The 41319-nt window shown below is 71.6% G+C and carries 36 protein-coding genes (1 of these 36 cut by a window edge); 22 read left to right on the top strand and 14 right to left on the bottom strand.

The features are described 5' to 3' along the window. The 3 genes from IF28_RS0117495 to IF28_RS0117485 form a co-directional block, all read left to right on the top strand. Positions 1 to 817 (top strand): NADase-type glycan-binding domain-containing protein (locus tag IF28_RS0117495; protein WP_324616053.1); only part of this gene is annotated, 817 nt, incomplete at its 5' end. Between the two features lie 402 nt (positions 818 to 1219). Then, on the top strand, positions 1220 to 1894 hold the full coding sequence (locus IF28_RS0117490) for an RNA polymerase sigma factor (RefSeq protein ID WP_030220784.1): 675 nt from the start codon (positions 1220 to 1222) through the stop codon (positions 1892 to 1894). Continuing rightward, complete coding sequence (locus tag IF28_RS0117485; protein WP_030220781.1) at positions 1894 to 3024, top strand: hypothetical protein; 1131 nt, start codon at positions 1894 to 1896, stop codon at positions 3022 to 3024. The genes IF28_RS0117490 and IF28_RS0117485 overlap by 1 nt, the downstream gene beginning before the upstream one ends. A 201-nt stretch (positions 3025 to 3225) precedes the next feature. On the opposite strand, the gene IF28_RS0117480 is transcribed toward IF28_RS0117485, so the two are convergent. Continuing rightward, complete coding sequence (locus tag IF28_RS0117480; RefSeq protein ID WP_199809005.1) at positions 3226 to 4080, bottom strand: L,D-transpeptidase family protein; 855 nt, start codon at positions 4078 to 4080, stop codon at positions 3226 to 3228. Positions 4081 to 4390: 310 nt separating this feature from the next. Here IF28_RS0117480 and IF28_RS0117475 point away from each other — a divergent pair, with 310 nt between their 5' ends. Together IF28_RS0117475 and IF28_RS0117470 are read left to right on the top strand one after the other, a co-directional pair. Beyond that, positions 4391 to 5989, top strand: coding sequence for an acyl-CoA mutase large subunit family protein (locus tag IF28_RS0117475; RefSeq protein ID WP_030220775.1), 1599 nt, complete (start codon positions 4391 to 4393; stop codon positions 5987 to 5989). 92 nt (positions 5990 to 6081) lie between these two features. Continuing rightward, positions 6082 to 6657 carry a Uma2 family endonuclease gene (locus IF28_RS0117470; protein ID WP_030220772.1) on the top strand — a complete coding sequence of 192 codons (576 nt, stop codon included), beginning with the start codon at positions 6082 to 6084 and terminating at the stop codon, positions 6655 to 6657. A gap of 32 nt (positions 6658 to 6689) precedes the next feature. On the opposite strand, the gene IF28_RS0117465 is transcribed toward IF28_RS0117470, so the two are convergent. Next, positions 6690 to 8093 carry an FAD-dependent oxidoreductase gene (locus tag IF28_RS0117465; RefSeq protein WP_030220770.1) on the bottom strand — a complete coding sequence of 468 codons (1404 nt, stop codon included), beginning with the start codon at positions 8091 to 8093 and terminating at the stop codon, positions 6690 to 6692. A 72-nt stretch (positions 8094 to 8165) separates the two neighbouring features. Here IF28_RS0117465 and IF28_RS0117460 point away from each other — a divergent pair, with 72 nt between their 5' ends. Beyond that, positions 8166 to 8816 (top strand): TetR/AcrR family transcriptional regulator, encoded by a 651-nt coding sequence (locus tag IF28_RS0117460; protein ID WP_030220762.1) that lies wholly within the window; start codon positions 8166 to 8168, stop codon positions 8814 to 8816. 3 nt (positions 8817 to 8819) lie between these two features. Here IF28_RS0117460 and IF28_RS0117455 read toward each other — a convergent pair whose 3' ends face one another. The 8 genes from IF28_RS0117455 to IF28_RS0117420 form a co-directional block, all read right to left on the bottom strand. Further along, entirely contained in the window at positions 8820 to 9746 is a 927-nt protein-coding gene (locus IF28_RS0117455; protein WP_030220759.1) for a class I SAM-dependent methyltransferase, read from the bottom strand. Between the two features lie 164 nt (positions 9747 to 9910). Then, complete coding sequence (locus IF28_RS0117450; protein ID WP_078621230.1) at positions 9911 to 11002, bottom strand: acyltransferase; 1092 nt, start codon at positions 11000 to 11002, stop codon at positions 9911 to 9913. 263 nt (positions 11003 to 11265) lie between these two features. Further along, a complete protein-coding gene (locus IF28_RS0117445; RefSeq protein ID WP_030220751.1) occupies positions 11266 to 12621 on the bottom strand; it encodes a polysialyltransferase family glycosyltransferase in 1356 nt (451 codons plus the stop codon). 3 nt (positions 12622 to 12624) lie between these two features. Beyond that, positions 12625 to 13590 carry a glycosyltransferase family 2 protein gene (locus IF28_RS0117440; RefSeq protein ID WP_030220747.1) on the bottom strand — a complete coding sequence of 322 codons (966 nt, stop codon included), beginning with the start codon at positions 13588 to 13590 and terminating at the stop codon, positions 12625 to 12627. Between the two features lie 45 nt (positions 13591 to 13635). Further along, positions 13636 to 15816, bottom strand: a complete 2181-nt coding sequence (locus IF28_RS0117435; protein ID WP_030220744.1) for a tetratricopeptide repeat protein — start codon at positions 15814 to 15816, stop codon at positions 13636 to 13638. Further along, positions 15813 to 17009: a bacterial transcriptional activator domain-containing protein gene (locus IF28_RS0117430; RefSeq protein WP_030220743.1), complete on the bottom strand. Its 1197-nt coding sequence runs from the start codon at positions 17007 to 17009 to the stop codon at positions 15813 to 15815. The genes IF28_RS0117435 and IF28_RS0117430 overlap by 4 nt, the downstream gene beginning before the upstream one ends. A 229-nt stretch (positions 17010 to 17238) precedes the next feature. Beyond that, positions 17239 to 18552 (bottom strand): polysialyltransferase family glycosyltransferase, encoded by a 1314-nt coding sequence (locus tag IF28_RS0117425; protein ID WP_030220742.1) that lies wholly within the window; start codon positions 18550 to 18552, stop codon positions 17239 to 17241. Further along, positions 18552 to 19538 carry a glycosyltransferase family 2 protein gene (locus IF28_RS0117420; protein ID WP_030220741.1) on the bottom strand — a complete coding sequence of 329 codons (987 nt, stop codon included), beginning with the start codon at positions 19536 to 19538 and terminating at the stop codon, positions 18552 to 18554. Before IF28_RS0117420 ends, IF28_RS0117425 begins: the two co-directional genes overlap by 1 nt. A gap of 198 nt (positions 19539 to 19736) precedes the next feature. On the opposite strand from IF28_RS0117420, the gene IF28_RS0117415 reads away from it, so the two are divergent. From IF28_RS0117415 to IF28_RS0117355, 13 genes are all read left to right on the top strand, one after another. Continuing rightward, complete coding sequence (locus IF28_RS0117415) at positions 19737 to 21068, top strand: DUF6716 putative glycosyltransferase (protein ID WP_030220740.1); 1332 nt, start codon at positions 19737 to 19739, stop codon at positions 21066 to 21068. Positions 21069 to 21100: 32 nt separating this feature from the next. Further along, complete coding sequence (locus tag IF28_RS0117410) at positions 21101 to 22531, top strand: N-acylneuraminate cytidylyltransferase (protein WP_030220739.1); 1431 nt, start codon at positions 21101 to 21103, stop codon at positions 22529 to 22531. Positions 22532 to 22545: 14 nt separating this feature from the next. Next, positions 22546 to 23484 carry an N-acetylneuraminate synthase family protein gene (locus IF28_RS0117405; RefSeq protein ID WP_030220736.1) on the top strand — a complete coding sequence of 313 codons (939 nt, stop codon included), beginning with the start codon at positions 22546 to 22548 and terminating at the stop codon, positions 23482 to 23484. Positions 23485 to 23536: 52 nt separating this feature from the next. Further along, entirely contained in the window at positions 23537 to 24601 is a 1065-nt protein-coding gene (locus tag IF28_RS0117400; RefSeq protein ID WP_030220733.1) for a hypothetical protein, read from the top strand. A gap of 317 nt (positions 24602 to 24918) precedes the next feature. Further along, positions 24919 to 26148 carry a M20 family metallopeptidase gene (locus IF28_RS0117395; protein WP_030220731.1) on the top strand — a complete coding sequence of 410 codons (1230 nt, stop codon included), beginning with the start codon at positions 24919 to 24921 and terminating at the stop codon, positions 26146 to 26148. A gap of 410 nt (positions 26149 to 26558) precedes the next feature. Continuing rightward, complete coding sequence (locus tag IF28_RS0117390; RefSeq protein WP_030220727.1) at positions 26559 to 27611, top strand: BMP family lipoprotein; 1053 nt, start codon at positions 26559 to 26561, stop codon at positions 27609 to 27611. A gap of 273 nt (positions 27612 to 27884) precedes the next feature. After that, positions 27885 to 28934 (top strand): BMP family lipoprotein, encoded by a 1050-nt coding sequence (locus IF28_RS0117385; protein WP_030220724.1) that lies wholly within the window; start codon positions 27885 to 27887, stop codon positions 28932 to 28934. Positions 28935 to 29137: 203 nt separating this feature from the next. Continuing rightward, positions 29138 to 30685 carry an ABC transporter ATP-binding protein gene (locus IF28_RS0117380; protein ID WP_030220721.1) on the top strand — a complete coding sequence of 516 codons (1548 nt, stop codon included), beginning with the start codon at positions 29138 to 29140 and terminating at the stop codon, positions 30683 to 30685. Then, complete coding sequence (locus IF28_RS0117375) at positions 30685 to 31806, top strand: ABC transporter permease (protein WP_030220718.1); 1122 nt, start codon at positions 30685 to 30687, stop codon at positions 31804 to 31806. The genes IF28_RS0117380 and IF28_RS0117375 overlap by 1 nt, the downstream gene beginning before the upstream one ends. After that, on the top strand, positions 31803 to 33077 hold the full coding sequence (locus tag IF28_RS0117370) for an ABC transporter permease (protein WP_030220716.1): 1275 nt from the start codon (positions 31803 to 31805) through the stop codon (positions 33075 to 33077). Before IF28_RS0117375 ends, IF28_RS0117370 begins: the two co-directional genes overlap by 4 nt. Then, on the top strand, positions 33074 to 33472 hold the full coding sequence (locus tag IF28_RS0117365; protein ID WP_030220713.1) for a cytidine deaminase: 399 nt from the start codon (positions 33074 to 33076) through the stop codon (positions 33470 to 33472). The genes IF28_RS0117370 and IF28_RS0117365 overlap by 4 nt, the downstream gene beginning before the upstream one ends. Positions 33473 to 33556: 84 nt before the next feature. Continuing rightward, the gene (locus tag IF28_RS0117360) at positions 33557 to 34840 is read left to right on the top strand and encodes a thymidine phosphorylase (protein WP_030220711.1); all 1284 of its coding nucleotides are present in this window, start codon (positions 33557 to 33559) and stop codon (positions 34838 to 34840) included. A gap of 94 nt (positions 34841 to 34934) precedes the next feature. Beyond that, complete coding sequence (locus IF28_RS0117355) at positions 34935 to 35519, top strand: Uma2 family endonuclease (RefSeq protein ID WP_030220708.1); 585 nt, start codon at positions 34935 to 34937, stop codon at positions 35517 to 35519. Position 35520: 1 nt separating this feature from the next. Here the strand turns inward: IF28_RS0117355 and IF28_RS0117350 are convergent, their stop codons facing one another. Further along, the gene (locus IF28_RS0117350; protein WP_030220705.1) at positions 35521 to 36441 is read right to left on the bottom strand and encodes an AEC family transporter; all 921 of its coding nucleotides are present in this window, start codon (positions 36439 to 36441) and stop codon (positions 35521 to 35523) included. 128 nt (positions 36442 to 36569) lie between these two features. Here IF28_RS0117350 and IF28_RS37840 point away from each other — a divergent pair, with 128 nt between their 5' ends. Further along, positions 36570 to 36968 (top strand): STAS domain-containing protein, encoded by a 399-nt coding sequence (locus IF28_RS37840; protein WP_158713694.1) that lies wholly within the window; start codon positions 36570 to 36572, stop codon positions 36966 to 36968. Here the strand turns inward: IF28_RS37840 and IF28_RS0117345 are convergent. Next, on the bottom strand, positions 36852 to 37856 hold the full coding sequence (locus IF28_RS0117345; RefSeq protein ID WP_030220701.1) for a sigma-70 family RNA polymerase sigma factor: 1005 nt from the start codon (positions 37854 to 37856) through the stop codon (positions 36852 to 36854). The two genes, IF28_RS37840 and IF28_RS0117345, sit on opposite strands and share 117 nt — an antisense overlap. 187 nt (positions 37857 to 38043) lie before the next feature. Beyond that, positions 38044 to 39339, bottom strand: coding sequence for an MFS transporter (locus IF28_RS0117340; protein WP_030220698.1), 1296 nt, complete (start codon positions 39337 to 39339; stop codon positions 38044 to 38046). A gap of 63 nt (positions 39340 to 39402) precedes the next feature. On the opposite strand from IF28_RS0117340, the gene IF28_RS0117335 reads away from it, so the two are divergent. Next, entirely contained in the window at positions 39403 to 40365 is a 963-nt protein-coding gene (locus tag IF28_RS0117335) for a LysR family transcriptional regulator (RefSeq protein ID WP_030220696.1), read from the top strand. A 62-nt stretch (positions 40366 to 40427) separates the two neighbouring features. Here the strand turns inward: IF28_RS0117335 and IF28_RS0117330 are convergent, their stop codons facing one another. Beyond that, a complete protein-coding gene (locus tag IF28_RS0117330) occupies positions 40428 to 41189 on the bottom strand; it encodes an alpha/beta hydrolase (protein ID WP_030220693.1) in 762 nt (253 codons plus the stop codon). Between the two features lie 113 nt (positions 41190 to 41302). Between IF28_RS0117330 and IF28_RS0117325 the strand changes: the two genes are divergently transcribed. After that, on the top strand, positions 41303 to 41319 hold the 5' end (the start) of the coding sequence (locus IF28_RS0117325; protein WP_030220690.1) for an adenosine deaminase. The gene runs 1141 nt beyond the window's last position; the window shows 17 of its 1158 coding nt (coding positions 1-17); the start codon lies at positions 41303 to 41305; its stop codon lies beyond the right edge, outside the window.

Genomic DNA, 41319 nt, shown 5'->3' with positions numbered 1-41319 from the left:
CTCCCCGGCCGTGTCGCCCCCCGCCCCCGCGTCCGGCCCCGTCGGCCCCGTCCTCCCCGCGAAACCAGTGGCCCCCCGCCCCGTGATCCGGCCCACGGTCGTCGAGGAAGGCGATGTGGTGGGCCGGGCGTGTCCGGTCTGCGGGACGGTCAACCGGCCCGAGCGCCGCTTCTGCCGGCGCTGTGCCGCCGAACTCAGCCCCGCCGAGAAGCCCGCCCCCCTCCCGTGGTGGCGGACGGTGTGGCCGTTCCGGCGGCGCAGGCGGACCGGGTCGGGATCGGGGTTCCGGTTCGCCGTGATCCTGGCCGTGGTGCTGGCCCTGTGCGCGGCGGGTTTCCTGCTGCTGCCCGCCGGACGGGCCCTGATCGAGGACACCCGCGACAAGCTCGGCAAGGCCACGCCCATCACCCCGGCCGGTGTGGAGGCGAGCGCGGCCGTGCGCGGCCATCCGGCCGCGGACACCACGGACGGACTCAGCGACCGCTACTGGGGCGCGCCCGGACCCGGCGCCTCCGTGACCTACACCTTCCGCAAGCCGTTCCGTCTCGTCGACCTGATCATCACCAACGGCGCGTCCGCGTCCCCGGAGGCGTACGCCCGTCAGGGCCGCGCCCTCCAGGTGGACCTGGAGGTGACCGCCGAGGACGGCACCGAGCACCGCAAGGAGATCACCCTCAGCGACAAGCCCGGTCCTCAGACGATCCCCACCGGCATCAGTGACGTGAAGTCGGTACGGCTGGTGCTGGGTTCACCCGCCGGCCTCACGGAGGGAGGTCATCTGGCCCTGGCGGAGGTGGAGTTCTTCCAGCGAAGTTGACGGCACGGCGTGCGGACGCCCGGCCGTACGCCCTCTTTGGCACCGTCGAACGCGACGCCGGCGCCCGCGGGAGGACCGCGAAGCAACGGCCGGGGCCGCCACCCCCCACAGGAGAGGCCCCGGCCGTCGCGCGGCACGGGCCGCGCGGCGGCCCGTACTCCCTACAGCGCCATGAGTGCGGTTTCTGTCACACCCCCTGTGTCACGGGTTAATTGCATCTTGGACGAACATGGACGGGGAGAGGATTCAGGCCGTAACGTGCCTTTCGCGCCAGGCCACGACGGACACTTGACCACGAACCGCCCGCGGCCGGTAACCGCAACCACGAATTGAGCAACCACGACGGCGAGCAACCCGGTCCGCGAGAGCGGCGCCGGCTTAGGCGCAGAAGGGCGCGCGCGTGTGCTGGGGGACGACGTGGAGCTGACCGCCGCGGTGCGTGCGGCCCAGGACGGGGACGAGACCGCGTTCCGGACCGTGTACCGCGCGGTGCATCCGCGGCTGCTGGGTTATGTGCGGACACTGGTGGGCGAGCCCGACGCCGAGGACGTGACGTCCGAGGCGTGGCTGCAGATCGCCCGTGACCTGGATCGTTTCACCGGGGACGCGGACCGGTTCCGCGGCTGGGCGGCCCGGATCGCCCGCAACCGGGCGCTGGACCACATCAGGATGCGCGGGCGCCGGCCCGCGATCGGCGGCGACGAGACCGAGCTGACCGGGCGGGCCGCCGAGTCCGACACCGCGGGGGAGGCCATCGAGGCGCTGGCCACCGACGGGGCGTTCTCCCTCATCTCCCGGCTGCCGCAGGACCAGGCCGAGGCCGTCGTCCTGCGGGTGGTGGTGGGTCTCGACGCCAAGTCGGCCGCCGAGACGCTGGGCAAGCGTCCGGGTGCCGTACGTACGGCCGCGCACCGGGGTCTGAAACGGCTGGGGGAGTTGCTCGGCGGCGTTCCGGAGGGCCATCCGGAATCCGGCGGCGGGCTCGGCGCCCTTCCTCCCCAGCGAGCACCCCGCCGTCGTACGGTGACGTCCGCGAGTGTGACGCAGATGCGAGCGCGGACGCAGAAGGACATGTGATGGCCGACGAGCAGTACAGGTGGCTGGACCGCGCGACAGCGGAGCGCTTACTGAGCGGAGAGTCCCCCGAAGCCGTCGACCCCGCTGCCCGTGACCAGGCCCGACGGCTCGCCGGAACACTGCGCGCGCTCTCCGCCCCACCCCCGGCGGACGGCGAGGAACTCCCCGGAGAGGCGGCCGCCCTGGCCGCCTTTCGCAAGGTCCGGGAGGAGAAGGAGGGACGGACGGAGGCGGCCCCCGACACGGCCGGGCCGGCCGGAACGCGACCCTCCGACGTCGGCCTCTTCCGTATCGACATCCCGCGCGGAGATCGTTCCGGAACCCCGGACGGACCCCGCGGGCCCCGCCCCCTGCGCCTCGGACTGGCCGCCGCGCTGGTCGTCGGCATGGTCGGCGGCGCGGCCGTCCTGGCCGGTACCGGAGTCCTGTCCGGGCCGTCCGGCGGCTCCGGGGCCGACCCGGCCGCCTCCGCCTCCGGTACGCACCGCGAGCGGCCCCCGATCTCCTCTCCGCCGAAGGGCGGGCCGACCCCCGAGGGGGAGCATCCGGACGGCGCCGCCGGTACGGCCGAGAGCGGGACGGACGCCGGCGGAACGGGTGCGCCGGGCGGGAACGACCGGGACACGGGGGAGAACGCGGCCCGTTCCGGGCGCGGCTGGAAGCAGCTCGCCGCGTCCTGCCGCGCCTGGCGCGACGGCGAGAAGCTGAACGGCGAGCGCCGGCACCTCCTCGAGAACGCGGCGGGCGGCTCCTCCCACATCGGCACGTACTGCGAGGGTGTGCTGTCCACGACGGACCCGTCCGGCGGTTCGGGCACGTCGGGCACGTCGGGCACGTCGGGCACCTCCGGCGCCGAGGAGGACGCCCACCCGGGCAACGGCAACGGCAACGGCGGCGGCAACAGCAACGCCAACGGCGGCGGACAGGGCAACGGCAACGGCAACGGCAAGAACAAGGGCCGGAAGGGCCAGGGCCAGTCCAATGGCCCCGACCAGGGCAACGGCGGCAACAGCCCGAAGAAGGGCGACTACGACGACAGCGAGGACGAGGACCGGGACCAGGGCGACGAGAGCGACAACGGCAACGGCAACGGTGGCGACAACGGCAACGGCAATGACGACAGCCAATGAAACCGCCTCTGACCTGCGTCTTTGCCAACCCTCTGAAGTTTCCTCCCCGCCGGGTGTGACACTTTCGGCGCGTGTGGCGCAGTACTGAGTGAGCCGACTGGTCATCGGCTGTCGCACGGAGCCGGGGTTCCCCCCGTACCCACGGCTCGTGCACCTCGGCGCGGGCGGGACACGTTCCCCCGGTCCCGCCCGCGCCCTCTCTCACCAGTGCACGACGACCTTGTCGCCGTTGCGCACCTGTCCGTACAGCCGGGCGATCGCGCCCTCGTCCCGTACGTTGACGCAGCCGTGCGAGGCACCGCCGTAGCCCCGCGCGGCGAAGTCGGCCGAGAAGTGCACGGCTTGGCCGCCGCTGAAGAACATGGCGTACGGCATCGGCGAGTCGTAGAGCGTGGACACATGGTGGCGGGACTTCCAGTAGACCTGGAACACACCTTCACGGGTCGGTGTGTACTCGGAGCCGAAGCGGACCGGCATCGTGTCCACCGTCCGCCCGTCGATCATCCAGCGCAGGGTGCGGCTCGACTTGCTGATGCACAGCACACGGCCGGTCCGGCAGCGCGGGTCGGGTGCGTCGGCCGGCTGGCCGCCCATCAGATACAGCTCCCACGTGCCCGGTTCACGCGTCATGCCGAGCAGTCGCTGCCAGGTGACGGAGTCCGTCACCCCGGTACCCGGCAGTCCGCGCTTGCCCTGGAAGCCCCGGACCGCCTTCGCCGTCGCGTCGTCGTACGTTCCCGTCGGCCCCTCGAAGATCCAGGCGACCTGCCGCAGCCGGGCCTGGAGTTCGCGTATGTCCCGCCCGGAGTCCCCGGGCGACCACAGCACACGCGGTGCCGGGGCCCTGGGAGGAGAGGACTTCCCGGGGCTGACCGGAGCCGGCGCCCTCGACGGCGGGGACTTTGGTGCCGGCGCGGACGGCGTCCGGCTCGGCACCTCGATCCGTACCGGCGACCCGCCCTTCCCGTCGGCCCCCGCCGGCTGCACCGTGCAGCCGGCGGCACCCGCCGTCAGGGCGGCCAGCGCCACGAGACCCGCCATCGGCTTCCGCCCCATGCCCGTACTACGCACACCGGCCCCCGTCGTCTCATCGGCCGGGCGCCGCCGGCCGTCACCTGAGATGTTCCCCGGACGTGACCGCCGGCGAACAAGGGGGCATGGTGGTGAGTGACCGGAAGACGACGAGGACGACGACCGCCGAGGCGGGGCTGTGAGCGGGGTCCCACCGAGGCTGTGAGGAAGGTCCCAGCCTGCGCCCCTCCACCGGGCCGCACACGCACCGCTACAGTCCGTCGAAGGGTCGGCCGTACTGACGGGTACAGGGCGAGCAAGTCGAGCAACGCCGCTCAGCGGGAGGCATCACACCATGGCGCGCGAGTCGGGCAGTGCCCGGTCCACCGAGAGTGGACTGCCCATCGAACCGGTCTACGGCCCGGAGGCCCTCGAGGGCTGGGACCCGGCCGAGAGGCTGGGCGAGCCGGGGGCGTACCCCTTCACCCGGGGCGTGTACCCGTCGATGTACACCGGACGGCCCTGGACGATGCGCCAGTACGCCGGTTTCGGCACGGCGACGGAGTCCAACGCCCGCTACCAGCAGCTGATCGCCAACGGCACGATGGGTCTGTCGGTCGCCTTCGACCTGCCCACCCAGATGGGCCACGACTCCGACGCCCCGATCGCGCACGGCGAGGTCGGCAAGGTGGGTGTCGCCATCGACTCGGTCGACGACATGCGGGTGCTGTTCGGCGGGATCCCGCTGGACAAGGTGTCCACGTCGATGACGATCAACGCGCCCGCCGCGGTCCTGCTGCTCCTGTACCAACTGGTCGCCGAGGAGCAGGGCGTACCGGCGGACCGGCTCACCGGCACGATCCAGAACGACGTGCTGAAGGAGTACATCGCGCGGGGCACGTACATCTTCCCGCCGAAGCCGTCCCTGCGGCTGATCGCGGACATCTTCAAGTACTGCCGGGCCGAGATCCCGAAGTGGAACACGATCTCGATCTCCGGGTACCACATGGCGGAGGCGGGCGCGTCGCCCGCGCAGGAGATCGCGTTCACCCTCGCGGACGGCATCGAGTACGTGCGTACGGCGGTCGCGGCGGGCATGGACGTCGACGACTTCGCCCCGCGGCTGTCGTTCTTCTTCGTCGCGCGTACGACGATCCTGGAGGAGGTCGCCAAGTTCCGTGCGGCCCGCAGGATCTGGGCGCGGGTGATGAGGGAGGAGTTCGGTGCGAAGAACCCCAAGTCGCTGATGCTGCGTTTCCACACGCAGACGGCCGGGGTGCAGCTGACGGCCCAGCAGCCCGAGGTGAACCTGGTCCGCGTCGCCGTCCAGGGCCTGGGCGCGGTGCTCGGCGGCACCCAGTCGCTGCACACCAACTCCTTCGACGAGGCGATCGCGCTGCCCACCGACAAGTCCGCCCGGCTCGCCCTGCGCACCCAGCAGGTCCTCGCGTACGAGACGGACGTGACGGCGACGGTCGACCCGTTCGCGGGCTCCTACGTGGTCGAGAGGATGACCGACGACGTGGAGGCGGCTGCCCTCGGCCTGATGCGGAAGGTCGAGGACCTCGGCGGCGCGGTCAACGCCATCGAGCACGGCTTCCAGAAGAACGAGATCGAGCACTCCGCCTACCGCATCGCCCAGGAGACCGACTCGGGCGAGCGTGTCGTGGTCGGCGTCAACCGCTTCCAGCTCGACGCGGAGGAGCCGTACGAGCCCCTGCGCGTCGACCCGGCCATCGAGGCCCAGCAGGCCGAACGCCTGGCGAAACTCCGCGCGGAGCGCGACCGGCAGGCGGTCGACGCGGCCCTCACCGCCCTGAAGAAGGCGGCGACCGGCGAGGACAACGTCCTCTACCCGATGAAGGACGCGCTGAAGGCCCGCGCGACGGTCGGCGAGGTCTGCAACGCGCTGCGGGAGGTCTGGGGCACCTACGTGCCGAGCGACGCGTTCTGACCTGGTCGGATACTCCGTATGAGTGATCACGGGCGGAAGCCGTCCGTCCCCGGTTACTCTCGTGGAGAGTGGGCCCCGAAAAGGAGGACGCCATGGCCGTACTGCAGCAGGAGCTGACCCTGGGCGAGGCTGCCGACCAGCTCACCCGTGCACTGCCGGGCCACCGCGTGGAGATTCTCCAGGGGAGGCTCACTGTGACACCGCCGCCGGACGGCTCGCATGCTCTGTCGCTGACGAAGCTGGGCAGGGCCCTTGACCGGGCAGGGCTCGTCGAGGCCGGGTACGAGTACGTACAGGGCATCGGGCTGTGGCTGCCCACTCTGCCCTCGGACTTCGCCATCCCCGACCTCTCCATCGTCGACGTGGACTTCCGGGACGCCCATGTCACGAAGAACTACTACGCGCCGAACGTCTTCCGCATGGTCGTCGAGGTCACGTCGTCGAACTGGTCCGACGACCTTGGACCCAAGGTCGAGTGCTATGCCCAGGCCGGTATCCCGGTCTACCTGATCGTGGACCGCAAACACGACGAGGTCGTGCTCTACACCGAACCGGCCGACGGCAGGTACCCCGATCCCCAGTACTTCAAGCGGGGTCAGGACGTCGTCGTACCGGGGTCGGTCGGTGTGAGTGCCGAGATCCCGGTGGATACCCTTCTCGACGGCTGAGACACCCGGCCCGGCAAGGGCGGCGTAGGCCCTCAGCCGCGGCTGAAGCGGGCCAGGTACCCGGTGAGACCGGCCGGGGTGTCGCCCGCCCAGCCCACATAACCGTCCGGCCGGACGAGGAACAGCCCGGTGCCGTACGTGGCGTGCGCCGGGCCCCGCACCAGCCGTACCGCGGCGGGCGGCTCGGGGGCGGCGACGCCCAGCGCCAGCAGGGTCCAGTGCGGTCCCCGGAACGCGTCGAAGAGCCGTACGCCGTCCACCGTGGCGTCCGGGGCCCGGTCACCCGCGCGCACCGGGCCGGGCGCCGTCCGCGCCTCCGTGGTGAGCGCCGACCCGGCATAGCCGATGCCCAGCTGCCGGGTGGCGCCGCCCCGCCGGGTCTCGCCCCGGTGGACGCTCGTGGACAGGCCCAGCATCTGCCCGGCGATCGGGCGACGCTCCTCCTCGTACGTCTCCAGCAGTGCGGCGTCCGCCCCGTCGCCCAGCACCGCGCCCAGCTTCCAGCCCAGGTTGTAGGCGTCCTGCACGCTGGTGTTGAGGCCCTGCCCGCCGGCCGGGGAGTGCACGTGCGCCGCGTCGCCGGCGAGGAAGACCCGGCCCACCCGGAACCGGTCCGCCAGCGCGGCGCGCGGCCGGAAGTCCGAGGCCCAGCGGACCTCCGTGACGGCCTCCGCGGCGAGATGCGAGCGAGCGGCGACGACCTGCCGTATGCCGTCGAGGGAGAGGTCCACCTCCGTGCCCTCCGCGAACCGGGCCACCAGCTGGAAGTCCTCCGTCCCGGCCAGCGGGCAGAGGGCCAGCAGGTCCTCGGTGCCCTCGCCCTGCGGGAAGAAGTGCCAGTTGTCCCGGTCCAGGCCGGTGATCCGCACGTCCGCCACCAGGCTGGGAAGCGGGTCGACGTCCTCCCCGGTCATCCCGACGCCCACCGCCCGGCGCACCACGGAACGGCCGCCGTCCGCCGCGACCAGATACCGGGCGCGCACCGGCCCGCCGGACGTGAAGTGCGCGGTCACCCCGTCCTCGTCCTGCGTGACACCGGTGACCTCACGGCCGTAGGAGACCTTGCCGCCGAGTTCCTCCAGCCGCTCCAGCAGGATCCGCTGGGTGCGCCACTGCGGGACCATCCAGGGGGCGTTGTACGGCGCGTCCTCCGTCGGCTCGGCCGGCTCGAACATGTGGTGCTCGCCGACCCGCTCGCCGTCGCGCCAGATCATCCCGACCGGGTAGCCGCCGCCCGCCGCGTGGATCGCGTCCAGCACGCCCAGGTCGTCGAAGACCTCCATGGTGCGCGGCTGCATCCCCTTGCCGCGCGAACCGGGGAACAGCGACTCGCCCCGCTCCACCACCAGCGCGGGGACCCCGCGCCGGGCCAGGTCGATGCCCAGGGCGAGTCCGGTCGGTCCGGCGCCCACGATCAGCACATGGGTGTCACTCATGATCCACTCTCCTTAACGTCGTTAAGTGGTGCGTATTCAGAGCGTGTCCCTAACGGTGTTAAATTGTCAAGCGTGAGCACGGAACGACGCGCCCCCCTGGACCGCCGACGGGTCGCCGACACGGCACTGGAACTGCTGAACGAGGTGGGCCTGGACGGCCTGAGCCTGCGCGCCATCGCCAGGGAACTGGACGTCAAGGCACCCGCCCTCTACTGGCACTTCAAGGACAAACAGGCCCTGCTCGACGAGATGGCGACGGAGATGTACCGCCGGATGGTCGCCGAGGGCGCACCCGACCCGGACGACACCTGGCAGGAGCGGCTGCTGAAGGCCAACCGCGGCCTGCGTACGGCGCTGCTCGCCTACCGCGACGGCGCGAAGGTGTTCAGCGGCTCACGCTTCACCGGGATCGAGCACGCCGAGCACATGGAGGGCATGCTGCGGCTGCTCATCTCCGCCGGTTTCACCCTCGCCCGCGCCGCCCGCGCGCTCAACACGACCTACCTGTACACGCTCGGGTTCGTCACCGAGGAACAGGGCGTCGTCCCGCTGCCCGGGGAGCGCCGGGAGGGCTACGACCTGGACGAACGCGCCCGCATGATGGCCGATCATCCCCTGACGGCCCAGGCCGGCCCGGAGATCTTCGAGAACTTCGACCGCAACTTCGAGGAGGGCCTCACCCTGATCGTCACAGGAATCGAGGCCCTCCACGGGGAGCGCTGAGGTTCAGGCGGCGCGCAGGAACGCCGAGAGGGAGGCCTTGCCGAGGTAGGTGAAGCGGGTGGCGCCGGTGAGGTGCTTGTCCAGGGCTTCCTCGATGCCGGGCCACTTGGGGTCGCCGAAGTCGTCGAGTACGACGATGCCGCCCGGCGCGGCGATCTCCTCCGCCCACTGGAGGTCCTTCGCGACCCCCTCCGCCGAGTGGTCGCCGTCGACGACGATCACGCCGTAACGGCGGTCCGAGACGGCGGCACGGGTGTCCGGGTCCTCGGAGAAGCCCTTCCGGATCCGGGCCGCCACACCCGCCGGACCGGCCAGGGCGAGATTGGTGCGTACGGCGGCCTCGTCGACCGGGGTGCCGGAGGGGTCGGAACGCCGTGGGGTGCCGGGCTGGAGCTGTACACCGGCGAACGGGTCGACGATCGTCACGCTCGGCTCCCGGCCGTCGCGCTCCAGCATCCGGATCAGCCCGGCGGAGAACATGCCGTACAGGGTGCCGATCTCCAGGACCTCGTCGTTCGGCGGACCGAGCAGCGGGATCGTGCCGAGCTTGCCGCAGATGTTCATGGTGCCGCCCGCGATCCGTCCCGCCCCGAGCGACTCCAGCGCGACCAGCAGCCGGTACGCGGCGGCGACGTTGCGCACGGCCGCGTCCCGGTCACCGGTCAGCTCCGCCACCTCGGAGTGCAGCCGGTTCAGCGGGCCGGGGCTCACGATCCGGGACAGTCCGCGCCCCGACGGGCCGAGCAGCAGATCGAGGGTGAGCTGCCGGTGCCGCACCGTCTCCGCCGCGTCCCGCAGCGCCTCCCTGTCCGCCGCGTCGGCGGCGGCCGCCGCCCGCAGCCGCCGGTCGATGCGCTGGTCGATGAGATCGGCGACCGGGCGCAGCAGACGCCGGGAAGCGGAACTGGTCAGCAGAGCGCGGCTGTTCATGAACCGGAAGCCTCAATCCGTCGGAAGCGGGGCGAGTGTGGTGCGGTTCGCGGTGTGGACCAGGCTAGGTGTGCGGTCGCCGTGCGCCAGGGTGGCGGGGGGAGCGGCGGGCGAACAATTGGCGAACAGCGGATGGCGCGTACGGGACACCGGCGCCGGACGGGTCAGCCGAGGAGCCTGCGCAGGTTCAGCTTCCCCCACAGCAGACTGGTGGCGAACGACAGCGCCATCACCAGGGCCACCAGGCCGACCAGCAGCGCCCCCGCCACCGGCGCGCTCAGGTCCGGCGAGACCAGCGGGGTGACGATCTCCTCGACGAACAGCACATGCACCATGTACGCGCCGAGCGCGGCGTCGGCGAGCCGCCGCAGCAGCGGGCGCCGCTTCTCGGGGACGCGGATCCTGCTGATCAGGAGCAGCACGCAGATGCTCATCGCGGCGACGAAGAGGTGCGCGTTGGGCATCACGTAGTGGATCTGCGTGTTGTACCAGAGCGCGCCGGCCATGGTGAGCGGCAGGAGGAAGTACAGCGGCCGGCGCTTGCGCACGATCCCGGCGGGGAGGGCGAAAAGGAGCGCGCCGCCGACCGCGTACACCAGGGAGTAGGTGCCGAACCCCCAGGCCACCGGGGCCATCTCACGGCCCGTGACCTCGGTGGCCGTGGTCAGCACGCTGGGCAGGACCGCCATGCCGAGCAGTGCCGCGCCGAGACCGTACGGGCGCTTGCCCGCCTTGATCAGCATCGCGAAGGCGAGCAGCATGATGATCGGGATGTACGTGTACATGAACCACAGGTGGTACGCGGGCTCCACGGAGCCGAAGAGGGAGTACTCCGCGAGCTCCGTCATCGGGCGGTCGTTGCGGTTCCGCAGCCAGGTCCAGACCAGGTAGACCGCCGTCCACGCGAAGAGCGGGACGATGTTGCGGACGATCCGCTGCCACATGCGGGCGCTGTCCCGTGGGGGTGCGCCGACGAGGACGGCCCAGCCGGCTATGGCGAAGTACATCGGGACGGCGAAGGGGTTGATCGCCTCGGCGATGTGGCCCGCCCAGTACGAACCCGGGCCGTTCGACGGGTCGTTGCCGGTGGCGCGGATGAACTGGGCGCCCACATGGCCCAGCATGATCGTGGCGGAGCAGATCAGCCGCATCAGGTCGATGTCGTAGCGGTGCTCCCTCGCGGGGGCGGGGGTCTGTTCCTGGGCGGGGCTGCCCGGTTGCTGCGGCAGGCGGTGTACGGCGATGTCGTTCGGCACCGCGTCACTTTCGGGGGGTGCGGTGTACGGGAGTTGTCGGGCGGGTGGAGGGGGTGTGGCCGGTGCGTCTCGGTTGGCCGGGTGGGGTTTGTTTCGTGCGGGGTGGGATGTGGGCGGGGGGTGTTGCGCGGCCCGGCGTTTGCGGGGTGCCGTGTGCTGGGGTGGGCGGGGGGTGTTGCGCGGCCCGGCGATTGCGGGGTGCCGCTGCGCCCACCCGTGCCGCCCCAGCGGCACGACTGCCCGCAGCTACGGGCCAGGGGAGGTCACTTTCTCTTGGTGGTTCGGCGGACGGCTCGGCCTACTACCCGCTTTGCCCGGGCTGCCTGGATCTTCGCCCGGGTCCGGGGGGTGCTGCCCGGGAGGGTGAGTTCGGCCAGGCGGAGGTCCGGGAAGTAGTAGTCGGGCGTGGTGGCGAGGTGCGACTCCAGCCAGCTCGTCGTCTCCGCGCGGAGCCCCGGGTACGTCTTCGGCTGCATGCAGAAGCCGATCGCGCGGATCAGGGGGGAGAGGGTGTCCGGGGCCCGGCCCACCAGGGCCGGGGTGTCCTCGCGCTCCAGGTCGGGGACCACGTGGTCGATCACGGCCAGCGGGACCCGGTTGCTGTTCGGGTAGGGCCGGAGCCGCCGCATCACCAGCGCCGTCCCGACCCGGGCGACGGGCACGTCGTAGTAGGCGGACGCGGTCACCATCGCCGTCGAGAAGCAGCCGACGACGAGCTCGGGACGGCAGTGCTCGTACAGCGTCTCCGCCAGCAGCGGAGCGTCCAGCACGGTCAGCCGTACGCCCGCGTCCGCCGCCGCCTTGCTCAGCGCCGCCGAGTAGCCCGCGGGGGCCGTCGGATGCGGCTTGAAGACGATGGACCGGTGCCCGGCCCGCACCGCCCCGGCGAGCATACGGACATGGAGGTCCTCCTCCTCCCGCGCGCTCAGGATGTTGATCGCCGCGAGGTACTGGCCGAGGAGCACGGCCGTCGGCGCCTCCTCCAGGACCGGCGCCAGCCGCGGATCGTCCGCCGCCTCCCGGGAGATCTCGTCGAGCACACCGCGGAACGCCTCGTCCGGCACGATCCCGGGCTCGACGCCGTACTCCGACAGCAGCAGCGGTGTCAGACCGGGGATCAGATCGAGGTGCAGCAGCCGGCGGACACGGCGCGCGATGGTCAGCGGCAGCTTCTCCCGCGTCGGGCCGTAGCTCATCAGCCCGTCGGCGTACACGTCGACGGCGGCCTCGGAGAAGATCGCCGCCAGCGCACGGGCCGGGTTGGCCTGGATCGACTCCACGGCGAGCTCGATCATGTCCCGCTCGTCGATGTCCCACCGCAGCCGGAACGCCCGCTGCCACAGCACCGTGTCGTGCCCGCGCGGACCCCAGGTGCTCGGGTGGTAGGGGCTGATCGCCTCGTTCCAGCTGACCACCGAGTCGAAGCGGGCGGCGATCGGACCGTAGCCGTACATCTCGTCGACGCGCAGCGCGGTCTCCGGGATCGCCGCGTTGTTGGAGACCAGCAGCACGCGCCGGGCCCCGCCGCGCGGTCCGTACAGGCCCGCGTCCAGCGCCGCGGCGAGGGTGGCCGCTCCGTAGAGCGTCGAGACCTGGAAGATCTGGGTCGTGTGGGGCATGGATCAGGCAGCCTTCCGCCCGTCACGCAGGCGGCTGAGCAACCTGCTCCGTGTGCTGTCGATGGTCCTGAGGGTCTCCTCCAGCGCCTGCTCCGGCATCCGCTGGAGTGCGGCCCGCGTCTCGCGCCGCAGCCGCTGGGCCGCGGCCGGCTCGTACGCGTCCGCCTTGCCGATATGGAACGCGATCATGGCGCAGTACGTCCGGACGGCCTTGAGGAGGAAACGGTCCGCCTCCCGGTCCTCCCGGACGTCCCGCAGCAGCGCGTCGTACGCCGGGATGAAGTCCAGCTGGCGGTCGTCCTTGATCTGGGTGAGCGAGGTCGCCACGCCCCGCCGGTAGAACACCCCGTGCAGCCCCAGGGAGGCGTACGTACGGGCCTTCAGATGCAGCCGCCAGATCCACAACCGGTCCTCGGCCGTGCGCAGTTCCGTCGCGAAACGCATCCCGCCGTCGTCGAAGAGGTGCCGGCGGTAGATCCCGGCCCAGACGAAGGGGTAGTCGACCATCGTCTCCATGTCGGCGGGCGCGATCCCGTCCCGCGGGTCCATCACCGCGTTGCGCACCCGTGCCGGGGGCCGCCGGATCACCCGCTCGGTACCGGTCGCCTGGACGTGGTCGGTGCGGGCGAAGTCGCAGCCCAGCTCCTCCATCGCCCGCACCATGCCCGCGAGATGACGCGGCCCGTACCAGTCGTCGCCGTCGAGGAACGTGACGAGGTCGCCCTCCGCCGCGTCGATACCGCTGTTGCGGGCCTGCGCGATCCCCTTGTTCGTCTCGTGCCGGATCACGCGCGCGCCCGGGAGCTTCTCCGCCCAGCGGTCGATCACCCAGGGCGTGGCGTCCGTGGAGCAGTCGTCGACGAGCAGGAACTCGAAGTCCGGATGCGCGTTGGCGGCGAGACTGCGCAGCGTGCTCTCGGCGAACACCTCCACATTGTGCATCGGGACGACGACGGACAGTTTCGGCACGTGGATCTCTCTTTCGGGGCTCGAGGCGGCGTTGGTGCGAGGGGCTCAGGTCCGGCCGAATGTCTTCCCGAGTTCGTCGAGGTTCGACCGTGTGGTCTCCCACAGGAGCTTCTGCGCGCCGTGCACGTCCGCCACGGCGGCCGCGTGGTCGTCCAGGACGGCCGTCGCCCGCTCCAGGAGCCGGGGACCGAGCTCCCGGTCGTGCACGGACAGCCCCCACTCCTCCCGTCCGATGTCGGACAGGAAGTAGGCGAGCTTCGGATGGGAGACGAGACTGAGGATCGGCGTGCCGCAGCCGAACGGGATCATCCCCGCGTGCCCGCGCATCCCGATCACCAGCCGCGACCGGCCGTACAGCTCCCGGATCCCGTCGTTCGTCATGTCGTACAGCTGCTCCACGGGCAGCGCGACGCCGTGCTCCCGCCGCAGGTCGTGCACGAACTTCTCATCGGCCGGCATATGGGCCGCGTACCGGACGTCGGCCCGCTCCCGCAGGCCCTTCAGGGCGAGGGCCGTCTGGGCGAGGAAATGGCCGTAGTCGTGGCCGAAGCGCAGGCCGGCGCGGTCGTAGGCACAGTTCACCAGGACGGTGTCGTCCCGCTCCACCGGGTCGAGCGGGCCGGGGACGAGGTGGCGCCACACCGTGGTCGGACAGGGCTGGTAGCGGACACGGTCACGCAGTGGGGCGGGGAGCAGTTCGCGGACCCGTTCGATCGAACCGTGGTTGCGCAGCCCGAAGAACGCCGACCGCTCGACCAGGACGCGCAGGCTCTCCGCGAACCGGCTCCGGCGGTAGAGCTGACCGTCGAACACGTTGTAGCCGACGGCGAACACGGCCAGCGGGGCGGTCAGCCGGGACAGCAGGCCGTCGGGGACGTTCCACTGCCAGTGGCTGTTGCCGTTGGGGGAGGTGTCCGGCAGGAAGAGCCCGCCGCCGCCCACGACCACCCCGCGCCGCGCGTTCAGCTCCTCCAGCGCGGCCTCGTCGACCAGCCGGTGCACCGGCTGCCGGTACCAGTGGCGCGGCCCGGTGTCGGGGCCGAAGCACGTGCGGACGGCCTCGGGCAGCACCTTGTCGCCCGCGTTCTCCTGGCCCTCGGCGAACAACGCCACATGCGCCAGCTGCTCGGCCGCGGGCAGCGCCTCCGGCTCCGGTCCGTCCGCGCGGGTACGGACGTACCAGGCGTGGCAGCCGGCGTCGGTGGGGTCGGCCTCCAGCCCGTCACGGGCGTAGGCGTGCGCGTCCTCCTCCCGGCCGCACAGCCAGGCGAGGCGGGCGAGCTGGGCGAAGGCGCGCGGGGCGCTATCGGGGGAGGCCGTCGCGAGGAGGAGACGGGCCTCGGCCTCGTCGTAGCGCGACAGCGCCATCAGACAGACGCCGAGCGTCTCCTGGCAGCGCGGCGCGTCCAGCCGGTCGCCGACGACAGGGGCGAGCACGTCCACGGCCTCGTCGTGACGTCCCTGTCTGCGGTACACGTCGGCGACCGTACGGGCCAGGTCCAGGGAGGGGCGGGCCCGGAGCAGGGGCGGTGCGAGATGCGCCAGCAGGTCGGGGTGCTTCTCACCCGGCAGGGCGCAGTAGGCGGCCCGGAACTCCTCGTCGTCCAGCTCGAAACGGCGGCGGGCCTCGGCGGCCGGACCGTACCCGTGCTCGTCGAACGGGCCGGTGAAGTGGAGCACGGCGACATGCGCGGGCACGGGCGTGTCGTCGTGGAGGCGTCGGGTGAGGAAGTCGTACCGGGCGTCGACCGGCGTCAGGACGTCCTCGGACATCCCGTCCGCGTCCGCCCGCTGGACGACCAGCAGCCCGTCCGGGAGCACCGTACGCCGCTCCCGTCCCTCCGCGTCGCAGACCAGCTGCCGTACGGCGCCGACCCCGTGCCGCAGCCGCAGCAGTGCGCCGATGTCGCCGAGGACGACCATGGCCGGGGTGAAGGCGACGACGGTGTCGTAGCCGTCCAGCCGGAAGACGTCCCCGCGGCCGTCCGCCCGGCGCGTCACCACACGCGGATGCAGCCGGCGCAGCCCGTCGAACGACGAGTCCGGCAGCCCCGGGTGCAGCACCACGAAGTCCTCGCACACCCCCGGGTTGGTGAGCGCGAGGCTGCGCAGCAGCGTGGGCAGGGCGGGCAGCCCGGCGGTGTCCGTGTGGACGGCGAAGGCGATCCGGCGTCTGCCGGTGACGGTGCTCCGGTCGTCGGCGGAGGAGGGGGCGGTGGGGGTCATCGGAGGGCGATCCTCATCTTGCTGTCGTCGACGTGCGTCGCGCGGTCCATGACCCACTTGGCCTCCTCCGGCCGCAGCCGGCCGGGCTTGTCGAAGCCGATGAGGTCCAGGCGGGGGCTGACGTCCAGGAAGTCCAGCAGTCGCAGCACGGTGAACGCGGTACCGGCCTTCGTGCCCCACCGGTCCTCGCCGAGCAGTGCCGGGTCGGACAGCGGCCGGCGCAGGGACGCGTCGCCGGTGTGCTCCTGCGCCCCGGCGGTGAGCCGCTGCCGTGCGGCACGCCGCCACGCCCCGGCCGGGTCGCCGAACACCAGCCGGACACCGGCCGGTTGTGTCCACGCGGGCCCGTCCCACGGGGTGGTGCCGCGCAGTGAGACGGCGTGCAGGTCGGTGCGTTCGCCGGTGCCGCCCTTGTTGATACGGAAGGTGTCGCAGCGTACGACCAGGTCGTAGCCGTCGATCTCGGCGCCGAGGCCGCTGCCGGCGACCTCGGCGGCGTTCGACACCAGGCACACCGTGCGCCCGGTGAGCAGGGCGCGCAGGCCGCCGACGCCGATCGGGGTGGTCCCGCCGAGCAGGGGGTCGGGCATGCCGGAGCGTTCGACCAGGCGGCGGTGGGTGGCGTACAGCCGCAGCAGGCGGCGTACGGCGGGGTCGGCGGGGCCGTGTTCGGCCACGCGTGCCCGCACGTGGGCGGCGAACTCCGGTGCCGTGACCGGGGTGCCGTTGCCGGGGAACAGGGTGGAGGCCTCCGCCAGACAGGCGCGGCGGCGGCGCAGGGTGTCGATCCCGCGGGTCACCTCGTCGGCGGGCTCGCCGTCGCCCAGGAGGGTGAGGTGGCGTTCGTAGGACTCCATGGCCTCGTCGTCGCGGCCGAGGCCGTCCAGGGCCCTTGCGCGCAGGCGCCAGGCGCCCTTGGAGCGCTGCCGTATCTCCGTCGAGGTCTCGGCGATGCCGAGGGCGAGGGTGTGCTCGCCCGTCTCGAGGGCACGTTCGCCGACCTTGAGGAGGGCGTCGAAGGGGTCGGCGGCCGGGGTGTCGAGCGCGGTGGTGAGGGTGCCGATCGCCTGGGTGAGGCGGCTGTCGTGTGCGGCGAGGTACTCGCCGCACAGGAGGACGCCCCGGGCGTACAGGTCCCGTCTGGCGGACTCCTTCTGCCGTGCCGTGAACAATCCCGCCAGGGGGTTCGTCATGCTTCCACCGTCCTCCGATCGGAGGCCGAGCGTGCCGCAGCGCGGCGGTCGGCCGGTGGCGTCGGGGTGTACGGGGGGTGAACAGTGGGCTGCCCGGTCCGTATGCGAGTAATCAGCCCCTCCGGCGTTTGAGGAGCGGGGTCCGGGGCGGAGCCCCGGGGTCGGGAACGGGAAGGGGCGGCGGGGGCGAAAAACCCCGGGGCGAGAACTCCCGGGGCGAGAAACCCCCTCACCCCCGCACCACCTTCCGCAGCGCCCGCGCCCGCCGCACCACCCGCCGCGCCGTGGCGTTGCGCGGCAGAAACGCCAGCCGCTTCGGGATACCCCCCGGCAACCCCAGCGACGTCAGCCGCTTCCGCCGGAACCAGTGCCGCGTACCCACCCCGAAGTGCCGCCCGAGATACCGCTCGGCAACCGGACGCAGCCGCGGCAGAATCTGCGGCTGCATGGTGAACCCCAGCGCCCCGACCAGTTCGTCCAGCTCATCCCCCGCGACACCCCCCGCCCCCGACAGCACCGCCTCCGCCAGCACGGCCGGCACCCGGTCACCGTGCTGATAGGGCGTCAACCGCTCCAGCACCCGCCCGGTCCCGACACAGGCGACGGGCAACTCGTACAGCGCGGAAGCGGTGAACAACCCGGTGGAGAAGCACCCGACGACCACCCCCGGCCGCCACCGCTCGTACAGCACCTCGGCCGGCACGGGCACATCGAGCACACGGAACGACACTCCCAGCCGCTCCGCCTCCCCCGTCAGAGCACGGCTGTGCCGGACCGGCGCGGCGGGATGCGGCTTGAAGACGACCGTACGGTGCCCCCGCTCGACGGCCTCCCGCAGCATGCGCACATACAGGTCCTCCTCCTCCCCGAAGGAGAGGACCCCCTGCGCCGACAGGCACTGCCCCAGCAGCAACGCCGAGTCGGCGCCGGGCGAGGGCAACTCCGGCCCCGCTTCCGCCAGTTCCCCGACCGCCCGCCGGAAGGCATCGGCCGCCACCACCCGCACCGGCACATCGAACTCACGCAGCACCAACGGCGTCAGGCCCGGCACCAGGTCCGGATGCAGCACCTGCCGCACCCGGGTCCCCACCAACGGATCGAGCTTCTTGCGGGTGGGCCCGTAACTCCGCACCCCGTCCGCGTACACATGGACCGGTGCCCCCGTGAACACCTGCGCGATCGCGAGAGCGGGCGGCACCGCGAGGGACTCCAGGACCAGCTCCACCCGGTCGTCCCCGAGCCGCCACAGCCGCCGCAGATGCCGCTCCAGCAGCGGGACATCCTCCGCCCGGGGCGTCCACGCCGCCGGGTGGAACGGACGGATCGCCTCGTTCCACGACAGCACCTCGTCGAAGTGGTCGCGCAGCGGCGCGAAGCCCGGTATCGCGTCCGGCGCCGGGCCGGCCTCCGGCACCGCGGAGACGTCGCAGACCAGCAGCACCCGCCGCTCCGCCTCCGCGAAGCAGTCCGACTCGATCGCGGCCGCCAGCGTGGCGACGCCGTACAGCGACGAGACGCAGAAGATCTGAGTGGTACCTGCCATCACGCGGTCCCCTTCCCCGAGCCGGCGCGGCGCCTCAGCCGCCGCAGCCGGGCGGCACGGTCCATGTCCATGGTCTCCAGCACCTCCGTGAGCAGGTCCTGCGGCAGCCGGCGGAGCGCCGCCGCGCTCATCGTCCGCAGCCGTCCCGCCACGGCCGGCTCGAACCTGTCCTCCTCGGCGAGATGGTGGGCCATGATCGCGCAGTACTGGCGTACCGCCTTGGGCAGCAGCCGGCCGGCGTCCCGGTCCGCGGCCGTCTCCTCGACGATCCGGTCGAAGGCGCGGATGAAGTCCAGCCGGCGGACGTCGCCGATCCGGGTGAGCGAGGTGGGGACTCCGCGCCGGTAGAACACGCCCAGCGGATTCACCACGGCGAACGACTCCGCCTCGCGGTGCAGTCTCCACGTCCACGGCCGGTCCTCGGCGGTGTGCAGCCCCTCGGTGAAGTGCAGCAGCCCCCGCTCCAGCAGCCGCCGCCGGTAGGCGCCGGCCCAGACGGACACATAGTCCACCGATGTCGTCCGGTCCGCGGGCAGGATCGCGTCGCGCGGGTCCAGCACCTCGTCGCGCAGACCGACCGGGACCCGCCGTACGGTCCTGGCCCGGTCGGTGACCCGCACATGGTCGGTACGGACGAAGTCGCAGTCCAGCCGTTCCGCGGCGGCCACCAGTTCCGACAGATATCCGGGGGCGAGCCAGTCGTCGCCGTCCAGGAACGCCAGGAACTCGCCCTGCGCGGCGTCCAGTCCGGTGTTGCGCGCGGCGGCGATCCCGCCATTCCTGTCACGGCGGATGTGGCGCACCCGCGCGACACCCGACAGGTCCTCGGCGGCCCGTTCGAGAACGGCCGCCGTCCCGTCGTCGGAATGGTCGTCGACCAGAACGAACTCGAAATCCGGCCGGGCGTTCGCGCGCAGACTTCTGACGGTGTCGGGGGCGAATTGCCGAACGTTGTAGAACGGGACGATCACGGAAAGCTTGGGCACCCGGGAAACACTAGAAGGCCGCCCGGCGCGCCGACTTTCCGGTGATCGTCCAGAGGGTGAACTCCGTGTGTCGGTACGGTGTATCAGGCCTACGCGGCACGTTCTCGGAGGCTGGTTCGGCTTCCGGTGGGGTGTTGTTAACTTTTCGTTGATTCACGGTTGGGCCGTACCTAGAATTCGCTTCCTAGCGTCTTCGGCGTGCCAGCAAGTGCAACGAAACCCCTCAGGGTCGCGGTCCTCGCGGATTCCGACACCCGGTGGAAATGGGGCGCGCTCACCGCAGACCGGGTCGCGCCGCGTGACATCCACCTGGACGGATTCCTGCTCCGGGGACGCGCCACCCCCACCGCCCGCCAGCTCGGCGAGGTCGGCGTCCACGCGGACTCGCTCCGCGAGGTCACCGCCGTCGAGTTCCTGCGCGCGATGCGCGAGGAGTCGTACGACGTCCTCGTGCTCGCCCTGGTCGGCGGCGGTGCGCAGGCGATGCTGCACGGACTGGGGCGGGTCTGGGAGGACCGGCCGAACCGGCCCGTCGTCGTCACCGGATACGTCGGTGTCGTCTACGAGAAGCTCGCCGACGGCCTCCTGCTGCGGCACGGCGCCGATCTGGTGCTCGCCAACTCCCGCCAGGACGCGGATCGTTTCCGCGCCGTGTACGACGGAGTGGGCGCCGACTCCTCGTCGGTGACCGAGGTCGCCCTGCCGTTCCTCGGCGGAGCCGCCTACACCGGTGAACACGAGCCGTCTGCGAAGCAAGGGCACAGGCCCTACACCGTGGTGTTCGCCGCCCAGCCCTCCGTGCCGGACAGCCGCGGGGACCGTACGTACCTGCTGGACCGGCTCCTCGGGCACGCCCCCCCGCACCCCCGACGCGAGGGGCTGCTGAAGCTGCGCTCCAAGCCCGGCGAACACACCACCCACATCGAGGAACTGCCCTACCAGAAGCTCGCCCAGCGGCTGGACCCGCCGCCCAACTTCCGCCTGGTGTACGGGCACATGGGCGAGATCCTCGACCGCACCGACCTCCTCGTCACGGTCAGCTCCACGGCCGCCCTGGAGTCGCTGCACCGCCGTATCCCCACGGTCGTCCTGACCGATCTCGGTATCCGGGAAGCGCTCGGCAACCACCACTTCGTGGGCTCCGGCTGCCTCGCCTCCTGGGACCAGCTCGACGCCGGACACCGCCCCGAGCCCGACCCGCGGTGGGTGGCCCGGCAGGGCGTCGCCGCGGAGGGCTCGTACGAGACCGCCTTCGACGCCGCCCGCGCACGCATCACCGAACTGCTCGAACGCCCCGGCGGACTGCCGCCGCTCGCCCCGTACTACACGCCCGTCACCGCGCCCGGCTATCTGCCCGGCCTCCTCGCCCGCCATCACCTCGGCCCCGACGGCACCCCGCTGCCCGGCGCGCCCGCCGCCGACAAGGAACCCGGACCGGTCCGGCAGATCGTGCGCCGGGCGGCGCGCGGCGCCTACCGGCACGGAGTGCAGCGCGTCGCCCCGGTGATCCGCCGCATGGGCGAACTGTGACCGGCCCGACCCCTGCTCAAGGAGCTGATCCCATGTCCCGACCGCCGACGGTGCGCCGAGTGCTCGCCGTGATCCCCGCGCGCGGCGGCTCCAAGGGCGTTCCCGCGAAGAACCTCGCCCCCGTCGGCGGTGTCCCCCTGGTGGCGCGCGCCGTGCGCGAGTGCCGGGCCGCCCGGTACGTCACCGACGTCGTCGTCTCCACCGACGACCAGGCCATCGCGGCCGCCGCCCGGCAGGCCGGCGCCGAGGTCGTCCTGCGGCCCGCCGCCATCGCCGGCGACACCGCCACCTCCGAGGCCGCGGTCCTGCACGCCATGGACACCCACGAGGCGCTGCACGGCGCCCCGGTCGACGTCGTCCTCCTCGTCCAGTGCACCAGCCCCTTCCTGATCCGCGAGGACATCGACGCGGTAGCGGCCGCGGTGGCCACGCGAACCGCCGACACGGCGGTGACGGTCGCCCCGTTCCACGGCTTCATCTGGCGCGACACGGGGGACGATCCCGTCCCCACGCCGTTCACCGGCACCGGGGCGTCGGCCGAGCCCGCGCCCGGCACCGCACCGGCCGCCACGGCGGCCGTTTCCGCCGAGCCGGTGAGCAGCCCGGCCGCGGACGTCGCCCCGGCGCCCGCGCCCGGCACCTTCGCGGGCAGCGGGGCCGCGCCCGGCGCCGCTCCGGTCGCGGCCGTGGACACCCGGCACACATCTCCGGCGGCCTCCGCCGGAGGCCAGGGCGTCAACCACGACAAGGCGTTCCGCCCCCGCCGGCAGGACCGGCCCCAGGACTTCCTGGAGACCGGTGCCGCCTACGCCATGGACGCGGCCGGTTTCCGGACGCACCGGCACCGGTTCTTCGGGCGTACCGAACTCGTGCGCACCGACCCGGCCCGGGTGCTGGAGATCGACGACCCGCACGAGCTCGCCCGGGCCCGCGCCCTCGCCCCGCTCTTCGACGCGGAGCGGCCCGGCGCCCTCCCGACCGCGCAGGACATCGACGCGGTCGTCCTCGACTTCGACGGCACCCAGACCGACGACCGGGTGCTGATCGACTCCGACGGACGGGAGTTCGTCTCCGTGCACCGCGGCGACGGACTCGGTATCGCGGCCCTGCGCCGCAGCGGCCTCAAGCTGCTGATCCTGTCCACGGAACAGAACCCGGTCGTCGCCGCCCGCGCACGCAAGCTCAAGCTCCCCGTGCTGCACGGCATCGACCGCAAGGACCTCGCCCTCAAGCAGTGGTGCGAGGAACAGGGCATCGCGCCCGAGCGCGTGCTCTACGTCGGCAACGACGTCAATGACCTCCCGTGCTTCGCCCTCGTGGGCTGGCCCGTGGCGGTCGCGAGCGCCCACGACGTCGTACGCGGCGCCGCACGCGCGGTCACCACCCTCCCCGGCGGCGACGGCGCGATCCGAGAGATCGCCGGCTGGATCCTCGGTCCCTCTCTCGACTCCCTCCCCAAGTAAGGAAACGCCAGATCATGAGCACCAACTCCCGCATCCGCACCTTCGGCACCCGCGAGGCCGGCCCCGGCCGCCCCGTCTACGTCACCGGTGAGATCGGCATCAACCACAACGGCGACCTCGAGAACGCGTTCAAGCTGATCGACGCCGCCGCCGAGGCCGGCTGCGACGCGGTCAAGTTCCAGAAGCGCACCCCGGAGATCTGCACCCCGCGCGACCAGTGGGACATCGAGCGCGACACCCCCTGGGGCCGGATGACGTACATCGACTACCGCCACCGCGTCGAGTTCGGCGAGGACGAGTACCGGCAGATCGACGAGTACTGCACGTCCAAGAACATCGACTGGTTCGCCTCCCCGTGGGACACCGAGGCCGTCGCCTTCTTGGAGAAGTTCGACGTCCCCGCCCACAAGGTCGCCTCCGCCTCGCTGACCGACGACGAGCTGCTGCGCGCCCTGCGCTCCACGGGCAAGACGGTCATCCTCTCCACCGGCATGTCCACCCCGAAGCAGATCCGCCACGCGGTCGAGGTCCTCGGCAGCGACAACATCCTCATGTGCCACGCCACGTCGACCTACCCGGCGCAGGCCGAGGAGCTCAACCTCCGCGTCATCAACACCCTCCAGCAGGAGTACCCGAACGTCCCGATCGGCTACTCCGGCCACGAGACCGGCCTGCAGACCACGCTGGCCGCCGTCGCCCTCGGCGCCGTCTTCGTCGAGCGCCACATCACCCTCGACCGCGCCATGTGGGGCTCCGACCAGGCCGCCTCCGTCGAGCCGCAGGGCCTGACCCGCCTGGTCCGCGACATCCGCACCATCGAGGCCTCCCTCGGCGACGGCGTCAAGAAGGTCTACGACTCCGAGCTCGGCCCGATGAAGAAGCTGCGCCGCGTGGCCGGCGTCGTCGCCGAGCAGGAGATCGCCACCGCCGCCGGCGAGCCCGTCGGCGTCTGAACCGCTCCGCACCCCCACCCACCCTTACGACGACGGGAACGGTCGTACGTCGATGAGCCCCCGCGCCGGCCTGCCCGGTCCCCACACTCTCGCCTTCGTCGAGAGCCCGGTACAACTGCTCAACGTGCTGGAGTGGGCGCACGCGCATGCGCCCGGCGTGGGGCTCACCCTCGTGGTGCTGTCCCCCCTCGACCCCATGACCCGCGGTCAGCTGCGCCGCATGGCCGAACTGGCCCGCGACGAGGGCCACGAGGTCCGCTGGGAGGAGGCGCGGGGCGGAGCCGGCGCGCCGTTCCAGACGGTCGGCGGACTGACCGGCCCGCTGCGCCGCGCCACCCGGGTCGTCCTCGGCGACCCCTTCTCCCGCTACGTCCAGCTGCTGCTGACGATCACCCGGGCCCGTGAGGTCGTCGTCGTCGACGACGGCACCGCGACCATGGAGTTCGTCGGCCAGCTGGCCCGGGGCGAACGCCTGGTGCGCTGGCACCGCAAGGGCGGCCGCCCGGGCCCCCGCGAACTCGTCCTCGCCCCCGTGTCCGCCGCCGCCCGGCGCCGGCTCACCCCCGGTGCCAAGCGCACGGTGGAGGTCTTCACCTCCATGCCCATGGAGGACACCCCGCCCGGCGTCACCGTCACCCCCCACACCTTCGCGTGGACCCGCGAACGCTTCGGCCCGCCCCGCGTCACCCGGGGCGCCGACATGGTCGGCACCTCACTGGTGGAGACCGGCGTGGTGGACGCCGACGCCTACTTGGAGGCCGTACGCGCCCTGGTCACCACGCACGGCGCGAAGCGCTACTTCGCCCACCGCCGCGAGAGCACGGAGAAACTCCACCGGCTCGCCGTCGAGACGGGTCTGGAGATCGTCCGCCCCGAGCTGCCGCTGGAGCTGATCGCCCGGCGCGGCCCCATCGGCGCCACCGTCCTCAGCTTCCCCTCCACGGTCGTCCACACCCTGCCCCTCGCCCTCGCCGGCACGGGTGTACGCGTCGCCGTGTGCGACATAGACCCCAGCTGGCTCACCAGGAACGCCTCCCCCCGAGCCCAGGGCTTCCTCTCCAACGTCACCGACACCGCCAGATCCGCCCACCATCTCCGGTCGGCCCCGGCGGTCTGAGCCGCGGGTGGCCCCGACGACGGCGGGCCACCCGCGCCCCCCGGGTTCCGCCGAATGAACCGGTCCGCGTGGCTTGTGCCGATCGTGGTAACCGTGAGGAGTGGACGGGTGCCGGAATCACGGGCCGGAGTGTGATCGAGCTCATGTACCGGCAGGCCAACGGCCTATACCCTCATAAAAAGGAGGTGAGTGTACCCACCTCGTCATACGGCTATGCGTAGGGCAGCCAGATTATCTCCCTCCAACGGGCTGATTTTTCTTGATCGGGGGTCAGTGGACGGCTCCGGCGCCCTACCCTTCAAAGGGTGAAACCACTGATGTCACTGGAGTCCGAGATCGATCTGCCCGGGGGAGCGGTGCTCCCCGGCGCCCTGCCCGAGACCCTCCGCGCCGAACTCGTGGCCTTCCGACGCGATCTGCACATGCACCCGGAGCTCGGTCACCAGGAGTTCCGCACCACCGCGGCGATCAAGGAGCGTCTGGAGCGGGCCGGTCTGCGGCCGCGCGTCCTCTCCGGCGGCACCGGGCTGATCTGTGACATCGGAACCGACGGCGAGGCCGGCACGGACGCGGCGCTGCTCGCCCTGCGCGCCGACATCGACGCCCTGCCCATCCCCGACATGAAGGCCGACTGCGCCTACCGCTCCACCGTGCCCGACCGCGCCCACGCCTGCGGCCACGACGTGCACACCACCGTCGTACTCGGCGCCGGACTGGTCCTCGCCGAACTGCACCGCCAGGGCCTGCTGCCCCGCCCCGTGCGGCTGGTCTTCCAGCCCGCCGAGGAGGTGTTGCCCGGCGGCGCGAACGAGGTCATCGAGGACGGCGGACTCGACGGCGTCGGCCGCATCCTCGCCGTGCACTGCGACCCCCGCGTCGACGCCGGCCGGATCGGACTCCGCCAGGGCCCCATCACCTCCGCCTGCGACCGGCTGGAGATCGCCCTCGACGGCCCCGGCGGCCACACCGCCCGCCCGCATCTGACCACCGACCTGGTCACCGCCGCCGCCCGGGTCGTCACCGACGTGCCCGCCCTGGTCGGCCGGCGTGTGGACAGCCGCAGCGGACTGGCGGTCACCTGGGGCAGGGTCGAGTCGGGCCACGCCCCCAACGTCATCCCGCAGCACGCCGAACTGTCCGGCACCGTGCGCTGCCTGGACCTGGAGACCTGGCGGCAGGCCCCCGACGTCGTGGTCGCCGCCATCGACGAGGTGGCCAACCTGCACCGCGCCAAGTCGGAGATCACCTACGTGCGCGGCGTCCCGCCGGTCGTCAACGAGGCAGGCGCCACGGAGCTGCTCCGCGACGCGATGACCGCCCGCCGCGGCGCGGACGCCGTGGAGGGCACCGAACAGAGCCTCGGCGGCGAGGACTTCTCCTGGTACCTGGAACGAGTCCCCGGCGCCATGGCCCGCCTCGGCGTCCGCCCCCCGGGCGAACGCACGGTCCGAGACCTCCACCAGGGCAACTTCGACGTGGACGAACACGCGATCACGGTAGGAGTCGAACTCTTCACAGCGGCAGCACTATTGGACGCCCTGCGCTAAATCCAGCCCCTCCGGCAAAATCCAGCCCCTCCGGCAAAATCCAGCCCCTCCGGCGTTTGAGGAGCGGGGTCCGGGGCGGAGCCCCGGGGTCGGGACGGGAAGGGGCGGCGGGGGCGAAAACCCCCCCCGCCCCACCGAGCCGCCAACTGGTCCACCCCACCCACCCCCCCACCCCCCCCGCTTGCGCACCGCGCACACCAGAGGCACCGTGGCCTCGTACACCCCCGCGCCCCACACCACACCGCCAGGTTCGAACCCGTACGCCCCCCTGGTTCACAGGGACGTAACCAGCCACCGGCACGAATGGATAACGGCCCCGCCAAACCCCGTTCCCAGGAGTGTCTACGCGCGTTAATGTGCGCGCCGAACCCAGCGCCCACTGCGGGGCTTTGGAGAATGGGGAACTTCAGATGCGTCGGACATCCAAACTGATCCGCGTCGCGGTGGGCGTCGCCTCGCTCGCCCTCGCCGCGACCGCCTGCGGCGGCACCAGCAGCGACAGCGGTGGCGACAGCGACAGTTCCAAGGGGAACAAGGGCCTCGCCATCGCCTACGACATCGGCGGCAAGGGCGACCAGTCCTTCAACGACGCCGCGTACGCGGGCCTCACCAAGGCCAAGGACGAGTTCGGCTACCAGACCGCCGACGTCGAGCCCACCGAGGGCGAGACCGACGCGGACAAGGAGCAGCGGCTGATCTCGCTGGCCCGCCAGGGCTACAACCCGGTCATCGGTGTCGGCTTCGCCTACGGCCCCGCGATGAAGGCCGTAGCCGCCAAGTACCCCAAGACCACCTTCGGCATCGTCGACTCCGTGGTCGAGGGCGACAACGTCGCCTCCCTCGTCTTCGCCGAGGAGCAGGCCTCCTACCTCGCCGGAGTCGCCGCCGCCAAGGCCACGAAGACCAAGACCGTCGGCTTCGTGGGCGGTGTGGACGTACCGCTGATCCACAAGTTCCAGGCCGGCTACGAGCAGGGCGTCAAGGCGACCGACCCCAAGGTCAAGGTCATCCCGCAGTACCTGACGCAGACCGCGGAGGAGGGCGGCTTCTCCAGCCCCGACAAGGGCAAGGCCGCCGCCGAGGGCCAGATCGAGAAGAACGCCGACGTCATCTACCAGGCGGCCGGTCTCTCCGGGCAGGGTGTCATCGAGGCCGCCGCCAAGGCCAAGGTCTGGGCCATCGGGGTGGACTCCGACCAGTACCAGCAGGAAGCCCTCGCCGCGTACAAGGACTACATCCTCACCTCCGCTCTCAAGGACGTCGGCGGCGCGGTGTACACGCTGGCGAAGTCGGTCCACGACGGCAAGCCGCTGGCCGGCACCCAGGTCTTCGACCTCAAGGTGAACGGCGTCGGCCTGTCCGACAGCAACCCGAAGATGGCCGAGATCGCGGGCCTGACGGATGCCGTGGCGAAGGCCAAGGAAGGCATCATCGGCGGCTCGATCACGGTGAAGACGGAGTAGCACCGGGCCGCACACGGAGCCGTACACGACAGAGCGGGCGGGCGTCCGGGAACGCCCGCCCGCTCCGCCGTCTCCACCCCTTCCCGCTCACCCACCGCCACCCCGCACTCGCACCCGGCAACCCCCGGCCCCCGCCCGCCCCCGACTAGGCCACGGCCGCATAACAAGGTGGACAGAAGGGGTTTTCAGGCAGGTCTACGCGCGTTAATCTGCGGCAAAGCCAGCGCCGCAGCTGAACACGTCCCGGCGCTTGTACGACTAGGAGCACCACACATGCGCCGGATTTCCCGGATCACGGTCGCAGGCGCAGCGACCGCCTCCCTGGCCCTCGCGCTCTCCGCCTGCGGCGGCACCTCGACCTCCTCGGGCTCCTCGGAGTCCAAGGCGGACAAGGGCCTCGCCATCGCCTACGACGTCGGCGGCAAGGGCGACCAGTCCTTCAACGACGCCGCGTACGCGGGCCTCGAGCAGGCGAAGAAGGAATTCAAGTACGAGACGGCCGACGTCGAGCCCACCGACGGCGAGACCGACGCCGACAAGGAGCAGCGCCTGGTCTCGCTGGCGAAGCAGGGCTACAACCCGGTCGTCGGTGTCGGCTACGCGTACGCCGCCGCCGTGAAGGGTGCCGCGGAGAAGTTCCCGGACACCACCTTCGGCATCGTCGACGACGCCACGATCGAGGCGAAGAACGTCGCCGACCTGGTCTTCTCCGAGGAGCAGGCCTCCTACCTCGCCGGTGTCGCCGCCGCCAAGTCCACCAAGACCGACGTCGTCGGCTTCGTGGGCGGTGTGAACATCCCGCTCATCCACAAGTTCCGCGCGGGCTTCGAGCAGGGCGTGAAGGACACCGACCCCAAGGTCAAGGTCATCTCGCAGTTCCTGACCCAGACCGCGGAGGAGGGCGGCTTCTCCAGCCCCGACAAGGGCAAGAGCGCCGCCGAGGGCCAGATCGAGAAGAAGGCCGACGTCGTCTACGCGGCCGCGGGCCTGTCCGGCCAGGGTGTCATCGAGGCCGCCGCCGCCAACAAGGTGTGGGCGATCGGTGTCGACTCCGACCAGTACCAGCAGGAAGCCCTCGCCAAGTACAAGGACTCGATCCTCACCTCGGCGATGAAGGACGTCGCCAAGGCGGTGTACAACCTGGCGAAGTCGGTCGAGGACGGCACGCCCGCGACCGGTATCGTCAAGGGCGATCTGAAGACGGGTGAGGTGAGCCTGGCGAACTCCAACCCGAAGTTCGCGGACGACGCCGAGCTCCAGAAAGCCATCGAGACGGCCAAGGAGAAGATCATCGGCGGCGAGATCAAGGTCAAGTCGAGCTGAGGCACGTCACCCCCGAACAACCCGGGGTCGCGTTTCCGCTCGACGGGGTACGAGGAGCCCGGCTCCTCGTACCCCGTCGGTTCGGTGCGCCGCCCCTTTGTATGCCGTAGGGGCGCTACGCGCGTAGATGGCCCCCGTCCCCAGGAGAGTGCGTCATCAACGCGTCCAGCAGCCCTCCGGCCGGAGCGGCGGTCAACGATTCGGTGACCGCCGTCGAACTCGCCGGCATCACCAAGCGCTTCCCCGGTGTCGTCGCCAACCACGACATCCACCTCACCGTCCGCAAGGGCACCGTCCATGCCCTGGTCGGTGAGAACGGGGCCGGCAAGTCGACCCTGATGAAGATCCTCTACGGCATGCAGAAGCCGGACGAGGGCACCATCGCGATCCACGGCGAGCAGGTCACCTTCTCCTCGCCCGCCGACGCCATCGTCCGCGGCATCGGCATGGTGCACCAGCACTTCATGCTCGCCGACAACCTGACCGTCCTCGAGAACGTCGTCCTCGGCAGCGAGAAGCTCCACGGGATCGGCGCGAAGGCCCGCCGCAGGATCAAGGAGCTCTCCGAGCGCTACGGCCTCGGTGTACGCCCCGACGTCCTGGTCGAGGAGCTCGGGGTCGCCGCCCGCCAGCGCGTGGAGATCCTCAAGGTCCTCTACCGCGGCGCCACCACCCTGATCCTCGACGAGCCCACCGCCGTCCTCGTCCCGCAGGAGGTCGACGCGCTCTTCGACAACCTGCGCGAGCTGAAGGCCGAGGGCCTGTCGGTCATCTTCATCTCCCACAAGCTGGGCGAGGTGCTCTCCGTCGCGGACGACATCACCGTCATCCGCCGCGGTACGACGGTCGGCACGGCCGTCCCCGCCGAGACGACCCCGCGCCAGCTCGCCGAGCTGATGGTCGGCAGCGAGCTGCCGACGCCCCAGACCGCGGAGTCCACGGTCACCGACCGCCCCGTCATCACCGTCGAGAAGCTGCGTCTGGCGGCCCCCGGCGGCAAGGCCCTGCTCGACGACATCACCTTCACCATCCACGCCGGCGAGGTCCTGGGCATCGCCGGCGTGGAAGGCAACGGCCAGACCGAGCTGGTCGACGCCCTGATCGGACTGCGGCACGCCGACTCCGGTGTGATCCGGCTCGCCGACGAGGACATCACCGCCGTCCCCACCCGAAAGCGCCGCGAGCAGGGCATCGGCTACATCCCCGAGGACCGCCACCGCCACGGCCTGCTCCTGGAGGCCCCCCTCTGGGAGAACCGCATCCTCGGCCACGTCACCGAGACGCCCAACGCCAAGGGCGTATGGCTGGACCTCAAGGCCGCCCAGGAGGACACCCGCCGGATCGTGACGGAGTACGACGTCCGCACCCCCGGCATCGACGTCACCGCGGCCTCCCTCTCCGGCGGCAACCAGCAGAAGCTGATCGTCGGCCGCGAGATGAGCCACAAGCCGCGCTTCCTGATCGCCGCCCACCCCACCCGCGGTGTGGACGTCGGCGCGCAGGCCGCCATCTGGGACCACATCCGCGAGGCCCGCCGAGAGGGCCTGGCCGTGCTGCTGATCTCCGCCGACCTGGACGAGCTCATCGGTCTGTCCGACACCCTGCGGGTGATCTACGACGGCAGGCTGGTCGCGGACGCCGACCCGGCCACCGTCACCCCGGAGGAACTCGGCACGGCCATGACCGGCGCCGCGACCGGCCACCTGGAGCACGACGAGAACCCCGAGTCTCCGGAAGACGAGGCCCGCTGATGAAGAAGTTCGACAAGGAGCGCGTGCTCCTCGCGGTGGCCGGACCGGTCATCGCGCTCGCCGTGGCCTTCGTGCTCAGCGCGATCGTCCTGATCGCCTCCGGCAAGAACCCGGTCGAGCCGTTCGCCCTGATGTTCGAGCAGGCCGGTTTCTCCGACATCCAGGTCCTGATCATCAACCAGGCCTCGATGTACTACATCGCCGCCCTCGCGGTCGCCATCGGCTTCCGCATGAACCTGTTCAACATCGGTGTCGACGGCCAGTACCAGCTCGGCGCCTTCATGGCCGCCGTCGTCGGCGCCCACGCGAACCTGCCGGCGTTCCTCCAGGTCCCGCTGCTGCTGCTCACCGCCGTCTTCACCGGCGCCTTCTGGGCCGGCATCGCCGGTGTCCTCAAGGTCACCCGCGGCGTCAGCGAGGTCGTCGCCACGATCATGCTCAACGCGATCGCCACCTCGCTCATCGTCTACATGTGGAAGCCGGACGTCTTCGGCGTCAAGGTCGGCAACAACAGCACCACCGGCGAGATGCACGAGTCCGGCTGGATTCCCGGCATCGACATGGGCGACGCCGGCGAGATCTACGGCCTGGTGGTCCTCGCCGCCCTGCTCGGCATCGGCTACTGGGTCACCCTCAACCGCACCCGCTTCGGCTTCGACCTGCGTGCCTCCGGCGCCTCCGAGTCGGCCGCCTCCGCCAGCGGCGTCGACCCCCGGCGCATGGTCCTCACCGCCATGCTGATCTCCGGTGCCATCGCCGGTCTCGCGGGCCTGCCGATCCTCCTCGGCGACTCCCACACGTACAACCTCAACTTCCCCACCGGGATCGGCTTCCTCGGCATCGGCATCGCCCTGCTCGGCCGCAACAGCCCGGTCGGCATCGCCTTCGCGGCCCTCCTGTGGGCGTGGCTCGACAAGGCCAGCCCCGAGCTGGACTTCCACGGCTACGACAAGGAGATCGCGGTCATCATGCAGGGCCTGATCGTCCTCTCGGTCGTCGTCTCCTACGAGGCCGTCCGCGAGTGGGGCCTGCGCCGCCAGCAGCGCCGGGTCGGTGCCGAGCTCGCCGCCGGCAACGTCCTCGGCGCCAACAACACCACGAAGGAGGTGGCCGGCCGATGACCGCTCCGACCACAGCGACCGACGTCAACCAGCCGTCGCTGGAACACGCCCCGCCGACCGGCCGCCGGATGTCGTGGCCCGTCCTGCTCCTGGTCATCGCCGGAGCCCTCGCGCTGACGTCGATCGTCCGCCTCGTCACCGGCGCGGACGGCATCACCAACGTCAGCCAGATGTCCACCGCGCTCCAGCTCGCCGTCCCGATCGGCCTCGCCGGCCTCGGCGGTCTGTGGGCCGAGCGCGCGGGCGTCGTCAACATCGGCCTCGAAGGCATGATGATCCTGGGCACCTGGTTCGGCGCCTGGGCCGGATTCCAGTGGGGCCCGTGGACCGGCGTCCTCGTCGGCATCATCGGCGGCTGCCTCGGCGGACTGCTGCACGCCGTCGTCACGGTCACCTTCAACGTCAACCACATCGTCTCCGGTGTGGCCATCAACATCCTCGCCCTCGGCGCCACCCGCTACCTCGCCCCGCTGGCCTTCGAGGGCCACCAGGGCGGCTCCGCCAAGCAGTCCCCGGCGGTCGACTCCCTCGGCCACTTCACCGTGCCGGGACTCTCCGACGGGCTGAGCGACCTCAACGACAAGGGCTGGTTCTTCGTCTCCGACGTCGCGGGCCTGCTCGGCGGACTGGTCACCAACGTCTCCTGGCTGACCCTGATCGCCATCGCGCTCATCCCCGCGACCTGGTGGATCCTGTGGCGCACGGCCTTCGGTCTCCGGCTGCGCTCCTGCGGCGAGAACCCGATCGCCGCCGAGTCCCTCGGCGTGAACGTCTACAAGTACAAGTACCTCGCCGTGATCATCTCCGGCGGTCTGGCCGGCCTCGGCGGCGTCTTCCTCTCCATCGTGGCCAACCCGTTCTACCTGGAGGGCCAGACCTCGGGCCGCGGCTACATCGGCCTCGCCGCGATGATCTTCGGCAACTGGATGCCCGGCGGCCTCGCCATCGGCGCCGGCCTCTTCGGCTACACCGACAGCCTCAACCTCCGCGGCGGCTCGGCGAACGTGCACGCGCTGCTGCTCCTCGGCGCGCTGCTCCTCGTCATCGGCGCCATCTGGCTGGTGATCCGCAAGAAGTACGTCCAGGCCGTGATCACCCTGGTCATCGGCATCCTCGTCTGGGCCTGGTACGCCGCCACCAACGAGGTTCCCAACCAGGTCGTCTCCGCCACCCCGTACGTCGTCACCCTCGTCGTCCTCGCCCTCTCCGCGCAACGGCTGCGGATGCCGAAGGCGGACGGCATGCCGTACCGGAAGGGACAGGGCAAGTGACCGCCGCCGACGCCGACTGGGAGGCGCTGCGCGCCGTGGCCCGGGACGCCATGTCCCACGCCTACGCCCCCTACTCGGGGTACCCGGTCGGCGTCGCGGCCCTGGTCGACGACGGACGCACGGTCTCCGGCTGCAACGTCGAGAACGCCTCGTACGGACTCGGCCTGTGTGCCGAGTGCGGACTGGTCTCGGAGCTGCAGCGCACCGGGGGCGGCCGGCTCACGCACTTCACCTGCGTGGACGGCGCCGGCGAGATCCTCGTCCCGTGCGGCCGCTGCCGCCAGCTGCTGTACGAGTTCGGCGGCCCCGGCCTGCTGCTCGAGACACCGGCGGGAATCCTGCCGCTGTCGGAGATGCTGCCGCAGGCCTTCGGGCCGCAGCACCTCACCAAGTAATGCCTCCGCGGCCCCTTCGCCCGACGGCCGTTACCGTCGGCCGGAGGGGCCGCACCCTTCGCACCTCCGGAAGGAACGCCAGCCATGGCCATGGACGTCATCTCCGTCATCCGCACCAAGCGGGACCGCGGCGAACTCAGCGACGAGCAGATCGACTGGGTCATCGACGCGTACACCCGCGGGGAGGTGGCCGACGAGCAGATGTCGGCCCTCGCTATGGCGATCCTCCTCAACGGCATGAACCGGGGCGAGATCGCCCGCTGGACCGCCGCGATGATCGCCTCCGGCGAGCGCATGGACTTCTCGTCCCTGTCCCGCCCCACCGCCGACAAGCACTCCACGGGCGGCGTCGGCGACAAGATCACCCTCCCGCTGGCCCCCCTGGTGGCGGCCTGCGGCGCGGCCGTCCCCCAGCTCTCCGGCCGCGGCCTCGGCCACACCGGCGGCACCCTCGACAAGCTGGAGTCCATCCCCGGCTGGCGCGCGCTGCTCTCCAACGAGGAGATGCTGAGCGTCCTCGACGGCACCGGCGCGGTCATCTGCGCGGCCGGTGACGGCCTCGCGCCCGCCGACAAGAAGCTCTACGCCCTCCGGGACGTCACGGGCACCGTCGAGGCGATCCCGCTGATCGCCTCCTCGATCATGTCGAAGAAGATCGCCGAGGGCACCGGCTCCCTGGTCCTGGACGTGAAGGTCGGCACCGGCGCCTTCATGAAGACCCTCGACGACGCCCGCGAACTCGCCCGCACGATGGTCGGCCTCGGCACGGACTCCGGCGTGAAGACGGTCGCCCTCCTCACCGACATGTCCACCCCGCTCGGCCTGACCGCCGGCAACGCCCTCGAGGTCCGCGAGTCGGTCGAGGTCCTGGCGGGCGGCGGCCCGGCGGACGTCGTCGAACTGACCCTCGCCCTCGCCCGCGAGATGCTGGACGCGGCCGGCCTGAAGGACGCCGACCCGGCGAAGACGCTCGCCGACGGCTCCGCGATGGACGTCTGGCGCCGCATGATCTCGGCCCAGGGCGGCGACCCGGACGCGCCGCTGCCCACGTCGAAGGAACAGCACGTCGTCAAGGCCCCGGCCTCGGGCGTCCTGACCCGCGTGGACGCCTACGACATCGGCGTCGCCGCCTGGCGCCTCGGCGCGGGCCGCGCCCGCAAGGAGGACCCGGTCCAGGCGGGCGCGGGCGTGGAACTCCACGCCAGGCCCGGCGACCCGGTCCAGGAGGGCCAGCCCCTCCTCACCCTGCACACGGACACCCCGGAACGCTTCGACTACGCCCTCCAGTCGATCGAGGGCTGCTACGACATCGCGGCCCCCGGCACGGACTTCTCCGCCACGCCGGTCGTGCTGGAACGTATCGCCTGACCAGCACTTTCCCCGATCGGGTGAACGGGACCGGTGGACCGCCGCCGGTCCCGTTCGGCATGCTGTACTCGGTGACGCACCGAAGGAGACCGCCATGAGCGCACTCACCGTGAGCCAGGACCCCGAGCAGAGCTGGGACGACCTCGTCCGGTTCTGGGAGGAGATGGAATGGCCCGAGGGCAGCAAGGTGGAGATCATCGAGGGGATCGTCACCGTGTCACCTGCTCCCGCTTACCGTCACAACGTGATCGCGGTCCGCATCCAGCGTCGGCTCTACTCCGTGATCCCCGAGGACTGGGAAATCTTCCAGACGCTGGCCATCGCCGTACCCTCGCGTTTGGGGATGCTCATCCCCGATCTTGTCGTGGCCCCGTTGCGAGACGACATGGAATCGGACTCCCACATGCCCGCAGCCCTCGCCGAGCTGGTCGTCGAGGTCACCTCGAAGTCCAACGCGCGGCACGACCGCGTCAGCAAGCCCGCCGCATATGCCACCGCAGGCATTCCGCTGTATCTCCTCGTCGACAGATGGGCCCCCGACGGCCCGACTGTGACCCTCTACGGTGAACCGAAGGGTGCCGTCTACCGACCGCTGAGCACCGCCAAGTTCGGCGAGCCGATCAAGCTCCCCGCCCCCTTCGACCTCGTGATCGACACCTCGGAGTTCCCGGGAGCCTGACTCACCCCAGCAGCGCCGCCACCACCACGAGCACCGGCACCGACAGGACCGTCGACACCAGGATCGCCTCGCGGGCCAGCTTCTCGCCGACGCGGTAGCTGCTCGCGTAGGTGAAGAGGTTCTGGGCGGCCGGCAGGGCCGAGGTCACCACCACGTCCAGCAGATGCGCACCGCGCAGCCCGAAGACGCCCACCGCCAGGGCCCAGGCGGCCAGGGGCTGGCCCACCGCCTTCAGCCCCACGGCGAGCAGCACCGCCCCGCGGTCACCGCCCCGCAGGGGCAGCGTGCTGCCGCGCAGCGAGATGCCGAACGCGAGCAGCACGGCCGGAACCGCCATGTTGCCGATCAGGTTCACCGGATCCCAGACCGGCCCCGGTATCCCGATCCCGGCCGCCGACACCGCCACCCCCGCCAGCGACCCCACCGCGATCGGATTGCGCAACGGGGTGAGCAGCCGCCGCCACAGCGGTTGCTTCTCGCCCGCCGTCGCCAGGTCGAGGATCGTCAGCGCGACCGGCGTGACCCCGACCAGCTGGAACAGCAGTACCGGCGCCACCAGCGAGGCGTCGCCCAGCACGTACACGGCGATCGGGATGCCCAGGTTGCCGGAGTTGACGTAGCTGGAGCACAGGGCGCCGATGGTGGTGCGGCCCACGCCCCAGCGGCGTACGACACCCACCGCGACGAACACGCCCGCCACCGCCGCCGTGCTCAGCGCGGTGACCAGGAGGCGGCTGGAGAAGACCACCGACAGGTCGGCCCGGGCGAGCGTGGTGAACAGCAGCGCCGGGGACGCCACATGGAACGCCAGTTTCGTCAGGACCTCACGGCCCTGCGCGCCGAGATGCCCCCGACGGCCGATGACATAGCCGACGCCGATGACGACGGCGATCACCAGGAACCCGCTCAGCACCCCCTGCACGGCGGCTCCTCACGGACGCGCAGAGCATCGAACACCGTGGGCGGGGATGATCTATGGCACATACAGCCAACCCTCCGGGGAGGGCCGTGCCCAGGTCAATGTGATCCTTACGGCCCCGGCCGTTCGCGATGAGTTACGCGCTGCCGCCGGGTCTACCGGTCGTGGATGCCATGACACCGCCCGTACTCGTGCTCGACGGCCCCCTTGTCTCCCGGGACGAGGTGAGCGGGCCCTGCGACGCTCTGCGGGCACTGCTGGACGCCGGCGGCGGGGGCTCGGGGGGTGTCGTCGTGTGCGATGTGGCCGGGCTGGGCCCGGCCGGCCTCGCCGCCGTGAACCTGCTCGCCCGGCTCCAGCTCACCGCCCGCCGGGCCGGCGGCCGGATACGGCTGCGGGACCCCTCCCCGGCGCTATGCGCCCTGCTCGACCTGGTCGGCCTCCGCTTCGAGATGGAGGGGCAGCCCGAACAGCGGGAACCACCGCTTGGTGTCGAGGAAGCAGTGGAACCCGGTGATCCGGCCGTCTGAGATCTCCAGCACCTGGACCGCCCAGGGCAGATAGCCGCCGGCCTCCGGGTCGGGCTTGTACTGGGCGAACCCCGGCAGCCCGTTGACCTCCACCGGTATCAGCCGGGAGTTCGCGCAGGGCGCGCCCAGCGTCGTCATGAAGCCCGTGATGTCGTCGACGCCGGTCAGCCACAGGTCGAACGGCGGCATCGTCATGATGGCGTCCTCGTGCAGCAGCGTGGTCAGCGCCGACATGTCGTACCCCTCGAACGCCGCCACGTAGCGCTCCAGCAGCTTCTGCTGCTCCTCGTCCAGCGGGTCGGAGACCGACGCGTCCTCGCCCGGCTGCCGCCGCTCCGCCAGCGTCGCCCGGGCCCGCTGGAGCGCGCTGTTCACCGACGCGACCGAGGTGCCGAGCAGTTCGGCGACCTCGCTCGCCTTCCAGGCCAGCACCTCCCGGAGGATCAGTACCGCCCGCTGCTTGGCCGGCAGCTGCTGCAGCGCGGCCATGAACGCCAGCCGTACCGACTCCTTGGCGACCGCCGCCTCCGCCGGGTCGGCGGGGGCGGGCAGCACGCGGGCGTCGGGCATCGGCTCCAGCCAGGTGTGGTCCGGGCGGGGGGACAGCGCGGCGCGCGCCAGCGGGGTGGACTCGGTCAGGTCCATCGGGCGGGCCCGCTTGTTGCCCGCCGTCAGCATGTCGAGGCATACGTTGGTCGCGATGCGGTAGAGCCAGGAGCGGAGGCTGGAGCGGCCCTCGAACCTGTCGTAGCTGCGCCAGGCGCGGATCATCGTGTCCTGTACCGCGTCCTCCGCCTCGAAGGAGGAGCCGAGCATGCGGTAGCAGTACCCGGTCAGTTCGACCCGGTACTGCTCGAGCCTGGTGTCCAGGTCGGTCTCGGTCGTCATCGTCCACCCACCCCATGTGGTGTCGTAGCGGTCCACCACTCCGGAAGCTACAACAGCCCACTGACAACGGCCCGCCGCGAAAGAGAACGTGCGGGTGGGAATCAGCCCCTCCGGCGTTTGAGGAGCGGGGTCTGGGGCGGAGCCCCAGGGTCGGGACGGGAAGGGGCGGCGGGGGCGAAGAAATGACTCAGGCCGCCGCCCGCACCACACCACCCGCCCGCGCAGCAGCCCGCGTCCCCGCCAGAGTGATCCCCGCAACCCCCGCCACGGCCACCAGCCCGACAGCCACCGTCCCGCCCCAACCCCCCGCGTGGAACGCGACCGCCCCCACCGTGCTCCCCACACTCGACCCCACGTAATACGCCGACTGGTACAGCGCGGACGCCTGCGCCCGCCCCACCGTCGCCGTCTTCCCCACCGCCGACGACGCCACCGCATGCCCCGCGAAGAACCCCCCGGTGATCAGCACCAGCCCCAGCAGCACCACCGGCAAGGAGTCCGCCAGCGACAGCACCAGCCCCGCCGCGGTCGTCCCACCGCCCGCGTACAGCGCACCCCGGCGCCCCAGCCGCCCCACCAGCCGCCCGGCGGCCGACGCCGAGACCGTCCCCACCAGATACACCAGGAAGATCGAACCGACGATCCCCTGCGGCAACGAGAACGGCGCCGACGTCAGCCGGTACCCGATCACCGTGTACACCCCGCCGAACACCGTCATGAACAGCGCGCCGATCGCGTACAGCCGCCGCAGCAGCGGATTGGAGAGATGCTCCCGCACGGTCCGCACCAGCACACCCGGCCGCAGCGACCCCGCCCGGAAGTGCCGCGGCGCCGGCAGCAGCAGCCGGAAGGCGACCGCGCACGCCACCGCGACCACACCGATCACCCCGACGGCGACCCGCCAGCCCCACTCCTGCGCCACCCAGCCGGTGATCACCCGGCCGCTCATGCCGCCGACACTGTTACCGGCGACGAACAGCCCGATCGCCGTCACCAGCGCCTTCGGCGTGACCTCCTCCGCGAGATACGCCGTCGCCGACGCCGGAAGCCCGGCCAGCGCCGCACCCTGCAGTGCCCGCAGTACCACCAGCGCGCCCAGCGACGGAGCGAACGGCACCAGCAGTCCGAGGGTGACCGCGACGGCCAGGGACGCCGTCATGACCGTACGCCGTCCAAAACGTTCCGACAGGGCGCTCATCGGCAGGACGAACAGCGCCAGCCCACCCGTGGCTGCCGCCACCGTCCAGCTCGCGTCACTCGCGCTCACCGCGAAGTCGCCGGAGATCAGCGGCAGCAGGGCCTGGGTGGAGTACAGGAGCGCGAAGGTCGCGACGCCCGCGAGGAAAAGGGCCAGACTCATCCGGCGGTAACCGGGCCCGCCCGGGGACATCCGGGTCTCGGAGACGGACGGGGCAGAAGAGGTCGGGGGAACGGCTGTGACGGCGTCCACGCTGGTGGACGCCCCGGTACTGGCGGGAGTCATGCCTCGAAGTTACGTACGCCCCGGCTGATCCGTCCAATGCATGGAATTGCCATAATCGTTCCCATGGTGCATCAGCGGAGGTCACAGAGCCGGCTGTCACAGACCGGTGACACACAAGACACGGACGACATGTCGAGGCTGCTCGCACCCCGCCTCGCCTACTTCGCCGGTGTCGCCCGCACCGAGCACGTCACCCGAGCCGCCCAGGAGATGCAGGTCCCGCAGTCCACCCTGTCCCGCGCGATGGTCCGCCTCGAACAGGACCTGGGTGTCGAACTGTTCGCCCGCCACGGCCGCACGGTCTCCCTCACCCCGGCCGGCCGCACCTTCCTCACCTCCGTCGAACGCGCCCTCGCGGAGATCGAGCGGGCCGCCGACGAGGTCCGAGCCGACGCCGACCCCGCCACCGGCAAGGTCGCCTTCGGCTTTCTGCACACCATGGGCGCCGAGACCGTACCCGGCCTGCTGCACGCCTTCCGCGCCGACCATCCGCGCATCCGCTTCAGCCTCGTCCAGAACTACGGCGAGGCCATGCTGGAACGCCTCCGCGCGGGCGAACTCGACCTGTGCCTGACCTCCCCGGTGCCCGACGCCCCGGACCTCGTCGCCCGCCGCCTCGACGAGCAGAAGCTGCGCCTGGTCGTCCCCGTCGACCACCGCCTCGCCGCCCGCCGCCGTATCCGCCTCGCCGAGGCCGCGGACGAGACCTTCGTGACCCTGGAACCCGGCTACGGCCTCCGCCGCATCACCGACGACCTCTGCGCCCAGGCCGGCTTCAAACCCCGTATCGCCTTCGAGGGCGAGGAAGCCGAAACCCTCCGCGGCCTGGTGGCGGCAGGCCTGGGAGTGGCCCTCCTCCCCCCGCCGGCCTTCCCCCGCCCAGGAGTGGCGGAACTGACGGTCACGGCCCCCAGGGCAGCGAGGGAGATCGGCGTGGCATGGCTGGCCGGCCACCCGGACACACCCCCGGTGGCGGCCTTCAAGAAGTTCCTGCTGAGCAAGAGGGGCACCCTGCTGCCTACGTGAGAAGCGGCAACCGGCCCCCGACGACCCGCAGCCGCGCGACGACACGACCCCGCCGGCGCTAGCTAGCGCCGCAAAGACTCCCCGAACCCGGCAGCGAGCGGCATCCGCAACCCCAACGGCGGAGGCGCGGCCAGAGCATCCTGCACCGGCCGGGAGAACGCCCGCCCGAACAGCGCCCCCATCACGAAGTCCTCCGCCAGCGCCAGCACTTCACCCCGGTACTGACTCAACCCGTGCCCGTCCGCATGGACTTCGAACCGGCACACCTCCCGGTTCGCCTTCTTCGCCCGAGCCGCCAGCCGGAACGACAGTTCAGGGTCACTGCGCGCGTCGTTCGTACCGTGCACGATCATGACCCGCCGCCCCGCGAGCTGCTTCACCGGTTCGGGTGGCGCCGCCACGTCCTCCTCCGGCAGCCAGGGGGCCAGCGCCAGCACGGTGTTGACGGCCTCGTGGCCCGCCGCGCGGAGCGCCGCCCGGCCGCCCATGCCGATTCCGGCGAGGCAGACGGGGACGTCGCCGTAGCGTCGTACGGCCTCGTCGGCGGCCCACGCGGCATCGCGCGCGAGATGCGCCTCGCTGCCGTTCCAGCCCCGGTAGCGGTAGTGGACGGCATGGGCCGCCAGGCTCTGGTCCCGGCCCGCGCGGGTGAGCCGGCGTCCGAGGGCGCGTACGGAGGCGGCCGCCAGCATGGCCGACGGTCTGCGGCCGGAGACCTCCTCACCGCTCGGGAGCAGCAGAACCACTCCGCTCACCGCCAACGGCTCCGGGCCGTGCGCCCTCCCCAGCCGGGCCGTGCGAACCGGCATCGCTTCCTGTGCCATGACAGAACATTCTCAGAAGTGCGGGTGTACTCCACCCGGCCGTGCGATCACTGTTACGTATCGGCGCCCGCGCCCACCCGGTGATCTACGCGCGTAGGAGTTAGAGTGCGGAAATGACGAGCCAGACCAT

The organism is Streptomyces sp. NRRL WC-3626 (genome assembly GCF_000718785.1).
Lineage (GTDB): Bacteria > Actinomycetota > Actinomycetes > Streptomycetales > Streptomycetaceae > Streptomyces > Streptomyces edwardsiae.
This window is presented reverse-complemented; position numbering and strand designations above follow the sequence as displayed.

Coding starts and splice junctions, on each gene's coding strand:
- IF28_RS0117485 (WP_030220781.1), top strand. CDS start 1,894: ATGGCCGACGAGCAGTACAGGTGGCTGGACCGCGCGACAGCGGAGCGC.
- IF28_RS0117480 (WP_199809005.1), bottom strand. CDS start 4,080: ATGGGGCGGAAGCCGATGGCGGGTCTCGTGGCGCTGGCCGCCCTGACG.
- IF28_RS0117475 (WP_030220775.1), top strand. CDS start 4,391: ATGGCGCGCGAGTCGGGCAGTGCCCGGTCCACCGAGAGTGGACTGCCC.
- IF28_RS0117470 (WP_030220772.1), top strand. CDS start 6,082: ATGGCCGTACTGCAGCAGGAGCTGACCCTGGGCGAGGCTGCCGACCAG.
- IF28_RS0117465 (WP_030220770.1), bottom strand. CDS start 8,093: ATGAGTGACACCCATGTGCTGATCGTGGGCGCCGGACCGACCGGACTC.
- IF28_RS0117455 (WP_030220759.1), bottom strand. CDS start 9,746: ATGAACAGCCGCGCTCTGCTGACCAGTTCCGCTTCCCGGCGTCTGCTG.
- IF28_RS0117445 (WP_030220751.1), bottom strand. CDS start 12,621: ATGCCCCACACGACCCAGATCTTCCAGGTCTCGACGCTCTACGGAGCG.
- IF28_RS0117435 (WP_030220744.1), bottom strand. CDS start 15,816: ATGACCCCCACCGCCCCCTCCTCCGCCGACGACCGGAGCACCGTCACC.
- IF28_RS0117430 (WP_030220743.1), bottom strand. CDS start 17,009: ATGACGAACCCCCTGGCGGGATTGTTCACGGCACGGCAGAAGGAGTCC.
- IF28_RS0117425 (WP_030220742.1), bottom strand. CDS start 18,552: ATGGCAGGTACCACTCAGATCTTCTGCGTCTCGTCGCTGTACGGCGTC.
- IF28_RS0117410 (WP_030220739.1), top strand. CDS start 21,101: ATGTCCCGACCGCCGACGGTGCGCCGAGTGCTCGCCGTGATCCCCGCG.
- IF28_RS0117405 (WP_030220736.1), top strand. CDS start 22,546: ATGAGCACCAACTCCCGCATCCGCACCTTCGGCACCCGCGAGGCCGGC.
- IF28_RS0117400 (WP_030220733.1), top strand. CDS start 23,537: ATGAGCCCCCGCGCCGGCCTGCCCGGTCCCCACACTCTCGCCTTCGTC.
- IF28_RS0117395 (WP_030220731.1), top strand. CDS start 24,919: ATGTCACTGGAGTCCGAGATCGATCTGCCCGGGGGAGCGGTGCTCCCC.
- IF28_RS0117390 (WP_030220727.1), top strand. CDS start 26,559: ATGCGTCGGACATCCAAACTGATCCGCGTCGCGGTGGGCGTCGCCTCG.
- IF28_RS0117385 (WP_030220724.1), top strand. CDS start 27,885: ATGCGCCGGATTTCCCGGATCACGGTCGCAGGCGCAGCGACCGCCTCC.
- IF28_RS0117375 (WP_030220718.1), top strand. CDS start 30,685: ATGAAGAAGTTCGACAAGGAGCGCGTGCTCCTCGCGGTGGCCGGACCG.
- IF28_RS0117370 (WP_030220716.1), top strand. CDS start 31,803: ATGACCGCTCCGACCACAGCGACCGACGTCAACCAGCCGTCGCTGGAA.
- IF28_RS0117360 (WP_030220711.1), top strand. CDS start 33,557: ATGGCCATGGACGTCATCTCCGTCATCCGCACCAAGCGGGACCGCGGC.
- IF28_RS0117355 (WP_030220708.1), top strand. CDS start 34,935: ATGAGCGCACTCACCGTGAGCCAGGACCCCGAGCAGAGCTGGGACGAC.
- IF28_RS37840 (WP_158713694.1), top strand. CDS start 36,570: ATGAGTTACGCGCTGCCGCCGGGTCTACCGGTCGTGGATGCCATGACA.
- IF28_RS0117345 (WP_030220701.1), bottom strand. CDS start 37,856: ATGACGACCGAGACCGACCTGGACACCAGGCTCGAGCAGTACCGGGTC.
- IF28_RS0117340 (WP_030220698.1), bottom strand. CDS start 39,339: ATGACTCCCGCCAGTACCGGGGCGTCCACCAGCGTGGACGCCGTCACA.
- IF28_RS0117335 (WP_030220696.1), top strand. CDS start 39,403: ATGGTGCATCAGCGGAGGTCACAGAGCCGGCTGTCACAGACCGGTGAC.
- IF28_RS0117330 (WP_030220693.1), bottom strand. CDS start 41,189: ATGGCACAGGAAGCGATGCCGGTTCGCACGGCCCGGCTGGGGAGGGCG.